47 protein-coding genes and 1 pseudogene (1 of these 48 cut by a window edge) are annotated in these 56,587 nt (G+C 70.6%); 20 read left to right on the top strand and 28 right to left on the bottom strand.

The window, feature by feature from the left end; translation table 11 throughout:
* Positions 1-80: the 5' portion of a heme ABC transporter ATP-binding protein gene (locus ACFVJQ_RS14890; RefSeq protein WP_385783922.1), read on the bottom strand. Its footprint begins 745 nt before the window's first position; only the first 80 of its 825 coding nucleotides appear in the window; it begins with the start codon at positions 78-80; the stop codon falls past the left edge of the window.
* Positions 80-1,075, bottom strand: a complete 996-nt coding sequence (locus ACFVJQ_RS14885; RefSeq protein WP_385784318.1) for a FecCD family ABC transporter permease — start codon at positions 1,073-1,075, stop codon at positions 80-82. The genes ACFVJQ_RS14890 and ACFVJQ_RS14885 overlap by 1 nt, the downstream gene beginning before the upstream one ends.
* A 149-nt stretch (positions 1,076-1,224) precedes the next feature.
* Here ACFVJQ_RS14885 and ACFVJQ_RS14880 point away from each other — a divergent pair, with 149 nt between their 5' ends.
* On the top strand, positions 1,225-1,869 hold the full coding sequence (locus tag ACFVJQ_RS14880; protein ID WP_385783920.1) for a PhzF family phenazine biosynthesis protein: 645 nt from the start codon (positions 1,225-1,227) through the stop codon (positions 1,867-1,869).
* Here ACFVJQ_RS14880 and ACFVJQ_RS14875 read toward each other — a convergent pair.
* Positions 1,866-2,513: a heme oxygenase (biliverdin-producing) gene (locus ACFVJQ_RS14875; RefSeq protein WP_385511908.1), complete on the bottom strand. Its 648-nt coding sequence runs from the start codon at positions 2,511-2,513 to the stop codon at positions 1,866-1,868. The genes ACFVJQ_RS14880 and ACFVJQ_RS14875 overlap by 4 nt on opposite strands.
* A 142-nt stretch (positions 2,514-2,655) precedes the next feature.
* Entirely contained in the window at positions 2,656-3,513 is an 858-nt protein-coding gene (map, locus tag ACFVJQ_RS14870; protein WP_385511906.1) for a type I methionyl aminopeptidase, read from the bottom strand.
* 58 nt (positions 3,514-3,571) lie between these two features.
* On the opposite strand from map, the gene ACFVJQ_RS14865 reads away from it, so the two are divergent.
* A complete protein-coding gene (locus ACFVJQ_RS14865) occupies positions 3,572-3,799 on the top strand; it encodes a hypothetical protein (protein ID WP_385783916.1) in 228 nt (75 codons plus the stop codon).
* Here ACFVJQ_RS14865 and ACFVJQ_RS14860 read toward each other — a convergent pair whose 3' ends face one another.
* Both ACFVJQ_RS14860 and ACFVJQ_RS14855 read right to left on the bottom strand, forming a co-directional pair.
* Positions 3,800-5,089 (bottom strand): MFS transporter, encoded by a 1,290-nt coding sequence (locus tag ACFVJQ_RS14860; RefSeq protein WP_385783913.1) that lies wholly within the window; start codon positions 5,087-5,089, stop codon positions 3,800-3,802.
* A gap of 63 nt (positions 5,090-5,152) precedes the next feature.
* Positions 5,153-5,752, bottom strand: a complete 600-nt coding sequence (locus ACFVJQ_RS14855; RefSeq protein WP_224735135.1) for a hypothetical protein — start codon at positions 5,750-5,752, stop codon at positions 5,153-5,155.
* A gap of 111 nt (positions 5,753-5,863) precedes the next feature.
* Between ACFVJQ_RS14855 and ACFVJQ_RS14850 the strand changes: the two genes are divergently transcribed.
* The 3 genes from ACFVJQ_RS14850 (at position 5,864) to ACFVJQ_RS14840 (ending at position 7,942) form a co-directional block, all read left to right on the top strand.
* On the top strand, positions 5,864-6,934 hold the full coding sequence (locus tag ACFVJQ_RS14850) for an exo-alpha-sialidase (RefSeq protein WP_385511901.1): 1,071 nt from the start codon (positions 5,864-5,866) through the stop codon (positions 6,932-6,934).
* A gap of 37 nt (positions 6,935-6,971) precedes the next feature.
* Positions 6,972-7,688, top strand: a complete 717-nt coding sequence (gene npdG, locus ACFVJQ_RS14845) for an NADPH-dependent F420 reductase (RefSeq protein ID WP_385783909.1) — start codon at positions 6,972-6,974, stop codon at positions 7,686-7,688.
* A gap of 65 nt (positions 7,689-7,753) precedes the next feature.
* Complete coding sequence (locus tag ACFVJQ_RS14840; protein WP_385511897.1) at positions 7,754-7,942, top strand: hypothetical protein; 189 nt, start codon at positions 7,754-7,756, stop codon at positions 7,940-7,942.
* Here the strand turns inward: ACFVJQ_RS14840 and ACFVJQ_RS14835 are convergent.
* Entirely contained in the window at positions 7,932-8,732 is an 801-nt protein-coding gene (locus ACFVJQ_RS14835; protein WP_385511895.1) for a site-2 protease family protein, read from the bottom strand. The genes ACFVJQ_RS14840 and ACFVJQ_RS14835 overlap by 11 nt on opposite strands.
* A gap of 136 nt (positions 8,733-8,868) precedes the next feature.
* Between ACFVJQ_RS14835 and ACFVJQ_RS14830 the strand changes: the two genes are divergently transcribed.
* Positions 8,869-12,120: a BTAD domain-containing putative transcriptional regulator gene (locus ACFVJQ_RS14830; protein WP_385784315.1), complete on the top strand. Its 3,252-nt coding sequence runs from the start codon at positions 8,869-8,871 to the stop codon at positions 12,118-12,120.
* A gap of 5 nt (positions 12,121-12,125) precedes the next feature.
* Here the strand turns inward: ACFVJQ_RS14830 and ACFVJQ_RS14825 are convergent, their stop codons facing one another.
* The 3 genes from ACFVJQ_RS14825 to panB all read right to left on the bottom strand — a co-directional run bounded on the left by ACFVJQ_RS14825 (position 12,126) and on the right by panB (position 15,039).
* Positions 12,126-12,938, bottom strand: a complete 813-nt coding sequence (locus ACFVJQ_RS14825) for an ABC transporter permease (RefSeq protein WP_385511894.1) — start codon at positions 12,936-12,938, stop codon at positions 12,126-12,128.
* A complete protein-coding gene (locus ACFVJQ_RS14820) occupies positions 12,935-13,960 on the bottom strand; it encodes an ATP-binding cassette domain-containing protein (RefSeq protein ID WP_385511892.1) in 1,026 nt (341 codons plus the stop codon). The genes ACFVJQ_RS14825 and ACFVJQ_RS14820 overlap by 4 nt, the downstream gene beginning before the upstream one ends.
* Before the next feature lie 203 nt (positions 13,961-14,163).
* Positions 14,164-15,039: a 3-methyl-2-oxobutanoate hydroxymethyltransferase gene (gene panB / locus ACFVJQ_RS14815; protein WP_385511890.1), complete on the bottom strand. Its 876-nt coding sequence runs from the start codon at positions 15,037-15,039 to the stop codon at positions 14,164-14,166.
* 176 nt (positions 15,040-15,215) lie between these two features.
* On the opposite strand from panB, the gene ACFVJQ_RS14810 reads away from it, so the two are divergent.
* From ACFVJQ_RS14810 to ACFVJQ_RS14795, 4 genes are all read left to right on the top strand, one after another.
* Positions 15,216-16,844, top strand: a complete 1,629-nt coding sequence (locus ACFVJQ_RS14810) for an MFS transporter (RefSeq protein WP_385783902.1) — start codon at positions 15,216-15,218, stop codon at positions 16,842-16,844.
* Positions 16,841-17,470, top strand: coding sequence for a TetR/AcrR family transcriptional regulator (locus tag ACFVJQ_RS14805; RefSeq protein WP_385511887.1), 630 nt, complete (start codon positions 16,841-16,843; stop codon positions 17,468-17,470). The genes ACFVJQ_RS14810 and ACFVJQ_RS14805 overlap by 4 nt, the downstream gene beginning before the upstream one ends.
* 186 nt (positions 17,471-17,656) lie before the next feature.
* Positions 17,657-18,709, top strand: coding sequence for an endonuclease/exonuclease/phosphatase family protein (locus ACFVJQ_RS14800; RefSeq protein WP_385511885.1), 1,053 nt, complete (start codon positions 17,657-17,659; stop codon positions 18,707-18,709).
* A gap of 88 nt (positions 18,710-18,797) precedes the next feature.
* Complete coding sequence (locus ACFVJQ_RS14795) at positions 18,798-20,021, top strand: MFS transporter (RefSeq protein ID WP_385511883.1); 1,224 nt, start codon at positions 18,798-18,800, stop codon at positions 20,019-20,021.
* A gap of 169 nt (positions 20,022-20,190) precedes the next feature.
* Here the strand turns inward: ACFVJQ_RS14795 and ACFVJQ_RS14790 are convergent, their stop codons facing one another.
* From ACFVJQ_RS14790 to ACFVJQ_RS14780, 3 genes are read right to left on the bottom strand one after another with little or no spacing between them, the layout of a single operon-like run.
* Positions 20,191-21,945: an NAD+ synthase gene (locus ACFVJQ_RS14790; protein ID WP_385511882.1), complete on the bottom strand. Its 1,755-nt coding sequence runs from the start codon at positions 21,943-21,945 to the stop codon at positions 20,191-20,193.
* A gap of 59 nt (positions 21,946-22,004) precedes the next feature.
* Positions 22,005-22,631: a DUF305 domain-containing protein gene (locus ACFVJQ_RS14785; protein WP_385511880.1), complete on the bottom strand. Its 627-nt coding sequence runs from the start codon at positions 22,629-22,631 to the stop codon at positions 22,005-22,007.
* Complete coding sequence (locus ACFVJQ_RS14780) at positions 22,628-23,293, bottom strand: DUF3105 domain-containing protein (protein WP_385511879.1); 666 nt, start codon at positions 23,291-23,293, stop codon at positions 22,628-22,630. Before ACFVJQ_RS14780 ends, ACFVJQ_RS14785 begins: the two co-directional genes overlap by 4 nt.
* Before the next feature lie 332 nt (positions 23,294-23,625).
* Between ACFVJQ_RS14780 and glnA the strand changes: the two genes are divergently transcribed.
* Positions 23,626-24,987 carry a type I glutamate--ammonia ligase gene (gene glnA, locus ACFVJQ_RS14775; RefSeq protein ID WP_385511877.1) on the top strand — a complete coding sequence of 454 codons (1,362 nt, stop codon included), beginning with the start codon at positions 23,626-23,628 and terminating at the stop codon, positions 24,985-24,987.
* Positions 24,988-25,086: 99 nt separating this feature from the next.
* On the opposite strand, the pseudogene ACFVJQ_RS14770 reads toward glnA, so the two are convergent.
* The 3 genes and pseudogenes from ACFVJQ_RS14770 to ACFVJQ_RS14760 form a co-directional block, all read right to left on the bottom strand.
* Positions 25,087-27,218, bottom strand: a pseudogene (locus ACFVJQ_RS14770) (SpoIIE family protein phosphatase).
* A 134-nt stretch (positions 27,219-27,352) separates the two neighbouring features.
* A complete protein-coding gene (locus tag ACFVJQ_RS14765) occupies positions 27,353-27,796 on the bottom strand; it encodes a VOC family protein (protein ID WP_385511850.1) in 444 nt (147 codons plus the stop codon).
* Positions 27,775-28,320 carry a pyridoxamine 5'-phosphate oxidase family protein gene (locus ACFVJQ_RS14760; protein ID WP_385511849.1) on the bottom strand — a complete coding sequence of 182 codons (546 nt, stop codon included), beginning with the start codon at positions 28,318-28,320 and terminating at the stop codon, positions 27,775-27,777. Before ACFVJQ_RS14760 ends, ACFVJQ_RS14765 begins: the two co-directional genes overlap by 22 nt.
* 124 nt (positions 28,321-28,444) lie before the next feature.
* On the opposite strand from ACFVJQ_RS14760, the gene ACFVJQ_RS14755 reads away from it, so the two are divergent.
* The gene (locus tag ACFVJQ_RS14755; RefSeq protein WP_385511848.1) at positions 28,445-31,438 is read left to right on the top strand and encodes a bifunctional [glutamine synthetase] adenylyltransferase/[glutamine synthetase]-adenylyl-L-tyrosine phosphorylase; all 2,994 of its coding nucleotides are present in this window, start codon (positions 28,445-28,447) and stop codon (positions 31,436-31,438) included.
* On the opposite strand, the gene ACFVJQ_RS14750 is transcribed toward ACFVJQ_RS14755, so the two are convergent.
* A complete protein-coding gene (locus ACFVJQ_RS14750) occupies positions 31,426-32,406 on the bottom strand; it encodes a phosphatase PAP2 family protein (protein WP_385783893.1) in 981 nt (326 codons plus the stop codon). The two genes, ACFVJQ_RS14755 and ACFVJQ_RS14750, sit on opposite strands and share 13 nt — an antisense overlap.
* Positions 32,407-32,537: 131 nt before the next feature.
* A complete protein-coding gene (locus ACFVJQ_RS14745) occupies positions 32,538-33,572 on the bottom strand; it encodes a LacI family DNA-binding transcriptional regulator (RefSeq protein ID WP_224734838.1) in 1,035 nt (344 codons plus the stop codon).
* Between the two features lie 380 nt (positions 33,573-33,952).
* On the opposite strand from ACFVJQ_RS14745, the gene ACFVJQ_RS14740 reads away from it, so the two are divergent.
* From ACFVJQ_RS14740 to ACFVJQ_RS14720, 5 genes are all read left to right on the top strand, one after another.
* Positions 33,953-35,221, top strand: a complete 1,269-nt coding sequence (locus ACFVJQ_RS14740) for an extracellular solute-binding protein (RefSeq protein WP_385511844.1) — start codon at positions 33,953-33,955, stop codon at positions 35,219-35,221.
* Between the two features lie 109 nt (positions 35,222-35,330).
* Positions 35,331-36,335 (top strand): carbohydrate ABC transporter permease, encoded by a 1,005-nt coding sequence (locus tag ACFVJQ_RS14735; RefSeq protein WP_224734836.1) that lies wholly within the window; start codon positions 35,331-35,333, stop codon positions 36,333-36,335.
* A gap of 13 nt (positions 36,336-36,348) precedes the next feature.
* Positions 36,349-37,257 (top strand): sugar ABC transporter permease, encoded by a 909-nt coding sequence (locus tag ACFVJQ_RS14730; protein ID WP_385783888.1) that lies wholly within the window; start codon positions 36,349-36,351, stop codon positions 37,255-37,257.
* A 140-nt stretch (positions 37,258-37,397) separates the two neighbouring features.
* Complete coding sequence (locus tag ACFVJQ_RS14725) at positions 37,398-39,062, top strand: glycoside hydrolase family 13 protein (protein ID WP_385783885.1); 1,665 nt, start codon at positions 37,398-37,400, stop codon at positions 39,060-39,062.
* 160 nt (positions 39,063-39,222) lie between these two features.
* Entirely contained in the window at positions 39,223-40,605 is a 1,383-nt protein-coding gene (locus ACFVJQ_RS14720) for an alpha-amylase family protein (protein ID WP_385783882.1), read from the top strand.
* Between the two features lie 68 nt (positions 40,606-40,673).
* Here ACFVJQ_RS14720 and ACFVJQ_RS14715 read toward each other — a convergent pair whose 3' ends face one another.
* Entirely contained in the window at positions 40,674-41,216 is a 543-nt protein-coding gene (locus ACFVJQ_RS14715) for a TetR/AcrR family transcriptional regulator (protein WP_385783879.1), read from the bottom strand.
* A 13-nt stretch (positions 41,217-41,229) separates the two neighbouring features.
* Positions 41,230-41,811, bottom strand: a complete 582-nt coding sequence (locus ACFVJQ_RS14710; RefSeq protein ID WP_385783876.1) for a sugar O-acetyltransferase — start codon at positions 41,809-41,811, stop codon at positions 41,230-41,232.
* 191 nt (positions 41,812-42,002) lie between these two features.
* On the opposite strand from ACFVJQ_RS14710, the gene pulA reads away from it, so the two are divergent.
* Together pulA and ACFVJQ_RS14700 are read left to right on the top strand one after the other, a co-directional pair.
* A complete protein-coding gene (pulA, locus tag ACFVJQ_RS14705) occupies positions 42,003-47,408 on the top strand; it encodes a pullulanase-type alpha-1,6-glucosidase (RefSeq protein ID WP_385783873.1) in 5,406 nt (1,801 codons plus the stop codon).
* A 48-nt stretch (positions 47,409-47,456) separates the two neighbouring features.
* Complete coding sequence (locus ACFVJQ_RS14700) at positions 47,457-47,813, top strand: 5-carboxymethyl-2-hydroxymuconate Delta-isomerase (RefSeq protein ID WP_385783870.1); 357 nt, start codon at positions 47,457-47,459, stop codon at positions 47,811-47,813.
* 7 nt (positions 47,814-47,820) lie between these two features.
* On the opposite strand, the gene ACFVJQ_RS14695 is transcribed toward ACFVJQ_RS14700, so the two are convergent.
* From ACFVJQ_RS14695 to ACFVJQ_RS14685, 3 genes are all read right to left on the bottom strand, one after another.
* On the bottom strand, positions 47,821-48,516 hold the full coding sequence (locus ACFVJQ_RS14695; protein ID WP_385783866.1) for a TetR/AcrR family transcriptional regulator: 696 nt from the start codon (positions 48,514-48,516) through the stop codon (positions 47,821-47,823).
* 70 nt (positions 48,517-48,586) lie between these two features.
* Positions 48,587-50,533 carry a hypothetical protein gene (locus tag ACFVJQ_RS14690; RefSeq protein ID WP_385783863.1) on the bottom strand — a complete coding sequence of 649 codons (1,947 nt, stop codon included), beginning with the start codon at positions 50,531-50,533 and terminating at the stop codon, positions 48,587-48,589.
* 48 nt (positions 50,534-50,581) lie between these two features.
* Positions 50,582-51,082, bottom strand: a complete 501-nt coding sequence (locus ACFVJQ_RS14685) for a tetratricopeptide repeat protein (RefSeq protein WP_385783860.1) — start codon at positions 51,080-51,082, stop codon at positions 50,582-50,584.
* Positions 51,083-51,199: 117 nt separating this feature from the next.
* Between ACFVJQ_RS14685 and ACFVJQ_RS14680 the strand changes: the two genes are divergently transcribed.
* Positions 51,200-51,643, top strand: a complete 444-nt coding sequence (locus ACFVJQ_RS14680) for a hypothetical protein (protein ID WP_385511829.1) — start codon at positions 51,200-51,202, stop codon at positions 51,641-51,643.
* A gap of 71 nt (positions 51,644-51,714) precedes the next feature.
* Here ACFVJQ_RS14680 and ACFVJQ_RS14675 read toward each other — a convergent pair whose 3' ends face one another.
* The 5 genes from ACFVJQ_RS14675 to ACFVJQ_RS14655 form a co-directional block, all read right to left on the bottom strand.
* Positions 51,715-53,271, bottom strand: a complete 1,557-nt coding sequence (locus tag ACFVJQ_RS14675) for a DUF1996 domain-containing protein (protein ID WP_385783857.1) — start codon at positions 53,269-53,271, stop codon at positions 51,715-51,717.
* A 215-nt stretch (positions 53,272-53,486) separates the two neighbouring features.
* Positions 53,487-54,500, bottom strand: coding sequence for an SDR family oxidoreductase (locus ACFVJQ_RS14670; protein WP_385783854.1), 1,014 nt, complete (start codon positions 54,498-54,500; stop codon positions 53,487-53,489).
* A gap of 98 nt (positions 54,501-54,598) precedes the next feature.
* Positions 54,599-55,189 (bottom strand): winged helix-turn-helix domain-containing protein, encoded by a 591-nt coding sequence (locus ACFVJQ_RS14665; protein WP_385511823.1) that lies wholly within the window; start codon positions 55,187-55,189, stop codon positions 54,599-54,601.
* An 80-nt stretch (positions 55,190-55,269) separates the two neighbouring features.
* On the bottom strand, positions 55,270-55,392 hold the full coding sequence (locus ACFVJQ_RS14660) for a hypothetical protein (protein WP_385783851.1): 123 nt from the start codon (positions 55,390-55,392) through the stop codon (positions 55,270-55,272).
* Between the two features lie 87 nt (positions 55,393-55,479).
* Positions 55,480-56,400 (bottom strand): DUF6891 domain-containing protein, encoded by a 921-nt coding sequence (locus ACFVJQ_RS14655; RefSeq protein ID WP_385783848.1) that lies wholly within the window; start codon positions 56,398-56,400, stop codon positions 55,480-55,482.
* Positions 56,401-56,587: the final 187 nt, after the last annotated feature.

The following is a 56,587-nucleotide window of genomic DNA, read 5'->3' as shown; positions in this document are numbered from 1 at the left end:
TGCAGGCCCGCGGCCTCGGCGAGAACGACACCGGGCGTCGGGGCGGGCGGCACCTCGGGCCGCCGGGGACGAAGACGCATCAGGCCCAGCCTCCTTGCCTGCGTCGGGTGCGGCGCAGCAGCCAGAAAAAGAACGGGCTGCCCACCAGTGCGGTCAGGACGCCGAGCGGCAGTTCGGCGGGGGCGGCGAGCGTACGGGCCGCGAGGTCGGCGGCGAGCAGCACCGCCGCACCGCCGAGCGCGCTGCCCGGCACGAGGAAGCGGTGTCCGGGTCCGGCCGCCATCCGCAGCAGGTGCGGTACGACCAGACCGACGAAGCCGATGATGCCGGAGACGCTGACGGCGGCGGCCGTCAGCAGCGCGATGACGAGGACCAGCACGATCCGCAGCCGCTCCACGTCCACGCCCAGGTGCCGGGCGGGCCGTTCGCCGAGCGAGAGCAGGTCCAGCCGGCGCGCGTACAGCGGGGCCAGCACCAGGCCGGCGGCCGCGCACGGCAGTACCGCGAGCACCTTGGGCCAGGTGGCCTGGGCGAGGGAGCCGAGCTGCCAGAAGGTGATCTGGTTCACGGCGGCGGTGTCGGCGAAGAAGATGAACAGACCGATCAGGGCGCCGGTGAACGCATTCACGGCGATACCGGTGAGGATCAGCGTCACGACCTCGGTACGGCCACCCGATCGGGACATCGCGTACACCAGCAGGACGGTGCCGAGGCCGCCGGCGAAGGCCAGTGCAGGGACGGTCCAGTTGCCGAGGAAGTTCAGGCCCAGCGAGATCCCGGCGACCGCGCCGACCGCCGCGCCGGAGGAGACGCCGATGGTGCCCGGCTCGGCGAGCGGGTTGCCGAACACGCCCTGCATCAGCGCGCCCGCGCAGCCCAGCGAGGCCCCGACGAGCAGGGCGAGCACGATCCGCGGGAAGCGGACGTTCCACAGCACGGACTCGGCGACCCGGTCCGACTCGGCGCCGCCCAGCCCGACTCTGTGCAGCACCGAGCCGAGGACGTCACCGACCGGGATCGGGTAGGCGCCGATACCGGCGGCCACCGGGACGAGGACGAGCAGGGCGAGCACCATCCCCGCGGTCAGCAGCCAGGCGGTGCCCCGGCGTCTGCGGGGCGGAGTGTCGGGCGGTGGGGTCGCTTCCTCGGCGGCCCTCTTCTCCAGCACCGTCATGCGGCACCACCCATCGTCCGGTTCCTCTCGGTCAGTGTTTCAATGCCGGGGTGACTGACTACGACGTCCTGCGTGTCTTCTGCAGCCCCGGCGGGGGATACGGCAACGAACTCGGCGTCGTCCGCGACGGCTCGGTCATGCCCGAGTGGAGCGACCGGCAGGCGTTCGCCGCGAAGCTCGGCTTCAGCGAGACCGTGTTCGTGGACGATCCCGAGCGCGGGGTCATCGACATCTACACCCCCAGCACCCGGCTGCCCTTCGCCGGGCACCCCTGCGTCGGCGCGGCCTGGCTGCTCGACGTGCCCGAACTCGTCACGCCCGCCGGGGTGGTGGGCGCCCGGCAGGACGGGGAGTTCAGCTGGATCGAGGCGCGCGCGGAGTGGGCTCCGCCGCGCACGCTGCGCCGGTACGGCACGGCGGCCGAGGTCGACGAGCTGCCCGTGCCGCCGCCGGGGGAGTGGGTGTACGCCTGGGCCTGGGAGGACGAGGCAGCGGGCCGCATCCGCGCCCGCGCCTTCCCAGGCCGCGACGACGGCGTCGACGAGGACGAGGCGACCGGCGCGGCGGCCCTTCTCCTCACGGACCGACTGGGCCGGGCCCTCAACATCACACAGGGAACGGGCTCGCAGATCCTGACGGCTCCTCAGCCGGAGGGCTGGGTGGAGATCGGCGGACGCGTGTTCCTCGAGCGTTAGGCGCTGAGCGGGAACTCCTCGCTCAAGGCCTGGAAGACCGCCATGTTCAGTCGGAACGCCCGCTGGCACTCGGCGATGATCCGCTGCTTCTCCAGGTCGTCCGCCCGGACGTCGTCCAGCAGTTGGCGGTAGCCGCGCTTGAAGGCCGCCGGGTTGGAGATCTGGTCGAAGACGTAGAAGCGGACCCCGTCGCCCTTCTTGTCGAAGCCCCACGTCTTCTCCGCCCGGTCGCGGACGATCTGGCCGCCGGCGAGGTCGCCGAGGTAGCGGGTGTAGTGGTGGGCGACATACCCGGCCGGCCAGGTGCGGGCACACTCCTCGATCCGGTCGGCGTACGCCCGTGTGGCGGGCAGCGCGGAGAGGGTGGACCGCCAGCCGGGGCCCCGCAGATGCGCCAGGTCCCGTTCGAGCGACGCCATCCGCATCAGCTCCGGGCGGACGAAGGGGCCGGCCACCGGGTCGGACGCCAGCCGCTCGGCGCCGGACTCCAGGGCGTCGTACACGAACCACAGCTGCTCGGTGTAGCGCGCGTAGGCGTCCACCCCCAGCCGACCGCCCAGCAGATCGCTCATGAATGTCGACGAGTTCGCCTCTTCGTGCAGCTCGTGGGTGGTGGTGCGCAGGAGCGTCGAGAAGGAGTCCATGAACCCAGATTCTCTATGGTTAGGCTTACCTAAGTCAATGTTGTTGCCGACTCGCTGTCGGTAAATGTGTACCCGAATCGTCCCGGAAACCACCCAAAAAGGCCCGCCCTCCGAAGAGAGCGGGCCTGCACAGAGGGGCCGGTCAAGGCAGCGTCAGAATCTCCGCTCCCGTGTCCGTCACCACCAGCGTGTGCTCGAACTGCGCAGTCCGCCTGCGGTCCTTCGTCACGACCGTCCAGCCGTCGTCCCACATGTCGTACTCGTGCGTGCCGAGCGTCAGCATCGGCTCGATCGTGAAGGTCATCCCGGGCTGCATGACCGTCGTCGCGTGCGGACTGTCGTAGTGCGGGATGATCAGGCCCGAGTGGAAGGACGAGTTGATGCCGTGGCCGGTGAAGTCGCGGACCACGCCGTAGCCGAAACGCTTGGCGTACGACTCGATGACCCGGCCGATGACGTTGATCTGGCGGCCCGGCCGGACCGCCTTGATCGCGCGGTTGAGGGACTCGCGCGTGCGCTCCACCAGCAGACGGCTCTCCTCGTCGACGTCGCCGACCAGGTACGTGGCGTTGTTGTCGCCGTGCACCCCGCCGATGTACGCGGTGACGTCGAGGTTGATGATGTCGCCGTCCCGCAGCACCGTGGAGTCGGGGATGCCGTGGCAGATGACCTCGTTGATGCTCGTGCACAGGGACTTCGGGAAGCCGCGGTAGCCGAGCGTCGAGGGATAGGCGCCGTGGTCGCACATGTACTCGTGCGCCACCTTGTCCAGCTCGTCGGTGGTCACACCCGGCGCGATCAGCTTCGCCGCCTCCGCCATCGCCTGCGCGGCGATCCGGCCGGCGACGCGCATCGCCTCGATCGTCTCCGGGGTCTGCACCTCCGGTCCCGCGTACGGGGTCGGCGCGGGCTTGCCGACGTACTCGGGGCGCCGGATGTTTCCGGGCACGGAACGGGTGGGAGACAGCTCCCCTGGGACGAGCAGCGACTGGCCAGACATATCAGGGAGTCTAACCAGCGGGCATACGAGACCATGTCCCTGGCGAAAGGAGCCGGTCATGGCCCTGTTCAAGAAGCGCACGGTCGGTAAGCCGGGCGAGTGGTACTACTGCCTGCTGCACAAGAAGGTCGAGGAAGGGCCGGAATGCCCCGCCAAGGACCGCTTCGGGCCGTACGCCACCCGCGCGGAGGCCGAGCACGCGATGGAGACCGCCCGCGAGCGCAACCTCGAGTGGGAGACCGACCCCAAGTGGCACGACGCCCCCACCGGCACGGACGACGACTGATCAAGCCTTGGTCGCCGCCCGCTGGGCGCGAACCCGCACCGCGTGCTCGCTCGTCCGGGCGTCGTACGTCATCAGCTTCGGCAGGCACAGGGCGAGCAGCCCCACCGCGCCCACGCACAGCAGCCCGCCCGACCACACCGACGCCCGCACGCCCCACCACGCGGCGAAACCGCCCGACCTGACCTGGCCGAGGGTCGGTCCGACCGAGTACGACAGCAGCTCGATCCCGGCGAGCCGGCCCCGCAGCTCGTCCGGGATCGTCTGGTTCCACATGACCCCGCGGAAGATCCCGCTGACCATGTCGCAGCCGCCGGCCACGGTCAGGCACAGCAGCACCAGCCACACGTTGCCGACGACTCCGGCGGCCGCGATCGACACACCCCACAGAGCGGCCGAGAGGACGACCATCCGGCCGTGCCGGTGGATCCGCGCGGTCCAGCCGCTGGTCACGCTCACCAGCAGCGAACCGAGCGGCACCGACGCGTACATCAGCCCCAGCGACCACTCGGCGTCCAGCTCGTCCGCCAGGAACGGCAGCAGGGCCAGCGGCATCGCCAGGAACATCGCGGCGAGGTCCACGGCGTAGGTCCCGAGGAGCTCCTTGCGGCTCCAGGCGTACCGGGCGCCCTCGGCGATGGCCCGCAGCGAGGGTTTCGCCGCCTCGTGCGAGGCGGGGGAGGAGGCGAGAGGGGTGATCAGCGCGACCGAGACGACGAAGGTGACCAGGTCGGCCGCGTAGGCCCAGCCGAGCCCCGCGTACGCCACCACCACACCCGCCACGGCCGGGCCCGCGACCCCGCCGACCGTCCAGCGCAGGGAGTTGAGGGAGGTCGCGGCCGGTAGGTGCTCATGGGCGACGATCCGCGGCCAGAGCGAGTCGAGCGCGGGGCGCTGTACGGAGACGAGAGCCGAGGACAGGGCGGCCACGGCATACAGCGGCCACACGGCGGGCTGCGGAAGCAGTGCGTTCACCAGCAGTACCGCACTGAGCAGCCCCTGTCCCGCCTCGGTCCAGATGATCAGCCCGCGCTTGTCGAGCGCGTCCGCGAGCGCACCGCCGTACAGCCCGAAGACGATCAGCGGGATCAGCTCCACGGCACCGATCGCCCCGACCGCCGCCGCGGACCCCGTGAGTTCCTTGATCTGCACCGGCAGCGCGACGAACGTCAGGAAGCTCCCGAAGTTCGAGATCAGCCCCGACAGCCACAGCCGCCGGAAGTCGGCGGAGGCCCGCCAGGGGGCGAGGTCCGGCAGGAGGGCGCGTAGGCCGGAGGGAGGTTCGTCGGTCACGAACCGTCATGCTCCGCGGGCGGGGGAGCTGTGGGCAACCGTTTTTCGACCGCCTACGGAGGGTCACCAGCGGGCAGGCGGCGGCGCCGTCAGTTCGTCCGCCAGCCTCGCCAGCCGGTCCCTCAGCCGCCGCCCCCGCGCCGCGGGCAGCGCGTTCTCCCCGGCCGCCGCGCTCACCAGGTGCTGCACGGTGTCCAGGTCCAGCTCGGACTCCTCCCGCACGGCCAGCGTCTCGTGCGCCATCGCGGTGAGGTCCCCGTCGGCCGGACCGAGGGCCAGCACCGTCGCCCCGGCCCGCCGCGCGTCGTGCACCCGCTCCAACAGCGGTGCACCCGGGCCCTCGGGCGACACCACCAGCAGCGTCTCACCACGCCGGGCCGCCTCGATGCGCCCCAGCCCGACCGCCAGATGCGCCGGATCCGAGGGGCGTGCATCGTGCCGGACGAGGGTGGGGGCCAGCTCGGGCGTACCCGACCAGGCCGCCTCGTCGACCAGGTGGGCCGCCAGATGCCACGGCTCGTACTCCGGTGTGCCGACGAGCAGCAGCCCGCCCCCGTGCGACACCACCGACCCGCGCAGTACCCCCGCGAACCGCCGGGTGGCCCCCAACCACTCGGTCCCGGCGAGCACTTCACGCAGCAACGCGACCCGTACGGCATCCATACGGCCGTATCCTGCCGTAACAGGGCACTCGTGACCCGGAGTTCACCGCGAATTCGCCCAAGATGGGCACAGGGCCGCAATCCCGCGAACGGTCACCCCGAGGAGTCGCCCATGTCAGCAGCAACCGTCCCCTTCCGCGCCGGCCGCGAGGGTTATGCCAGTTACCGGATCCCGGCGGTCGTACGGACGGACTCCGGCACCCTCCTCGCCTTCTGCGAGGGCCGGGTCGAGTCCGCGCACGACTGGGGAAACATCGACATCGTGCTGAAGCGCTCCACGGACGGCGGCCGCACCTGGGGCCCGTTGCAGGTGGTCGCGGACAACGGCACCGACCTCGCCGGGAACCCGGCCCCGGTCGTCCTCGACACCGGCCGCATCCTGCTCGTCCACGTCCGTTCCGCCGCGGCGGCCGCCGAGGAGCTCATCGTGCGAGGCGAGGTGAAGGAGGCCGACGGGCGCCGGGTGTGGGTGCAGCACAGCGACGACGACGGTCAGACGTGGTCGGAGCCAAGGGAGATCACCGAGCAGGTGAAGCAGCCCGGCTGGCGCTGGTACGCCACCACCCCCGGCCACGGCATCCAGCTGAGCACCGGCCGGGTCGTCGTCCCCGGCAACCACACGCTGCCGCCGGCCGGCACCGACCTCGGCAACGAGCCCCGGTACAACGGCGGCCACTGCCTGCTCAGTGACGACCGTGGCGAGACCTGGTACCTCGGCTACATCGACGACAGCGACGACGACTACGTCAACGTCAACGAGACCACCGCCGCCGAACTCCCCGACGGCCGCGTCTACTTCAACACCCGCACCGACTCCCGCTCACCCGGCAACCGGGCCGACGCCCACTCAGAGGACGGCGGCAGGACCCTCGCGAAGCCGTTCCGTCCGCAGGCCGGGCTGACCGCCCCCGTCTGCCAGGCGAGCGTCCTCCAACTCCGCGACCCCGACATCCTGCTCTTCTCCGGTCCTGCCGCCCGCGGCCGCGCCCTGATGACCCTCCGCGCCTCCGCCGACGGAGGCAGGACCTGGCGCCCGGTGTTCACGGCCGACGGCCTGCCGGCCGCGTACAGCGACCTCGTGCGCGTCGACGCGTCCACCGTCGGACTCCTCTACGAGACGGGCGACTTCGGCGCGTACGAGACGATCAGCTTCCTGCGGGTCCCCGTGACGGAGCTCACCTGACCCTGTGACGTCGCGGGGCCGGACGTAAAGTCGGCCCATGACCTCTACCGACAGTGCTGCACAGAAGCCCGCGAAGGCCCCCGCCAAGGACCCCTGGGACCTGCCCGACGTCTCCGGGCTGGTGGTCGGCGTGCTCGGCGGGACCGGGCCGCAGGGCAAGGGCCTCGCCTACCGGCTCGCCCGGGCCGGCCAGAAGGTGATCATCGGTTCCCGGGCGACGGAGCGCGCACAGGCCGCCGCCGAGGAGCTGGGGTACGGCGTCGAGGGCGCCGACAACGCCGAGTGCGCGCGGCGCAGCGACATCGTGATCGTCGCCGTGCCGTGGGAGGGACACGGCAAGACCCTGGAGTCCCTGCGCGCCGAGCTGGCCGGCAAGCTGGTCGTCGACTGCGTCAACCCGCTCGGCTTCGACAAGAAGGGCGCCTACGCGCTGAAGCCCGAAGAGGGCAGCGCCGCCGAGCAGGCCGCCGCGCTGCTGCCGGACGCGCGGGTCACCGCCGCCTTCCACCATCTGTCCGCCGTGCTGCTCCAGGACCCGGAGATCGAGGAGATCGACACCGACGTCATGGTCCTCGGCGAGGAGCGGGCCGACGTCGAGATCGTGCAGGCGCTGGCCGGCCGCATCCCCGGCATGCGCGGCATCTTCGCCGGCCGGCTGCGCAACGCCCACCAGGTGGAGTCGCTGGTCGCCAACCTGATCTCCGTCAACCGCCGCTACAAGGCGCACGCGGGACTGCGCGTCACGGACGTATGACCCCATGGGGGACACTGGTGGTCTCCAGCAATGCCAGCAGTGTCCCCCGACAGGAGCCGAACGCCATGCCCCGTCTCGCCCTCTATGCCCTCGCCGTCTGCGTCCTCGCCGTCGCCGCGGCCGTCATCTCCTTCGCGCAGGGCAGCTGGCTGGGCATCGTGTGGGTGCTGCTCGCGGGACTGTCGTCGAACATGGCCTGGTACTACCTGAAGCGCGGCCGGAGCGCGCAGCGCAACTCGTCGGTCACGGGCTGACCGAGCAGTACTCGTCGGTGCCGAGCCAGAAGCGGTACAGCTCGTAGCCGCAGGACGGGCCGACGTCGTCGATCCCGAGACCCCGCAGCACGGCGTCGACCAGGTCGAAGAACACGCCGTTCAGCGCCGGGATCCACAGCAGCGCGAACACCAGCAGCAGTCCGAAGGGCGCGAGCGGCTCCACCTGGCGGCGGACGTTGTACGACAGCCAGGGCTCGATGACGCCGTAGCCGTCCAGGCCCGGCACCGGCAGGAAGTTCAGGATCGCGGCCGTCACCTGGAGCAGCGCCAGGAAGGCGAGGGCGTACTGGAAGTCGCGCGGTACGCCGTCCAGCGCGTCCAGCCAGAACGGCGCCGTGCACACGGCCGCGAACAGCACGTTCGTCAGCGGACCCGCCGCCGAGATCAGACTGTGCCGCCACCGCCCCCGGATCCGGCCCCGCTCGATGAAGACGGCACCGCCCGGCAGCCCGATCCCGCCCAGGATCACGAAGAGCACGGGTAGCACGATGCTGAGCAGGGCGTGCGTATAAGCGAGGGGATTCAGGCTCAGGTAGCCCTTCGCCCCGACGGTGATGTCGCCACTGTGCAGGGCGGTACGCGCGTGCGCGTACTCGTGCAGGCAGAGGGAGACGATCCAGGCGCCCGTGACGAACAGGAAGACGGCCACCCCGGGCTGCTCCGCGAACCCGGTCCAGGTGGCCCATCCGGTCACCGCCGTCACGGCCAGGATCCCGAGGAAGACGGGGCTGATCCGCCGGTCGCTGCGGCGCGTGGCGGCAGTGGTCATGGGGAGGGCTCCTGAAGTGGTGGACGGACGGCTGGGCCGGGTAGACCGTATCCACCGGATGCCCCGAACGGATACGCCTCTTCACAGTTCATGCCCGTGTAAACCCGGAGGCGGCGCCGGTGCGTCCCCGGTGACAATGGACCCCGTGCGCTATCGCATCCTCGGCACCACCCAGGCGCTCCGCCCCGACGGCACGGCCGTTCCGGTCGGTGGGGCGCGGTTGCGTGCCCTGTTGACCGTGCTGGCCCTGCGGCCTGGGCGTACCGTGCCTGTCAGTCTCCTGGTCGACGAGGTGTGGGACGGGGATTCGCCCGCTGATGCGACGGGGGCGCTGCAGGCGCTGGTGGGGCGGCTGCGCAGGGCGCTCGGGGCGGATGCCGTCGAGTCCGTGGAGGGCGGGTACCGGCTCGCCGCCTCGGGCGACGACATCGACCTGCACCGTTTCGAACGGCTCGTCGGCGACGGCATGGGCGCCCTCGCCGACGGCGACCCCGCCAAGGCGGCCGTCGTCCTCGACGACGCCCTCGCCCTGTGGCGCGGCCCCGCCCTCGCCGACCTCCCCGACCGCACCGCAGAGGCGGCCCGCTGCGAGACCCGGCGGTTGGACGCCCTCCGCGCCCGCCACGCCGCCGCCCTCGCCCTCGGCCAGGCCGAACAGTCCCTACCCGAGCTGACCGCCCTGTGCGACAGCCATCCCTTGGACGAGCCCTTTCAGGCCCTGCGCCTGCGCGCCCTGCGCGACGCCGGGCGGGCCGCTGAAGCGCTGGCCGCCTATGAAGACGTACGACAATTGCTCGCGGACCGGCTCGGCTCCGAGCCGGGAGCGGAGCTGCGGGCGCTGCATGCCGAGCTGCTCCGGCACCAGGACGAACGCCCGGCCGAGCCCCGCCCGCTCGGCAACCTGCGCGCCCGCCTCACCTCATTCGTCGGCCGCGACGACGACATCGAGGCCATTCGCAGCGACCTCGCCACCGCCCGCCTCGTCACGCTGCTCGGGCCCGGCGGTGCCGGGAAGACCCGGCTGTCGCAGGAGGCCGCCGAGACCGTACGGGACGCGGCCCGCGACGGCGTCTGGCTCGCCGAGCTCGCGCCGGTCGACGACCCCGCCGCCGTCCCCGAGGCCGTGCTCACCGCGATCGGCGCCCGCGAGACCGTGCTGCACGGAGCCGGTGCCGAGGAGCTCCGGGCCGCCGCGGGCGACCGCCACGACGACCCCGTCGAACGTCTCGTCGAGCACTGCGCCCGCCGCCGCATGCTGATCGTCCTCGACAACTGCGAGCACGTCGTCGACGCCGCCGCCCGGCTCGTCGAGGAGCTGCTCGCACGCTGCCCCGACCTGACCGTGCTGGCCACCAGCCGCGAACCCCTCGGTGTACCGGGGGAGGTGCTGCGGCCGGTGGAGCCGCTGCCGGAGCCGTACGCGCTGCGGCTGCTCGCCGACCGCGGGGCGGCCGCCCGGCCCGGATTCCGTGTCGACGACGATCCCGAGGCGTGCGCGGAGATCTGCCGACGGCTCGACGGGCTGCCGCTCGGCATCGAGCTCGCCGCCGCCCGGCTGCGGATGCTCACGCCCCGCCAGATCGCCGACCGGCTCGACGACCGCTTCCGCCTCCTTACCTCCGGCAGCCGGACCGTGCTGCCCCGCCAGCAGACACTCCGTGCCGTCGTCGACTGGTCCTGGGACCTGCTCGACGAGGACGAACGGGACGTCCTCAGCCGCCTGTCGGTGTTCGCCGGCGGCTGCGACCTCGCCGCCGCCGAGGCCGTGTGCGGGCCCGCCGCCCTGGACGCGCTCGGCTCCCTCGTCGACAAGTCGCTCGTCGTGGCCGCCCCCGCTGGCGACGGCGAGATGCGCTACCGGCTCCTGGAGACCGTCGCCGAGTACGCCGGCGAACGGCTCGACGAGGCCGGCCGGCGCCGCGACACCGAGCGCGCGCATCTGACGTACTACCGCGAACTCGCCCGCACCACCGACCCGTTGCTGCGCGGCCCCGGTCAGCTCGACGCCATCGAGCGGCTGGAACGCGAGTACGAGAACCTGCGCACCGCACTGCGGCACGCCGTCGCCGAACGCGACGAGCAGGAGGGGCTGTGCCTGGCGCTGTCGCTGGCCTGGTACTGGCAGATGCGCGACCTGCGCATCGAGGCCCGCCACTGGTGCCGCGCGGTCATGGACCTCGGCCCCGACCCCTTCGCCGAGCCGGTCCGCAAGGCCGCTCCGGTGTGGCAGCGCTGCACCGCCGAGCCGCCCCCGATGACGGGGGAGGTCCTCGAGGAGGCCCGGCGCGGGGTCCACCTGGGGCATCTCGCCTGCATGGACACCGAGCTGGAGGCCTGGCAGACCCCCGAGGCCCAGCGCAAGCTGCGGACGATCGCCGAGGCCTACGAACCGGGACTCCCGCAGACCTGCCGCACCCCCGGCATGCTGTCCTACTACGCCGTGATGCTGACCGGTGACATGGACCGGCTGGCCACGCTCCTCGATGCCGCCGTCGCCACCTGCCGCGCGGCCCCTGGCTACGACTGGGAACTGGCCGCCAGCCTCCAGATCCGCGCCAACATCCTCGCCAACCGGTCCGACCGGGCGGACGAGGCGGAGCGGGACGCCGATGAGTCGCTGGAGATATACCAGCGCCTCGGCGACGCCTGGGGCAGCGCCGAGTCACTCTCCGCGCGTGCCGAGGCCCACGAGCGCAAGGGGCGGTACCTCGCGGCCGCCGCCGACTACGAGGCGGCCATGGAACACGCCCGGAGGCTCGGCGCCCGCGCCCAGCACGCCGTCCTCACCGCCCGGCTGGCCAGCGCGGTGCTGGAGTCGGGAGAGGCCGAGCAGGGCGAGCGCCTGCTGCGGGAGGTGCTCGACGGCGGGGAGGGCGCGCACAACGAGGCGATGCCGTTCGCCCGGGTCGTCCTCGCCGGATGGCTCAGCTGCACCGGCCGGACCGCCGAGGCGCGTGAGCATCTGCGGGCGCTGCGCGAGGAGTTCACCATCGCCCACTTCGTCGTCTTCGACGCGTTCATCCTCGGTCAGGAGGCGTGGGTGGACGCCGTCGACGGCCGCTACGAGCAGGCCAGGGAGAAGATCCGGCTCGGCCTCGCGCAGGCCGACGACCCGCTGTCGAAGGCGATGGCCCCGCAACTGTTCTCCTCGTACCTCGTCATCGCCGCCCTGGCGATGGCCGGCAGCGACGGCGGACGCGACGCCGCCCGCTGCCTGGGCGCGGCCGACGCGCTGCTGCCGCCCGGCCATGTGCACTCGTCCCTGGAGCGCATGGCCCGCGACCGCGCCACGGCCGCCGTACGGGCCGCGCTGACCGCCGAGGAGTACACGGCGGCGTACGCCGAAGGCGGCGGCCTCTCCCCGCAGGAGGCCACCGCCCTGGTGTGACCGGCTCAGCTCTTCGTCTTGAACTTGTGGATCGCGACCGGCGCCATCACCACCGTGATCGCCGCCGACCAGCCCAGCGTCACCCACAGGTCGTGCGCGACCGGGCCGCCCACCATCAGGCCGCGGGCCGCGTCCGCGAGCGTGGACAGCGGGTTGTAGTCGGTGAACGCCTGCAGCCAGCCCGGCATCGACTCCGTCGGCGCGAAGATCGACGAGCCGAACTGCAGCGGGAACAGCACCAGAAAGCCCATCGCCTGCACGGACTGCGCGTTCTTCAGGATCACGCCCAAGGTGAGGAACACCCACATGATCGACGAGGCGAACGCCGTCGACAGGCCCACGGCCGCGAACACGCCGAGCCAGTTGGTGATGTCGAAGCCGACCAGGACGGCGACGATCATCAGCACGGTCGTCGCGAACAGCATCCGGACCAGCTCGACCGAGATCTTCGCGAACAGCACCGAGCCGCGCCCGATCGGCAGCGACCGGAAACGGTCCATGACACCGGAGTTGAAGTCCTGGCTGAAGCCGGTGCCGACGCCCTGGGAGAGCGTCATGCTCATCATCGCGATCATGCCGGGGATCACGTACTGCACGTACCCGTCCTGCCCGCCGCCCAGGGCCTGCCCGATCGAGCCGCCGAAGACGTACACGAACAGCAGGGTGAAGACGACCGGCATCAGCAGCGCGTCGAACATCGACTCGGGGTCCTGCCGGATCCACAGCAGGTTGCGGCGGATCAGCGCCCCGGTGTGGCGCAGGTGCCCGCGCAGCGGGATGCGTGCGTCGGCGGTGTTCACGGTGGTGGCGGCGCTCATACGGCGACCTCCTCGCGGTCGTCGGCGGGTACGGCGTCCTGCGGGGCACTGGCGCGGTGGCCGGTGAGGGACAGGAACACCTCGTCCAGGCTGGGCAGTTCGGTGCTGATCGACGCGAGGGTGATACCGCGCGCGGTGACGGCGCCGACCACGGCGGTCAGCTGCTCGTCGCTGAGGATCGGCACCAGCACGGTGCCGCCCTCGGTGTCCACGGTGGCCGTGGCCAGCCCGGTGATGCCCAGCTCGTCGAGCGCGTCGGCCAGCGGCCGCAGCTGCGCCCGATCGGCCGGCCGCACCCGCAGCGTCCGCCCGCCGACCTTGGCCTTCAGCTCCTCGATCCCGCCGTTCGCGATGACCTTCCCGCGGTCGACGACGGTCAGCTCGGAGGCGAGCTGCTCGGCCTCCTCCATGTACTGCGTGGTCAGCAGGACGGTGACCCCGTCCCCGACCATGGCCTTCACCTCGTCCCACACCTCGTTGCGGGTGCGCGGGTCGAGGCCGGTGGTGGGCTCGTCGAGGAACAGCACGGCCGGGCGCCCGATCATCGAGGCTGCCAGGTCGAGCCGCCGCCGCATACCGCCGGAGTACGTCGCCGCCGGCCGCTTGGCCGCATCGGTGAGCGAGAACCGCTCCAGCAGCTCGTCGGCGCGGGTGCGGGCCTCCTTGCGGGACAGGTCCAGCAGACGTCCGATCAGATAGAGGTTCTCCCAGCCCGGGAGCTTCTCGTCGACGGAGGCGTACTGCCCGGTGAGCCCGATCACCCGACGCAGCTGCCGGGGCTGCCGTACGACGTCATAGCCGGCGACGGTCGCCTGCCCGGCGTCCGGGGCCAGCAGCGTGGACAGAATCCGTACGAGGGTGGTCTTCCCGGCCCCGTTCGGCCCGAGCACTCCCATCACGGTGCCCTCACGCACATCCAGGTCGACGCCGTCCAGCGCCTTGGTCTCGCCGTAGTGCTTGACCAGCCCCCGCACGGTGACGGCCACTTCACTGCCGCCGGGGTTCTTGTCGATTCGTGTCATGGGGGCGACGGTTTCAGACGCCACCGACAAACGACCGACATCCTGCCGACACCACCGACAATTCCCCGACGAGCACCGCAACCATCAATTGAGGAACCACGACGGCGAGCAACCAGGTCCGCGAGAGCGGCGCCGGTTTAGGCGCAAAGGGAGGACGGCCCGCCGACGGGGGAAGATCGGCGGGCCGTCCCGTTGATGGTGGCTCAGTGGACGGAGTGCTCCTCAAGCGGGAACACCCCGCCGACAACATCCTCCGCAAACGCCTTCGCCGCGTTCCCCATGACCTCACGCAGATCGGCGTACTGCTTCACGAACTTCGGCACCCGCCCCCCGGTCAGCCCGAGCATGTCGGTCCACACCAGCACCTGCGCATCCGTCTCCGCCCCCGCACCGATCCCGACCGTCGGGATGTGCAGCGTCCGCGTCACCTCGCCCGCCAACTCGGCCGGCACCAGCTCCAGCACCACCGCGAACGCCCCCGCGTCCTGCACGGCCTTGGCGTCCCGCAGCAGCTGCGCCGCCGCCTCCTCGCCGCGCCCCTGGACGCGGTACCCCATCGCGTTGACGGACTGCGGCGTCAGTCCGATGTGCGCCATCACCGGAATCCCGGACTCGACCAGCAGCCGAATCTGCTCGTGAGACCGCTCGCCGCCCTCCAGCTTCACGGCCTGCACGCCGGCCTCCTTCACCAGCCGGGTCGCCGAGCGCAGCGCCTGCACCGGACCCTCCTGGTACGAGCCGAACGGCAGGTCGCCGACGATCAGGGCACGCTTCGTACCCCGTACGACCGCGGCGGACAGCATGGTCATCTCGTCGAGGGTGACGGGCACGGTGGTGTCGTACCCCAGGTGGCAGTTGCCCGCCGAGTCGCCGACGAGCATGACCGGGATGCCGGCCTCGTCGAAGACGGACGCGGTCATCGCGTCGTAGGCGGTGAGCATGGGCCACTTCTCGCCGCGCTCCTTGGCGGCGGTGATGTCACGAACCGTGATACGGCGGGTGCCCTTGCCCCCGTACAGCGCCTTGCTGCCGTCGGAGGGCTTCTGCTGTGCAGTCCGGGCAGCCGAAAGCTGCGTCATTGCAACGGCTCCTTACGTCATCTCGAGGCGCCCTGACGGCGTCCCCGGATCACTCCCATGGTGGCACCTCGTGCCATCGAGGGCTAGGGGACCCCCGAACCCCGGTCACGTAAGAGCTGAGTAAAACTTTACGATACGGCACCGTCTCGTATCGTAAAGTGCCTAGGCTCGACGGCATGACTACACCGGCTGTCCCCCGCCCCCGCATACCGGAAGCGGTGCACCGGCGCCGCTGGCTCATACTCGGCGTCCTCATGCTGAGCCTGCTGATCGTGGTGCTGGACAACTCGATCCTGAACGTCGCCGTCAAGACGATCTCCACGCCCGCCCCGACCGGTCTGGGCGCCACCCAGAGCGAGCTGGAGTGGGCGATCAACGCCTACACCCTCGTCTTCGCGGGCCTGCTGTTCAGTGCGGGACTGCTCGGGGACCGGCTCGGCCGCAAGAGGGTCCTGCTCGGCGGGCTCGTCGTGTTCGGCATCGGCTCCGCCCTCGCCGCCTCGTCCGGATCGCCGGCCGAACTCATCGCCTTCCGCGCGGTGATGGGCCTCGGCGCCGCCTTCGTGATGCCGGCCACGCTCGCCGTCCTCATGAACGTCTTCGAGCGCGACGAGCAGCCCAAGGCCATCGGCATCTGGGCCGGCGGCGTCGGCCTCGCCATCGCCATCGGCCCGATCACCGGTGGTGTGCTGCTCGACCACTTCTGGTGGGGTTCGGTGTTCCTCATCAACGTGCCGATCGTGATCCTCGCGATCGGTCTGATGCTGTGGCTGGTGCCCGACTCCCGCGATCCGCATCCCGGCCGGATCGACCCCGTCGGCGTGCTGCTGTCCGTCGTCGGGCTCGTCCTGCTCGTCTACGGCATCATCAAGGGCGGCCAGCTCGCCGACTTCGCGGACCCGGCGGTACTGGCGACCATCGGCGCCGGACTCGCCGTCCTCGCCGCCTTCGTCGTCTTCGAGAAGCGCAGCGACCACCCGTCCATCGACGTCACCTACTTCAAGAGCAAGGTGTTCTCGGCCGCGATCTCCGTCATCGCGCTGGTCTTCTTCGCGCTGATGGGCGTGACCTTCTTCGCCGTCTTCTACACCCAGAGCGTGCGCGGCTACTCGCCGCTGGAGACCGGTCTGCTGATGCTCCCGCTGGCCGCCGCCCAGATGATCTTCGCGCCGCGGGCCCGGCTGGTCGTCGACCGCTTCGGCCACCGGGCCACCACTACCGGCGGCATGCTGCTCATCGCCGCGATGCTGGCCGCGTTCGCCACGCTGGACGCGGACACGCCCATCTGGATCCTGGAGGTCGTCTTCTTCCTCATGGGCACCGGTATGGCGCACATCATGACGCCGGTCAGCGTCGTCATCATGCAGGCCCTGCCCCGCGAGAAGGCCGGTTCCGCCTCCGCCCTCAGCAACACCTTCCGCCAGGTCGGCGGCGCCCTCGGCATCGCGGTCCTGGGCTCGGTCCTGTCCACCGCCTACCGCACCTCGATCAAGGACGAGCTGACCCGACTCCCCCGTGCCGCGCGCCACACCGCCGGCGAATCCATCGAGGCCACCCTCGCCGCCGCGGCACGGCTCGGCCCCGAGGGGCGGGCCCTGGTGACCCCTGCCAACGACGCCTTCCTGCACGCCATGCACGTCACCGCGCTGTGCGGGGCGGGCGTCGCCCTGGCCGGGGCGGTGGTGGTGGCGCTGTTCCTGCCGGGCAAGGCCAAGGAACCGGACGCGGGCGGTCGCGCCGCCGAGGTGGAACCGTCGTACACCCTGGAGAATCTTCCAGGCCAACGAAAGGACACAGGACAGTGAGCCTCGCCGAAAGCCGCCCCCGGCCAGAGGGGCCCGCCCGCGGACGCCCCCGCAGCGAGGCCGTGGAACGCGCCATCATCGAGGGCACGATGAAACTCCTGGAGGACGGCGTCCCCCTCGCCGAACTCTCCATCGAGCGCATCGCCCGCACCGCCGGCGTCGGCAAGGCCACCATCTACCGCCGCTGGAGCGGCAAGGAGGAACTCTTCGTCGACGTCATCCGCACCGCCGAGCCCGACGACCCCGAACTCCCGGGCACCTCGCTGCGCGACGACCTCGTCGTGCTGCTGGAAACCCTGCGCCGGCGTGGCCTGGCGAGCCGCTCCTCGGCGATCCTGCACAATGTCCACGCGCAGATGAAGAGCAGCCCTCGCATCTGGGCCGCCTACCACAACGCCGTCACAGCGCCCCGCCGCAGACTCGGCCTGGACGTGCTGCGCCGAGGCCAGGAGAACGGCGAACTCCGGGCGGACGTCGACGTCGAGGTGATGCACGACATCATCGTCGGCCCCATGCTGGTCCGTTCCCTCCTGCGCCCGGACGCCGACCTGCCCGAAGGTCTCGCGGAGCAGATCGTCGACACGACGCTCGAAGGGCTACGACCCGTCAGCTCCCCCGCCCCATAGCCCGAATGTGCGCGTTTCGTCACAGAGCACTCGCGCACCGGCAGAAACCGGAACCCGCGGCGCCGACTTGTTCGTCCTAAGTGCCCGTACGGCCGTCATGGGGCGGCGTTGAACGGAGCCGATCATCCCCTAGGGTCGTAGGGCACGGGGGACGACGGTGTGCACGGCAGGTAGCGAGGCGACGGTATGGCGCAGCAGGCGTACGTGACGGAGACGGACAACGGCGACTCGGGTCCCGAGCGCCCGGCATCTCGGCTTCGGCGCCTGACAGCCCGCGCGACGCACGGCTGGCGCGGCGACCCCCGGATCTGGCGGCGCGGCATCGTCCTGGCCGCCGTCGCGGTGCTGCTCGCCATGGTCATGCTGGTCCACGCGCACATCCCGAACAGCGTGGGCAACCTCGGCAGCCTCACCGAGACGTTCCTGCCCTGGCTCGGCGTCTTCGTCCCGCTGCTGCTCCTGCTGGCCCTCGTCCGCAGGTCCGCCACCGCGCTCATCGCCGTGCTGCTCCCGGCGATCGTGTGGCTGAACCTCTTCGGCGGACTGCTCACCGACAAGGCGGCCGCGACCGGCGGCGAACTGACCGTCGCCACGCACAACGTCAACGCCGACAACACCGACCCGTCCGGCACCGCCCGGGACGTGGCCGCGTCCGGCGCGGACGTGGTGGCGCTGGAGGAGCTGACGGCGGCCGCGGTGCCGACGTACGAGTCGGCGCTGGCGTCGACGTACAAGTACCACTCGGTGCAGGGCACGGTCGGGCTGTGGAGCAAGTACCCGCTCAGTGACATCCGGCCGGTCGACATCAAGCTGGGCTGGACCCGGGCCATGCGCGCCACGGTGACCGCACCGGGCGGACAGCTCGCCGTCTACGTCGCCCACCTGCCCTCGGTCCGGGTGAAGCTGGAGGCCGGGTTCACCGCCCGGCAGCGCGACACCAGCGCCGACGCGCTCGGCGAGGCCATCGCCGACGAGCAGCTGACCCGGGTCGTCCTGCTCGGCGACCTCAACGGCACCATGAACGACCGCGCGCTCAACGCCGTGACCGCCCAGATGCGCTCCACCCAGGGCGCGGCGGGCAGCGGCTTCGGCTTCAGCTGGCCGGCGTCGTTCCCGATGGCGCGTATCGACCAGATCATGGTCAAGGGTGTGGAGCCGGTCACGTCCTGGACGCTGCCGCAGACGGGCAGCGACCATCTGCCGGTGGCGGCGCGTGTGGACCTGGCAACCGGGTCTTAACCCGTTGGAATACTGGGCCTGCCACACTTTGTTCCGTACTTGAACATATGATGGACGGAACCCCGCTCTGAAAGGCACAGGCCCCTTCATGCCCCTGGCCCTGCTCGCTCTGGCCGTCGGCGCCTTCGGCATCGGCACGACCGAATTCGTGATGATGGGCCTGCTGCCCGACGTCGCGGACGACCTGCACATCTCCATCCCCAGCGCCGGACACCTGGTCTCCGCGTACGCGCTGGGCGTCGTCATCGGCGCCCCGCTGCTGGCCGCCGTCACCGCGCGCATGTCCCGCCGCACCGTGCTCATCGGCCTGATGGTCCTCTTCGTGGTGGGCAACGCCCTCTCGGCCTTCGCCCCCGACCATCACTGGCTGCTGGCCGCCCGCTTCCTGAGCGGCCTGCCGCACGGCGCCTTCTTCGGCGTGGGCGCCGTCGTCGCCACCGCCATGGTCGCGCCCGAGCGCAAGGCCCGCTCCGTCTCGCTGATGTTCCTCGGCCTCACCGTCGCCAACATCGCGGGCGTCCCGGTCGCCACCCTCATGGGCCAGCACCTCGGCTGGCGGGCGACCTTCCTCGGCGTCAGCGCGATCGGCGTGGCGGCGATAGCGTCGCTGGCCCTGCTGATCCCGCACGACCACGCCCACGCCTCCACCACCGGCCTGCGCGGCGAACTGGCCGCACTGCGCTCGCTGCCGGTGTGGCTGGCGCTCGGCACGACGGTCGCCGGCTTCGGTGCGCTCTTCGCCGCGTACAGCTACATCACGCCGATGCTCACCGACTCCGCCGGGTACGCCGAGACCAGCGTGACGCTGCTGCTGGCGCTGTTCGGCGTCGGCGCGACGATCGGCAACCTGCTGGGCGGGCGGCTCGCCGACCACGCGATGCGGGGCACGCTGTTCGGCGGCCTGGCCTCGCTCGTGGTGGTGCTCGGCCTCTTCCCGCTGCTCATGGAGGCGCAGTGGAGCGCCGCGCTCGGTGTGGCGCTGCTCGGGACGGCGGCGTTCGTGACCGGGTCCCCGCTTCAGCTGATGGTCATGGAGAAGGCTGCTGCGGCGCCGTCGCTGGCGTCCTCGGCCAACCAGGCGGCGTTCAACCTGGCCAACGCGGGTGGGGCGTGGATCGGTGGGCTCGCCTTGGCGGCGGGGTTCGGTGTGACGTCGCCGGCTACGGCGGGGGCGGTGCTTGCGGTGCTGGGGCTGGTGGTGGCCGGGACGGCGTACGGGGTGGACCGGCGTCGGGCTGTTGTGTCGGCGGGGCGTGAGCGGCTGGTGGCGTCGCATGTGCCGGAGGCCTCTGCGCAGGAGCTGCATCTCTGATCGGCGTCCGGCGCCGGGCTGGGCGGGGGTGGGTCGCGCAGCCCGGCGCTACGGGGGTGCCGCTGCGCCCACCCGTGCCGCCCTGGGGGTCCCCCTCTGGGGGAGGCACGACTGCCCGCAGCTGCGGCGGTTGCGGCGGCGCGGCTGCCGCAGCTGCGTAGGTGCGCAGCTACGCCGTCTCCCGCCACCCGTTGGTGATCGGGAGGCGGCGGTCCTTGCCGAAGCCCTTCGGGGAGATCTTTGTGCCCGGTGGGTACTGGCGGCGCTTGTACTCGGCGGTGTCGACCATGCGCAGGGTCTTGGTGACCAGTGCGGGGTCGAAGCCGGCGGCGACGATCGTGTCGGCGCCCTCGTCCCGGTCCACGTACCGCTCGAGAATCGCGTCCAGGACGGGGTAGTCCGGCAGGGAGTCGGTGTCGACCTGGCCCGGCCGCAGCTCCGCGCTCGGCGGCTTGGTGATGGAGGCCTCCGGGATGGGCGGGGTCTGGCCCCGCTCCTCGGCCGCCTTGTTGCGCCACTTGGCCAGACGGAAGACCGACGTCTTGTAGACGTCCTTGATGGGGCCGTACGCGCCCACCGCGTCGCCGTACAGGGTCGAGTAGCCGACCGCGAGCTCCGACTTGTTGCCGGGGGCCAGAACGATGTGGCCCTCCTGGTTCGAGATCGCCATCAGCGTCGTGCCGCGCAACCGCGCCTGGAGGTTCTCCTCCGCGAGGCCGGTCAGGCCCAGCGACCCCATGTACGCGTCGAACATCGGCTCGATCGGGACGGTCCGGAAGTTCAGACCCGTACGCCGAGCCAGCTCCGCCGCGTCGCCCTTGGAGTGGTCCGAGGAGTACTTCGACGGCATGGACACGCCGTACACGTGCTGCGCGCCGACCGCGTCGCACGCGATCGCCGCGACCAGCGCCGAGTCGATGCCGCCGGACAGGCCGATCAGGACCGACGTGAAGCCGTTCTTCGCGACATACGCACGCAGGCCCACCACCAGCGCCGAGTACACCTCCTCGTCGTCGTCGAGGCGCTCGGCGTATCCGCCCGTCTGCGTCGGCTCGTACGCCGGCAGGGGCTCCTCGGACAGCACCAGGCGGTCGATGCGCAGCCCGTCGTCCACCACGCCCGTCGGGGCGTCGGGGGAGGCCGCGGGCAGGTCCAGGTCGAGCACCACGCAGCCCTCGGCGAACTGCGGCGCCCGCGCCACGACCTCCCCGTCCCGGTCCACGACGATCGAGTCGCCGTCGAAGACCAGCTCGTCCTGCCCGCCGATCATGGCGAGGTAGGCGGTGGTGCAGCCGGCCTCCTGGGCGCGCTTGCGCACCAGCTCGAGGCGGGTGTCGTCCTTGTCACGCTCGTACGGCGAGGCGTTGATGGACAGCAGCAGCCCGGCCCGGGCGGACCGTGCCGCCGGCACCCGGCCGCCGTCCTGCCACAGGTCCTCACAGATGGCCAGCGCCACGTCGACGCCGCGCACCCGCACGACCGGCATGGTGTCGCCGGGCACGAAGTACCGGAACTCGTCGAAGACGCCGTAGTTCGGCAGGTGGTGCTTGGCGTAGGTGAGCGCCACCTCGCCGCCGTACAGCACCGCCCCCGCGTTCTGCGGGGCGCCGGCCGGCTGGCCGTACTTCGGCTGGGCGGTCTCGCTGCGGTCGAGATAGCCGACGATCACCGGCAGCTCCCCGAAACCCTCCTCGGCGAGCCGGGCGGCGAGCGAGCGCAGGGCCGCGCGGGACGCCTCGACGAAGGAGGAACGCAGGGCCAGGTCCTCGACGGGATACCCGGTCAGCGCCATCTCCGGGAACGCCACGAGATGCGCTCCCCGCTCGGCGGAGTGCCGGGTCCAGCGAAGGATCGTCTCCGTGTTCCCGGCGAGGTCGCCGACACGCGAGTCGATCTGGTTCAGGGCGAGACGTAGTTGAGGCACGGGCCCAGTGTAATCGTCAGAGCGACGCGATGGGGTGGTGGCCGGTGTGGGCCACGGCACTACGGCCGCGGCTTCGCGCCCCGCTCCTTCAGCAGGTCCGCCATGAGCCGGATCTCCGACTCCTGGGCGTCGACCATCCCCTGCGCCAGCCGTTTCTCCACCCCGACCGTGCACTTGTCGACACAGCTCTCCGCCATATGGATACCGCCCTGGTGATGGTCCGTCATGAGCTGGAGGAAGAAGACCTCGGCCTGCCGTCCGTCGAGCTGCCCCAGCCGCTTCATCTCGGTGTTGGTGGCCATCCCCGGCATCAGCGCCCCGTCCTCGCCGGACGCCATGCCGCTCATGCCCATCCAGGCCATCGGCTGCGCCGACACCTTCGGCAGCCCCCACAGGTCCAGCCAGCCCAGCAGCATGCCGCGCTGGTTGGCCTGCGTCTGCGCGATGTCGTACGCCAGCAGCCGCACCTCCTCGTCGTCGGTGCGGTCGCGCACGATGTACGACATCTCCACGGCCTGCTGGTGGTGCACCGCCATGTCGCGCGCGAAGCCGGCGTCCGCGGAGTCGGCGGCCGGCACGGCGGTGTCCGAGCCGCCGTCCCCGGCGACCGCGTACGTGATCCCGCCGACCGCGACGAGCAGCGCCGCCGCGGCCCCCGCGATCCGGCCGGCCCGCGCACGCCTCACTTCGACAGCCCGCCCGTGCAGGCGGCCCCCGGCTCGGGAGTCTGCTCACCCTGGACGTACTTCGCGAGGAACTTGTCGACGTTCGGGTCGTCCGCGCCGGTCACCGTCCGCTGGTGGCCCCACGCCGTCAGCATGATCGGGTCCTTCTGCTTCTCGTCCGGGCTCATCAGCGTGTACGGCGTCTTCTTCACCTTCGCCGCCAGCGCGTCCACGTCGTCCTTGGAGGCCTTGCTCGTGTACGTCACCCAGACCGCGCCGTGCTCCAGCGAGTGCACGGCGTTCACGTTGGGGATCTCCTCGGTGTAGACGTCGCCGTTGCAGTTCATCCACACCTGGTGGTGGTCGCCGCCGACCGGGGGCTCCACCGGGTACGACACGGTCTTGGTGACGTGGTTGCGGGCCAGGTCGCCCTCCCACGTCTTCACGCCGTCCGCGCCCGTGACGAACTTGCCGGTGGTCTTCGAGTCGCTCGCCGCCTCGTCGGAGTCGTCGGACTGCGACTGGACCAGGACCACGCCACCGACGACGAGACCGGCGACGACCACCACACTCGCCGCGATCGTGAGGATCCGGTTGCGCCGCTCACGGGCACGCTCCGCGCGCCGCATCTCCTCTATGCGCGCCGCGCGCGCCGAACTGCTCTTGTTCTTGGCGGAACCCATGAGGCCGGCCCTTCTGGGGAACGGGAGGAAGTCGGGTGGGCTGATCGTAATGGGGGAGGTGGGCCGGGCCGTAGGGAGGGCACAGGAACGGACCGGGAACGGCCCGATCCCGGTGGCCTCCGGACGGGCATTACGGATGTCGGTGCGAGCAGGCAAGATGGGCAGCACAGCCGTACACCTGCCGTACGCGAGGCGTTCAGGCCAGGGTCGGCCGGGCGATCAAGGTCCGCAACGCGCATGAAATGGTGTTGTGGTGGGATGCTCAGGTGCCCGACCGCCTCCCGTGGTGCGGGAGACAGGCGGCCTGACCAGCAAGGATGGGGAAGCGGAAGATGGACAAGCAGCAGGAGTTCGTGCTCCGGACGTTGGAGGAGCGCGACATCCGGTTCGTACGCCTGTGGTTCACGGACGTGCTGGGTTTCCTCAAGTCCGTGGCCGTGGCCCCGGCCGAACTGGAGCAGGCCTTCGACGAGGGCATCGGCTTCGACGGCTCCGCCATCGAGGGCTTCGCCCGGGTGTACGAGTCCGACATGATCGCCAAGCCCGATCCGTCGACGTTCCAGATCCTGCCGTGGCGCGCGGAGACCCCGGGCACGGCCCGGATGTTCTGCGACATCCTCATGCCGGACGGCTCCCCCTCCTTCGCCGACCCGCGCTACGTCCTCAAGCGCGCCCTCGCCCGCGCCTCCGACCTCGGCTTCACCTTCTACACCCACCCGGAGATCGAGTTCTTCCTGCTGAAGAACAAGCCGGTCGACGGCTCGGTGCCCACCCCCGCCGACAACTCCGGCTACTTCGACCACACCCCGACCAACGTCGGCATGGACTTCCGCCGCCAGGCGATCACCATGCTGGAGTCGATGGGCATCTCCGTCGAGTTCTCCCACCACGAGGGCGCGCCGGGCCAGCAGGAGATCGACCTCCGGTACGCGGACGCGCTGTCCACCGCGGACAACGTCATGACGTTCCGCCTGGTCATGAAGCAGGTGGCGCTTGAGCAGAACCTGCAGGCGACCTTCATGCCGAAACCGTTCTCCGAGCACCCGGGCTCCGGTATGCACACGCACCTGTCGCTGTTCGAGGGCGACCGGAACGCGTTCTACGAGTCCGGCGCCGAGTACCAGCTGTCCAAGGTCGGCCGTTCCTTCATCGCGGGCCTGCTGCGGCACGCGGCGGAGATCTCGGCGGTCACCAACCAGTGGGTGAACTCCTACAAGCGCATCTGGGGCGGCTCCGAGCGCACGGCCGGCGCGGGCGGTGAGGCGCCGTCGTACATCTGCTGGGGGCACAACAACCGGTCGGCGCTGGTGCGGGTGCCGATGTACAAGCCGGGGAAGACCGGGTCCGCGCGGGTCGAGGTGCGGTCGCTGGACTCCGGCGCGAATCCGTACCTGGCGTACGCCGTGCTCCTCGCCGCCGGTCTCAAGGGCATCGAGGAGGGCTACGAACTGCCGCCGGGCGCCGAGGACGACGTGTGGGCGCTGTCCGATGCGGAGCGCCGGGCGATGGGGATCGAGCCGCTGCCGCAGAACCTGGGGGAGGCGCTCGGCCTCATGGAGCGCAGCGATCTGGTCGCCGAGACGCTGGGCGAGCACGTCTTCGACTTCTTCCTGCGCAACAAGCGGCAGGAGTGGTACGAGTACCGCTCCGAGGTGACGGCGTTCGAGCTGCGGAAGAATCTGCCGGTGCTGTAAGCGCAGGTCAGCGCGGGTATCCCGCTTGCACGGCAGCCAGGGCCGACGGTCTCGAACCGTCGGCCCTGAGTCGTCTCACTGGCCCTGGGCCGTCTCGTGTCAGCCGCCGTCCTGGTGCGGATGGATGAGGAGCAGGGCGATGTCGTCGCCGTGGGATGCCGACCGCTGGGCGTGGTGGACGAGGGTCTCGGCGAGGGCGTCCATGCTCTGCCCCCGGGACTGGGCGAGCTGGTCGGCGAGGCCGGCGATGGCCTCGCCGAGGTCGGTGCCGGGGGTTTCGACGAGGCCGTCGGTGTACAGGGCGAGCACGGCACCGGGTGGCAGGGGGATCTCGGTCGCCGGGTAGTCGGCGGCCGGATCGATGCCCAGCAGGAGTCCGGGCGGCAGGTCGAGGACCTCGGTGTGCCCGTCGGGGTAGCGCAGCAGCGGCGGGGGGTGGCCGGCGGTGGCCAGGTGGGCGCGGTGGCGCGCCAGGTCGAGATGGGCGTAGAGGCAGCTGGTGAACAGGCCGGGGTCCAGGTCGGTGAGCAGGCGGTTGGTGCGGGCCAGGACCTCGCCGGGGGTGCGCCGGCGGTGGCGTGGACGGCGGTGCGGACCTGCCCCATGAGGGCGGCGGCGTTCACGTTGTGGCCTTGGACGTCGCCGATGGCCGCGGCGGCGGTTGCCTCGTCGAGGCAAATGAAGTCGTAGAAGTCGCCGCCGATGTCGATGCCGCGGGCGGTGGGGAGGTAGCGGGCGGCCACGTCCAGGCCGGGGATGCGGGGGAGGGCCTGGGGCAGCAGGGCGGTCTGCAAGCTGTGGGCGAGCTGGTGTTTGGCGTCGTAGAGGCGGGCCCGGTCCAGAGCCTGGGCGACCAGTCCGGCGGTGGAGGTGAGGATGGCCCGTTCCTCCGGGGCGAAGGGATGGGGCCGGGCGTAGGCGAGTACCAGCGAACCGACGGGGCGGCCGGAGGTGATCAGGGGCAGAAAGGCCCAGGCGCCCATCTCGTCCTGCCGGACGGCGGGGGGATAGGCGCGTTTGAGGTCCTCGAAGGTGGCGAAGAAGCTGGGGATGCCGGTGGTCAGGACGTGCACGGCGGGGGTGTCCGAGGTCAGGGGGAGGGCGTCGAAGCGGTCCATGAGCTCGGCGGCGTAGCCGCGGTAGCCGATGATCCGCAGCCGGTCCTCCTGCGTCGTCATCAGGGCAAGGGCCTGGGCGCCGAAGGCGGGCAGGAGCTGGTCGGCGACCCGGTCGACCACGTCCCGCACCCCGACGGCCTCGGTGAGCGTGGCCGCCAGGTGCAGCAGGTGGTAGAGCGTGGCCGTCCGGCCCGGCGTGGCGGGGGGAGCGGGGTGCAGCACCCCTGAAACGTCCGGATCATGGGCCGTGGCGGTGGGGATGATGCGGACGCTGATGCCGGACGGGTCCGGGTAGAGGCGGAAGGACAGCCAGTGGTCCGGTGGGCGCAGGGCGGTGAAGGAGGTGGGCTGGCGGCTGAAGACTGCGGCCCGGTAGCGGTCTTCGACGACCGGGTCGTCCAGCCACGGCAGGGCCTCCCAGGGCCGGGCGCCCAACAGGCCGGGGACGTCGGCTCCGAGGAGGTCGGCGGCGGCGCGGGTGAGGAAGGTGATCCGGCCCCCCGGGTTCAGCGTGCAGCAGCCTCCGGGCAGGCGCTCGGCGAAGTCGGCTGCGGCCGTCTCCTGGACCGGCTTGGGGCGGGAGTGCAGCGGGGGGACCACTCGCGGCTCGGGCTCGGGCAGCACCGGGTGGTCACCGTCGGCGGCCTGCTGCAGGAGCAGGCCCAGGCGGTGGCAGCAGGCAAGGAGCGCATCGCGCTCCTGCGAGGGCAGCTGCGGCGGGTGCGAGCCGGGCCACCGCAGCACCAGGCCGCCCCAGACGGTGGTGTCGGTGGTGATCGGTGCGGCGGCCACCGCCAGGTGATAGGGCAGCACGAGCGCGGACTGCGGGTAGCGGCGCGCCAGCTCTTCCTGGCTGCCGAGCCACACCAGGCGCCGCTCGCGCACCGCGTCGGCCACCGGGACCGGGGCGGTGAGCCGCACCTGCGCCCACGGGGCGATGAGCTCCGGTGAGTCCCCGCTGAGCACCGCCAGCCGCAGCACCCGCTCGCCCGGCGGCAGCAGATACACAAAGCCCGCGGACGCGCCGGTCTCCGACACGACCCGGGCCAGAGCGAGGTCCACCAGCTCCGGGCCGAAGCTCGCGGCAGCGACGAAGCCGGCAGGGTCCTGCACGCTCTCACCATCCTCCGGGCCGTACCGACCGCTTCTGCGACGGCGCACCGCACCGGCCGCACCGAGTACCACCCATATGCGGACAATATGCCCGCCACGTAGGAGCGACACCCCGGCGAGAAGGTGCCCTGACCCTACTGCCGCTTCAACTCCGCCAGCACCTGGTGCAGCGGCTCCGTAGCCCTGCGGCGGTACTCCTGGATCGACCAGCCGTTGCCGTCGGGGTCCTTGAAGTACATGAACGTCGCGCCGTCGTCGGGGGAGTACTGGACCGGCTCGGAGATCTCCAGGCCCCGTTCGACCAGTTCCGCGCGGGCCGCCTTGATGTCGGCGACACAGAGCTGGAGGCCCTGGTAGGAGCCGGGCTCGGGCTTGGTCTCGCCCTTGGTCAGGTCCCAGATGCTGTCGCCGAGGGCGATCGAACAGCCCGAGCCCGGAGGCGTCAGCTGGACGATGCGCATGCCCGGCATGACCTCCTGGTCGATGTCGACGTGGAAGCCGACCTTGTCCCGGTAGAAGTCGCGGGCCCGGTCGATGTCGCTCACGGGCAGCGGGATCACTTCGAGTGTGAAGTCCATGGCTGGTCCTCCAAAGGGAATCGCCAACGGGTCTGGCTGAACGGCTCGTCCTTACCGAAGCCGAAAACCGTCCGCGGCGCCACCGAGTAGACGTAAGCGTGTCCCGCACTGTGCCGGAAGCAGCCGTCCGCCACGTCGAAGTGCCAGACACTGCCGTACTTCGCCTCCCACGCGGCGGCCAGTTCGCGCAGCCGGGCGTCGTCGGTGATCCGTACCGCCTCGCCCTCGACCACCAGGTCGTACCCCTTGTTCCAGGTGTTGGTGCCGGTGGTGAGCACGACGTGCGGGTTCGCGGCGAGGTTCTGCGCCTTGCGCTCCTCGGGGCCGGTGCAGAAGTGCAGCCGGCCGTCCGACCAGACGGCGAGCAGGGGGGTCACATGCGGCCGTCCGTCGGGGCGTACCGTCGAGATCCAGAACAGCTCGGATCCGGCGAGCAGCGCCTCGGCGTCCGGCCAGGAGGTCGCGGTGGCCGACTCGTCGCTGTAGCGCTGGTCGAGACGGGTCTGTGGTTGCTTGACGATCATGAGCTGCCTCCTGAAGGTCCTCGACAGGGCAGACCCCCTACGCCCACAGAACTCATCGGAGCCCGACGCGGGCAGTCCGGTTAGGCTCAGCTCGTGGCACGTTGATCCGAACGGGAGGGCGAGGATGACGCCGGGGCGCAGAAGCAGTACCTTCACGCGGCTGCTGCGGCACGGCTTCACCGATCCCGCCGCCGCCGAGCGGCTCCTGTCCGGCGTGGAGCTCACGGGCCTGCGCGACGACCCGGTGCTGCTGGAGGCACTGGGCGCCACCGCCGACCCGGACCTGGCCCTGCACGGTCTGGTACGCCTGCTGGAGGCCCAGCCCGCCCCCACCGCACGCCGTGAACTGCTCGACACCCTGACCGCGTCCAAGCCGCTGCGCGACCGTCTCCTCGGTGTGCTCGGCGCCTCGGCCGCCCTCGCCGACCACCTCGCCCGGCACGCCGGCGACTGGCAGGCCCTCGTCACCTACGAGCCGCGGGACCTGCACCCCGGAGTGACGGAGTTCGAGCGGGGCCTGGCCGAGGCCACCGACCCGGTCACACTGCGCGTCGCCTACCGGCGCTGTCTGCTGTCCATCGCCGCGCGGGACGTGTGCGGCACGATCGACGTCGCCCAGACCGCGGCCGAGCTCGCCGACCTGGCCACCGCCACCCTGCGCGCCGCCCTCGGCATCGCCCGCGCCGCCGCGCCCGACGACGCCGTGCTGTGCCGGCTCGCCGTCATCGCGATGGGCAAGTGCGGCGGCCACGAGCTGAACTACGTCTCCGACGTCGACGTCATCTTCGTCGGCGAGGCCGCCGAAGGAGCCGACGAGGGCAAGGCGCTGCGCGCCGCGACCCGGCTCGCCTCGCACATGATGCGGATCTGCTCCGAGACCACCGTCGAGGGTTCCATCTGGCCCGTCGACGCCAATCTCCGCCCCGAGGGCCGCAACGGTCCGCTGGTCCGTACCCTCAGCAGCCACCTCGCCTACTACCAACGCTGGGCCAAGACCTGGGAGTTCCAGGCCCTGCTCAAGGCCCGCCCGGTCGCCGGTGACATCGAACTCGGCGAGGAGTACGTCGCCGCCCTCGAGCCGCTGGTGTGGCAGGCCGCCGAGCGCGAGAACTTCGTCGCCGACGTGCAGAAGATGCGTCGGAGGGTCGTCGAGAACATCCCCGTCGCCGAGGTCGAGCGCGAACTGAAGCTGGGCCCGGGCGGCCTGCGGGACGTCGAATTCGCCGTACAGCTGCTGCAGTTGGTGCACGGGCGGGCGGACGCCTCGCTCCGGAGCGGGACGACGCTGGCCGCGTTGCAGGCGCTGGCCGCGGGCGGGTACGTGGGTCGGGCGGACGCCGCGCAACTGGAGGACGCGTACCGGTTCCTGCGCTCCATGGAGCACCGCATCCAGCTCTACCGGCTGCGCCGCACCCACCTCGTCCCCGAGGACGAGGCCGACCAGCGGCGCCTCGGCCGCTCCCTCGGCCTGCGCACGGACCCGGTCGGCGAGCTGAACCGGGAGTGGAAGCGGCACGCCGCCGTCGTGCGACGCCTGCACGAGAAGATCTTCTACCGGCCACTGCTCGACGCGGTCGCCCAACTCGCCCCCGGCGAGGCCCGGTTGAGTCCTGAGGCGGCTCGCGAGCGGCTGGTCGCGCTGGGCTACGCCGACCCGGCCGCGGCCCTGCGCCACCTGGAGGCGCTGGCCTCCGGCGTCAGCCGCAAGGCCGCGATCCAGCGCACCCTGCTGCCCGTGCTGCTCGGCTGGTTCGCGGACTCCGCCGACCCGGACGCCGGTCTACTCAACTTCCGCAAGGTGTCTGACGCGTTGGGCAAGACGCCGTGGTACCTGCGGCTGCTGCGGGACGAGGGCGCGGCGGCGGAGAACCTCGCCCGGGTGCTGTCCGCCGGCCGGCTCGCCCCCGACCTGCTGATGCGGGCGCCGGAGGCCGTGGCGCTGCTCGGCGACGGCGACGGCGGGGGACTTCAGCCCCGGTCGCGGGCCCACCTGGAGCAGGAGATCCTCGCGGCCGTCGGCCGGGCCGAGGGCGGTGAGCAGGCGGTCACCGCGGCCCGTGGGGTACGACGCCGGGAGCTGTTCCGCATCGCCGCCGCCGACATCGTCGGCTCCTACGGCACCGAGGCCCAGCCGGTCGAGGCCGACCAGGGGGCGCTGGTGGACCGGGTCGGCGGTGCGGTGTCCGACCTGACGGCGGCGACGCTGGCCGGGACGCTGCGGGCCGTGGTCCGGGAGGGCTGGGGCGACACCCTGCCGACCCGGTTCGCGGTGATCGGCATGGGCCGGTTCGGCGGGCACGAGCTGGGCTACGGCTCCGACGCGGACGTGCTGTTCGTGCACGAGCCGCAGGACGGGGTCGACGAACGGGAGGCAGCCGAGGCCGCGGGCCGGGTCGTCGCCGAGATGCGCCGCCTGCTGCAGATCCCGAGCTCCGATCCGCCGCTGCTGATCGACGCGGACCTGCGGCCCGAGGGCAAGTCGGGACCGCTGGTGCGGACGCTGAAGTCGTACGAGGCGTACTACCGCCGCTGGTCCCTGGTCTGGGAGTCGCAGGCGCTGCTGCGGGCCGAACCGGTGGCCGGCGACGAGGACCTGGGGCGCCGGTTCATCGAGCTGATCGATCCGCTGCGGTATCCGGAGCAGGGGCTGTCGGAGGAGGCCGTACGGGAGATCCGGCGGCTCAAGGCGCGGATGGAGTCGGAACGGCTGCCCCGGGGCGCCGACCCCAAGCTGCACACCAAGATCGGGCCGGGCGGGCTGTCCGACGTGGAGTGGAGCGTGCAGTTGCTGCAGATGCGGCACGGGTGGCAGGAAGCCGGGCTGCGCACGACCCGCACCCGCCAGGCTCTGGCAGCCGCGCGCGAGGCCGGGCTGGTGTCCGCCGAGGACGCGGCGATCCTCGACGAGGCGTGGGTGCTGGCCACCCGGGTGCGCAACGCCGTGATGCTGGTCCGCGGACGCGCCGGGGACACCTTCCCCTCGGACCCCCGTGAACGGGCCGCGGTCGGCCGCTACCTCGGGTACGGGCCCGGCCACGTGGGCGACATGCTGGACGCGTACCGGCGTACGGCACGCAGGGCGCGGGGCGTGGTGGAGGAGCTGTTCTACGGGGCGTGAGCCCGGGTGCGGGGGCCGGGCACCTCTTGCGGCCGGGAGCCACCCGGGCCCGCCGGCCGGGAGTCGTCCGGACCCGCCGACCGGGCAACACCCGGACCCGCCGACCGCGAATCGTCCGGGCCCGCCCGCCGCGAGTCACCCGACCCCCTCGCGACCCGGCGCGGCAGCGCGTACGGCCATGATCCGTACCACACCCACGCCAGCGCGTAGCCGAAGCCGAGGCACAGGATGCCGCCGACGGCGTCGAGCCAGAAGTGGTTGGCGGTGGCGACGATCACCACCAGGGTGGCCGCCGGGTACAGCAGCCCCAGCACCCGCACCCACGGAACCGTCGCCAGCGCGAAGATCGTCAGCCCGCTCCACACGGACCAGCCGATGTGCATGGACGGCATCGCGGCGTACTGGTTGGACATGTTCTTCAGGTCGCCGGAGGCCATCGAACCCCAGGTCTGATGGACCATGACGGTGTCGATGAAGTCGGCGCTGTTCATCAACCGTGGCGGCGCCAGCGGATACAGGTAGTAACCGACCAGGGCCACGCCCGTCGTCGCGAAGAGGACCAGCCGCGTCGCCGCGTAACGCCCGGGATGACTGCGGTACAGCCACACCAGCACGCCCAGCGTCACCACGAAGTGCAGCGTCGCGTAGTAGTAGTTCATGCTGACGATGAGCCAGGTCACCGAGTTGACGGCATGATTGACGGACTGCTCCACGGCGATACCGAGCTGTTGCTCGGCCTTCCAGATCCAGTCGGCGTTGCGCAGCGCTTCGGCCTTCTGCTCCGGGACCGCGTTGCGGATCAGCGAGTACGTCCAGTAACTCACCGCGATCAGCAGGATCTCGAACCACAGCCGGGGTCGGCGCGGTGCGCGCAGCCGGTGCAGGATTCCCCGCCCGGTTTCGTCCGCGACGGGATGCGGAAGGACTCTTTCCCGGCCTTCCGGTGTCGTCACGGTCGTGTCACCCATGGGCACAGAGTCTGCCAGAAAAGACTTCCGGCTCCGATCATCCCCTGGTCGGGTTCAGGACGCACGTTCTACGACGGGAAGAGGCAGGCGAATCGTACCCGTGCACTAGCGGTGGTCACCGGTTCTCCGCCTTACGGACGATTCCGGTCCCCAGGGGCCGAAGCGGTGGAACCGCGCACCACCAGCTCCGGCATGAACACGAACTCACTGTGCGGCGCCGGCGTCCCGCCGATCTCCTCCAGCAGCGTGCGCACCGCGGCCTGACCCATCGCCGGGACCGGCTTGCGGACCGTGGTCAGGGGCGGGTCGGTGAAGGCGATCAGGGGGGAGTCGTCGAAGCCCACGACCGAGATGTCCTTCGGGACGTCCAGGCCCTGCTGCCGGGCCGCCCGTATGGCACCGAGCGCCATCATGTCGCTGGCGCACACCACCGCCGTGCAGTCCCGGGCGATCAGGGCCGTGGCGGCCGCCTGACCGCCCTCGAGGGTGTACAGCGAGTGCTGGATGAGGTCCGACTCGACGGTCTGCGGACTCAGGCCCAGCTGGTCCTGCATCGCCCGGACAAAACCCTCGATCTTGCGCTGCACCGGAACGAAACGCTTCGGGCCGAGCGCCAGGCCGATCCGGGTGTGGCCCAGCGACGCCAGATGCGTGACGGCCAGGGTCATCGCGGCCCGGTCGTCGGGCGAGATGAACGGCGCCTGCACCTTGGGGGAGAAGCCGTCGACCAGCACGAACGGCACACCCTGGGCGCGCAGCTGCTCGTAGCGCTGCATGTCGGCGGTGGTGTCCGCATGGAGGCCGGAGACGTAGATGATGCCGGCGACGCCGCGGTCGACGAGCATCTCCGTGAGCTCGTCCTCGGTCGAGCCGCCGGGCGTCTGGGTGGCGAGGACGGGGGTGTAGCCCTGCCGGGTCAGTGCCTGGCCGATGACCTGCGCCAGGGCAGGGAATATCGGGTTCTCCAGCTCCGGGGTGATCAGGCCGACCAGACCGGCGCTGCGCTGGCGCAGCCGTACCGGACGCTCGTAGCCGAGGACGTCCAGTGCGGCCAGCACGGACTGGCGGGTGGTGGCGGCGACGCCCGGCTTCCCGTTGAGGACGCGGCTGACGGTCGCTTCGCTCACCCCCGCCTGAGCAGCGATGTCGGCAAGCCGTGTGGTCACGGCACCGGACTGTACCGGTCGTATGTCGCCTTGCACACCAATCGGACGCCGGGTGCGGGCGGTTGACCGGCGCGCTGCGGGTTGCTGCGGCATGGCGTCCCTTCGTGAAACGGATGGCAAGAGCTTGCAGAGTCTTGCACAACACGGTCCGTGCCCGCTCAACCCCGCAGAACAACGGTCTCACGGCGATCGCCCACTGGTCACGCGCGGATAACTTCGGTGATGCCTTGCACTTTTTTTCTGCAAGGTCTTTCGCAACGCTTACATCGCTGTTACGTTCACGTCGCCCGGCGGCGGCAACGGCGCAGTCGGCAAGTCGACAGGGGCGGTAGACGGGACCGCACCCTGAGCACACGGGCTTACACCCTCAAGGAGAACTCATGCGGCGTGGCATAGCGGCCACCGCGCTGGTGGCGTCCCTCGCCCTCGCGGCGACGGCCTGCGGCGGAGACGACAGCGGCGACTCGGCCGACGGTCCGGTCACCATCACCTGGTGGGACACCTCCAACGCCACGAATGAGGCGCCGACGTACCAGGCCTTGGTCAAGGAGTTCGAGGCCGCCAACAAGGACATCAAGGTCAAGTACGTCAACGTGCCCTTCGACCAGGCGCAGAACAAGTTCGACACGGCCGCCGGCTCCAAGGGCGCCCCGGACGTGCTGCGCTCCGAGGTCGGCTGGACCCCCGCCTTCGCCAAGAAGGGCTTCTTCCTGCCGCTGGACGGCACCGAGGCCCTCGCCGAGGAGAGCAAGTTCCAGCCCAGCCTGATCGAGCAGGCCCAGTACGAGGGCAAGACCTACGGCGTCCCCTTCACCACGGACACCCTCGCGCTGGTCTACAACAAGGACCTCTTCGAGAAGGCCGGTGTCGAGGTCCCGAAGACCTGGGACGACCTGAAGAAGGCCGCCGCCACCATCAAGGACAAGACCGGCGTCGACGGCTACTGGGGCTCCACCCAGTCCTACTACGCCCAGTCCTTCCTCTACGGCGAGGGCACCGACACCGTCGACGCCGACGCCAAGAAGATCACCGTGACCTCGCCCGAGGCCAAGAAGGCGTACGGCACCTGGCTGGACCTCTTCGACGGCAAGGGCCTGCACAAGGCCGACACCACCGCCGACGCCTACGCCCACATCCAGGACGCGTTCGTCAACGGCAAGGTCGCCTCGATCATCCAGGGCCCCTGGGAGATCACCAACTTCTACAAGGGCTCCGCGTTCAAGGACAAGGAGAACCTCGGGATCGCCACCGTCCCGGCCGGCTCCACCGGCAAGGCGGGCGCCCCGACCGGCGGCCACAACCTCTCCGTCTACGCCGGCTCCGACGAGGCGCACCAGCAGGCCGCGCTGAAGTTCGTGAACTTCATGACCTCGGCGAAGGCCCAGGAGACCATCGCCCTGAAGAACAACACGCTCCCCACGCGTGACGACGCCTACACCGCAGAGGTCAAGGCCGACCCCGGCATCGCCGGCTACCAGGGCGTCCTGACCGCCGCCCAGCCGCGCCCCGCGCTGCCCGAGTACAGCTCGCTGTGGGGCCCGCTCGACGACGAGCTGCTCGCCGTCGCCGGAGGCAAGAAGTCCCTGGACGAGGGGCTCGGCAGCGCCGAGACCTCGATCGCCAAGCTGGTTCCGGACTTCAGCAAGTGACCCCGACCGGCCGTCGGATCCTCCTGACTCATGGGGGGAAGGATCCGGCGGCCGTCGGCCTGTGCGCCGTACCCCCTGATCTGCAGACCCTCACAAAGGTTGTCGAACCATGACAGTCGCCATCGATCGAGCGACCGGAAAGCGCCTCGGTGACCGCGGGCCCCGGCCCGGCCCGGTCCAGCGCCTGAGGCGCAGCTACCAGAAGTACTGGTACGCCTACGCGATGATCGCCCCCGTGGTCCTCGTGCTGGGCGTCCTCGTGCTGTATCCGCTGGCGTACGGCTTCTATCTGACCCTCACCGACGCCAACAGCCTCAACACGGCCCGCACGATCGGCGTCAACGAGATCGAGGCCACCTACAAGTTCATCGGCTTCGACAACTACGCCGACATCCTGTGGGGCGAGACCGCCTACGACCGTTTCTGGTCGCACTTCATCTGGACGATCGTGTGGACGGCCGCCTGTGTCGGCCTGCACTACACCATCGGTCTCGGCCTCGCCCTGCTGCTCAACCAGAAGCTGCGCGGCCGGACCTTCTACCGGCTGATCCTGGTTCTGCCCTGGGCCGTGCCCACCTTCGTCACCGTCTTCGGCTGGCGTTTCATGCTCGCAGACGGCGGCATCCTCAACTCCGGCCTCGAGGCCCTGCACCTGCCGACGCCGCAGTGGCTGGAGGACACCTTCTGGCAGCGGTTCGCCGCGATCATGGTCAACACCTGGTGCGGTGTGCCGTTCATGATGGTCTCGCTGCTCGGCGGGCTGCAGTCGATCGACTCCACGCTGTACGAGGCCGCCGAGATGGACGGCGCCAACGCCTGGCAGCGGTTCCGCTACGTCACCCTGCCGGGCCTGAGGTCGGTCAGCTCCACCGTCGTCCTGCTCGGCGTGATCTGGACCTTCAACCAGTTCGCCGTGATCTTCCTGCTCTTCGGCAACACTGCGCCGGACGCCCAGATTCTTGTCACCTGGGCGTATTACCTGGGCTTCGGACAGCAGCCGCGTGACTTCGCTCAGTCCGCCGCCTACGGCATCCTGCTGCTGGCCATCCTGATCGTCTTCACCTCCTTCTACCGCCGCTGGCTGAACCGCAATGAGCAGCAGCTCGCGATCTGAGGCAGGAGTCCCCATGAGCACCACGACCGTTCAGAAGTCCGCCACCGCGGACCAGGCCCCCGCCCCCGCCGCGCCCGGCGGGACGCGCCGGCGCGGAGAGCGCAGCCTTCTCGGGACCCTCACCTCGCACGGCATCCTGACCGTCGCGAGCCTGATCGCGCTGTTCCCGATCGCCTGGCTGGTCTTCCTGTCCCTCGGCCCGGACAAGGACGACTACCTCCACCCCGAGCGCATCTGGTCGAAGATGACCTTCGACAACTACTCCTACGTGCTCCAGGAGACGAACTTCTTCGACTGGCTGAAGAGCTCGCTGGTCGTCTCGCTCGGCACCACGTTCATCGGCGTCCTCATCGCCGCCACCACCGGCTACGCGGTCTCCCGCATGCGCTTCCCCGGGTACAAGAAGTTCATGTGGGCGCTGCTGGTCACCCAGATGTTCCCGGTGGCCGTCCTGATGGTGCCGATGTACCAGATCCTGTCGGAGCTCCAGCTCATCGACACCTACCTCGGCCTGATCCTCGTCTACTGCTCCACCGCCGTGCCGTACTGCGCCTGGCTGATGAAGGGCTACTTCGACACCATCCCCTTCGAGATAGACGAGGCCGGCCGCGTCGACGGACTGTCCCCCTTCGGCACCTTCCTGCGCCTGATCCTGCCGCTCGCCCGGCCGGGCCTCGCGGTGGCCGCCTTCTACAGCTTCATCACCGCCTTCGGTGAGGTCGCCTTCGCCACGACGTTCCTGCTGGACGACGAGAAGTACACCTTCGCCGTCGGTCTGCAGAGCTTCGTCAGCGAGCACGACGCCCAGCGCAACCTGATGGCCGCGACCGCGGTGCTGATCGCGATACCGGTGTCCGCGTTCTTCTACCTCGTACAGAAGAACCTGGTGACCGGCCTCACCGCCGGCGGCACCAAGGGCTGAGCCCGCTCCGACTCCCGCGCCCTGTCCGCGCGGGTGGCGGCCGCGGTGTCCATCCGACCCCGCCGGCACCGCGGCCGCCTCGTCACCCGCCGCCCACCCCGCACGCCAGATGACCCGACCTTCGTTACGTATAGGACGCCATGAGCCAGCACTCCGCCGACCCGGCCGAAACCTCCGCTGTCGCCACCGTCACCAAGCGCCGCGACTGGTGGCGCGACGCGGTGATCTACCAGGTCTATCCGCGCAGCTTCGCCGACAGCAACGGCGACGGCATGGGCGACCTGGACGGCGTACGATCCCGACTCCCGTACCTGCGTGACCTCGGCGTGGACGCCGTGTGGCTCAGCCCCTTCTACGCCTCGCCGCAGGCCGACGCCGGCTACGACGTCGCCGACTACCGGGCCGTCGACCCCATGTTCGGCTCGCTGCTCGACGCGGACGCGCTGATCCGCGACGCCCATGAGCTGGGCCTGCGGATCATCGTCGACCTCGTCCCGAACCACTCCTCCGACCAGCACGAATGGTTCAAGCGGGCGCTCCGGGAGGGCCCCGGCTCCCCGCTGCGCGACCGCTACCACTTCCGCCCCGGCAAGGGCAAGAACGGTGAACTCCCGCCCAACGACTGGGAGTCCATCTTCGGCGGTCCGGCGTGGACCCGTGTCCCGGACGGCGAGTGGTACCTGCACCTCTTCGCACCGGAGCAGCCCGACTTCAACTGGGAGCACCCGGCGGTCGGGGACGAGTTCCGCTCCATCCTGCGGTTCTGGCTCGACATGGGCGTGGACGGCTTCCGCATCGACGTCGCCCACGGCCTGGTCAAGGCCGAGGGCCTGCCGGATCTGGGCTCCCACGACCAGGTGAAGCTGCTGGGCAACGATGTCATGCCGTTCTTCGACCAGGACGGCGTGCACGCCATCTACCGCCAGTGGCGCACGATCCTCGACGAGTACGCGGGCGAGAGGATCTTCGTCGCCGAGGCCTGGACCCCCACCGTCGAGCGCACCGCCAACTACGTCCGCCCCGACGAACTGCACCAGGCCTTCAACTTCCAGTACCTGAGCACCGACTGGGACGCGAAGGAACTGCGCACCGTCATCGACCGCACCCTGGAGGCCATGCGCCCTGTCGGCGCCCCCGCCACCTGGGTCCTCTCCAACCACGACGTCACCCGGCACGCCACCCGCTTCGCCAACCCGCCCGGCCTCGGCACCCAGATCCGTACGGCCGGCGACCGCGAGCTGGGCCTGAAGCGGGCCCGGGCCGCCACCCTGCTGATGCTGGCGCTGCCCGGCTCGGCGTACATCTACCAGGGCGAGGAACTCGGCCTGCCGGACGTCGTCGACCTGCCCGACGAGGTGCGCCAGGACCCCGCGTACTTCCGCGGCGCGGGCCAGGACGGCTTCCGCGACGGCTGCCGGGTGCCGATCCCCTGGACGCGCACGGGATCGTCGTACGGCTTCGGCAGCGGTGGCAGCTGGCTGCCCCAGCCGGACGGGTGGGGCGAGCTGAGCGTCGAGGCCCAGCAGGGGGTGCCGGCTTCGACGCTGGAGCTGTACCGCACCGCGCTCGCCGTACGCCGTGCCCAGTCCGACCTCGGCGCGGGCGACTCGGTCGAGTGGCTGAAGGCGCCCGAGGGCGTCCTCGCCTTCCGGCGCGGGGAGTTCGTGTGCGTCGCGAACACCACCGACGAGTCGGTGACCGCTCCGGCGCACGGCCGGCTGCTGCTGGCCAGCGGTGAGGTGTCCGAGGCGGACGGCGAGGTGAAGGTGCCGGCCGACACGACGGTGTGGTGCACGACCGCCTGACGGCCGCGGCCGGGCCGGTCCTGACGGCCCGTCGCAAGATTTTTCATTGAAGTTCGTACGGCCCGCTGCCCTTTCGGGTGGCGGGCCTTTAACATCTGCGTCACCGCAAGATGGCTGAAAGATTTCAGCAAGAACCTTCAACGGTGAAGGAAACCCCCACATGGCACGCAGAACCCTCTCCGGGGCCGCCGCCCTCGCGGCCGCCGCCCTTGTCATGAACCCAACCTCCGCGCCCACCGCCCAGGCCGCCCCGCCCGGCACCAAGGACGTCACGGCCGTCCTCTTCGAGTGGAACTTCGCCTCGGTCGCCCGCGAGTGCACCAACACCCTCGGCCCCGCCGGCTACGGCTACGTCCAGGTCTCCCCGCCCGCCGAGCACATACAGGGCGCGCAGTGGTGGACGTCGTACCAGCCGGTGAGCTACAAGATCGCCGGTCGGCTGGGCGACCGTACGGCGTTCCAGAACATGGTCAACACCTGCCACGCGGCGGGTGTCAAGGTCGTCGTCGACACGGTCATCAACCACATGTCGGCGGGCAGCGGCACCGGCACCGGCGGCTCGTCGTACACGAAGTACAACTACCCCGGCCTGTACTCGTCGCCCGACTTCGACGACTGCACGAGCCAGATCAGCAACTACCAGGACCGCTGGAACGTCCAGCACTGCGAACTGGTCGGCCTCGCCGACCTGGACACGAACGAGTCGTACGTCCGCGGCGCCATCGCCGGCTACATGAACGACCTGCTCAGCCTCGGCGTCGACGGCTTCCGCATCGACGCGGCCAAGCACATGGACACGGCCGACCTGGCGAACATCAAGTCCCGCCTGAGCAACCCGTCGGTGTACTGGAAGCAGGAGGTCATCTACGGCAGCGGAGAAGCCGTCCAGCCGACGGAGTACACCGGCAACGGCGACGTGCAGGAGTTCCGGTACGCCTACGACCTCAAGCGCGTCTTCAACAACGAGAACCTCGCCTACCTGAAGAACTACGGCGAGGGCTGGGGCTACATGAGCAGCGGCGTCTCCGGCGTCTTCGTCGACAACCACGACACCGAGCGCAACAGCAGCACGCTGAACTACAAGGACGGCGCCAACTACACGCTGGCCAATGTCTTCATGCTGGCCTGGCCCTACGGCGCCCCCGACATCAACTCCGGCTACGAGTTCACCGACCACGACGCGGGCCCGCCCAACGGCGGCCAGGTCAACGCCTGCTGGCAGGACGGCTGGAAGTGCCAGCACAACTGGCCCGAGATCAAGTCCATGGTCGCCTTCCGCAACGCCACGCGTGGTGAGGCCGTGACCAACTGGTGGGACAACGGGGGCGACGCGATCGCGTTCGGCCGGGGGAGCAAGGGCTTCGTGGCCATCAACCACGAGTCGGGCTCGCTGACGCGCACGTACCAGACGTCCCTCCCGGCCGGGAGCTACTGCAACGTGCAGAACAACACGACGGTGACGGTGAACAGCTCCGGCCAGCTCACCGCGACGCTGGGCGCCAACACGGCGCTGGCGGTGTATGCGGGCAAGTCCAGCTGCTGACCTGATGCGCTCAAGGCCCGTGGGGTGCGGTGTCAGGTCCGCACCCCACGGGCTGCTGGGGGTGCCGTCTAGGTGGCGGTGATGCGGTCGACGGCCCGGCGCGTCAGTGTGCGGTCGTGGGGCGAGTCGGCCAGGGCGCGGTGCAGGGTCAGTCCCTCGATCAGCGCGTCCAGTTGGCGGGCCGTGTCCGCGTCGAAATGCTGTTCCAGCAGGTGGCGGCTGCGGTGCATCCACTCCTGGGTCAGCTGACGGTATTCCGGCCGGCGGGCGGCGAGGGTGTAGAGCTCGTGGGCGAGGACGAGATCGCGGCGAGGCCCTTCGGAAACCGTGTGGATGAGGTCGGTGACCGCTTCCCTGGCCTGCTCAGGGCTGTCTGCTCGGCTGAGGTGGTGCTCGAAGACGGCCACGATGTGGTCGGCGAAGCGTGTGAAGGCCTGACGCAGCAGGTCGTCGATGCCGGTGAAGTGGTAGGTCATCGACCCGAGGGGCACCTGGGCCCGGGTGGCGATCTTGCGGTGGGAGACGCCGGCGACCCCCTCTTCGGTGATCAGGTCGAGGGTGGCGGCGAGGATCCGTTCGCGCCGCTGTGGATCGGTGTGTCCGGTGGCCATGAGGGACGTGCGGTCAGAAGTTGCGGACAGGGCGGGCGGGGTTGCCGACGGCGACGACGTTGGCGGGTATGTCCCTGGTGACGACTGCGCCGGCGCCGATGACGGCGTTGTCGCCGATGGTCACTCCCGGGCACACGATGACCCCGCCGCCGAGCCAGACGTTGTCCCCGATGGTGATGGGGCGGGCGGCTTCGAGCTTGTCGCGCCGGGGTTCCGGCTCCACCGGGTGGGTGGGAGTCAGGAGCTGGACGTTCGGGCCGATCTGGCAGTCCTCGCCGATGGTGATCCGTGCGACGTCCAGGGCGGTCAGGTTGTAGTTGACGAAGGTGCGGGCCCCGATGGTGATGTTGCTGCCGTAATCGACGGACAGCGGCGGCCGTACGTCGACGCCCTCGCCCACCGACGCGAGCAGGTCGGCCAGGAAGGGCCTGGCCCCGTCGGCGTCCTCGATGTAGGCGGCCTGGTAGCGGGCTGCCAGCTGCATCGCGCGCTGCTGTCGCCGTGCGATCTCCGGGTCGTCGGCGATGTAGAGGTCGCCCGCGAGCATGCGCTCCAGGTTCGTGTGCGGGTCGTCAGCGAAGTAGTCCGTCTGCATGCGTACGATCGTACGCTCTGGAGCGTACGGACGTACACTTCAGCGTTGAAAATTCTTGCTCCGGGTTTCACAACTCTTGCTGTAAGGCTTTCGTCAGCGATACGGTCGCGCCGGCGCCCGGCGATGATGCCGTGCCGCGGCGCAGGGGTCGGAACCCGCAATCGAGCCGTAATCGCAAGGAGTTCACGCCTGTGATACCGAGATGGCCGGCGCCCCGCACGCGCCGTACCGCCCATGCCAGACGGGTCGCGGCCGTCACCGTGGCCGCGCTCGCCGCAGCGCTCGTCCAGCCCCTCGCCGCCCGGGCCGACACCCCGCCCCCGCCTCCGTCCGACGCGGCCCTGGCGAAGACCGCCGCCCGCCACGACCTCACCCGCGAGCAGTTCTACTTCGTACTGCCGGATCGATTCGCCAACGGGGACGCGGCCAACGACCGCGGCGGGCTCACCGGTTCACGCCTCACCACCGGCTACGACCCCACCGACAAGGGCTTCTACCAGGGCGGCGATCTCAAGGGCCTGACAAAGAAGCTCGACTACATCAAGGGCCTCGGCACCACCGCCATCTGGCTCGCCCCGATCTTCAAGAACCAGCCCGTGCAGGGGGAGGGCAACAATGCCTCCGCCGGGTACCACGGTTACTGGATCACCGACTTCACCCAGGTCGACCCGCACTTCGGCACCAACAAGGACCTCGAAACCCTCATCTCCAAGGCGCACGCCAAGGGCATGAAGGTCTTCTTCGACGTCATCACCAACCACACGGCCGACGTCGTCGACTACGAGGAGAAGTCCTACGACTACCTCTCCAAGGGTGCCTTCCCGTACCTGACGAAGAACGGCGAGCCCTTCGACGACGCCGACTACGCCGACGGCAGGCGGGACTTCCCGAAGACCGACGCCGGCTCCTTCCCGCGCACCCCTGTCGTCGCCGACGCCAAGCAGGACGTCAAGGTCCCGTCCTGGCTCAACGACCCGACGATGTACCACAACCGCGGTGACTCCACCTGGGCCGGCGAGTCGACCACATACGGCGACTTCTCCGGTCTCGACGACCTGTGGACCGAGCGTCCCGAGGTCGTCGAGGGCATGGAGAAGATCTACCAGCGGTGGGTCAGGGACTTCGGCATCGACGGCTTCCGCATCGACACCGTGAAGCACGTCAACATGGAGTTCTGGACCCAGTGGGCGACGGCACTGGATGCCTACGCCGCCCGGCAGGGACGCGACGACTTCTTCATGTTCGGTGAGGTGTACTCCGCCGACACCTCGGTCACTTCCCCGTACGTCACACAGGGCCGCCTGGACTCCACGCTGGACTTCCCCTTCCAGGACGCGGCCCGCGCGTACGCCTCCCAGGGCGCCGGCGCGAAGAAGCTGGCGGCGGTCTTCGGTGACGACTACAAGTACACGACCGACAAGGCCAACGCGTACGAGCAGGTCACCTTCCTCGGCAACCACGACATGGGCCGCATCGGCACCTTCCTCAAGCAGGACAACGCGGGCGCGAGCGACGCCGAACTGCTGAAGAAGGCGCGGCTCGCCAACGAGCTGATGTTCCTCAGCCGGGGCAACCCGGTGATCTACTACGGCGACGAGCAGGGCTTCACCGGCGCGGGCGGTGACAAGGACGCCCGTCAGACGATGTTCGCGTCCCGCACGGCCGACTACCTGGACGACGACCAGCTCGGCACCGACCGCACCCACGCGAGCGACGCCTACGATGCGGAAGCACCGCTCTACCGGCAGATCAGTGCTCTCGCCAAGCTGCGCACCCGGCACCCCGCCCTCGCCGACGGCATCCAGACCGAGCGGTACGCCGCCGACGGCGCCGGGATCTACGCGTTCTCCCGTACGGACGCCGCCACCGGCACCGAGTACCTCGTCGCCTTCAACAACGCCGACGAGGCGAAGACGGCCACCTTCCCGACGGGTTCGGCCGACATGACGTACCGGGGCATCCATGGCACCGACGCGTCCGTGACCTCCGCGGTCGACGACAAGAAGGTCACGCTCACCGTCCCGGCCGGTTCGGCGGTCGTCCTCAAGGCCGCGGGCCCGCTCGCCAAGCCCGCCGCCAAGCCGGCCATCACCCTCCAGGCTCCCGCCCCCGGCGCCACCGGCACCGTGGAGCTCACGGCAGACGTCGACGGCGGCCGGCTCAACCGTGTCGTCTTCGCCGCCCAGACCGGCACCGGCAAGTGGCGCACCCTCGGCTCCGCCGACCACGCCCCCTACAAGGTCACCCACACCATCGGCAAGGACGTGCCCCCGGGCACCGCCCTGCGCTACAAGGCCGTCGTCATCGACTCCACCGGCCGCACCGCGAGCGCCACAGCCACCAGCACCACCGGCACCCCACCCACCGAGGCGCTCCCCACCGCCTCCTCCCGCGACTACGCGATCGTCCACTACAACCGCCCCGACGGGAACTACGCCGACTGGGGCCTGTACGCCTGGGGCGATCTCGCCGACGGCGAGTCCACCACCTGGCCGGACAGCCACCCCTTCACCGGCCGCGACGCCTACGGCGCCTTCGCCTACGTCAAGCTGAAGCCCGGCGCCTCGAACGTCGGCTTCCTGGTCATCGACAAGGACGGCAACAAGGACGTCTCCGCCGACCGCACGATCGATGTGACCAAGACCGGCGAGGTCTGGATCGAGCAGGGCAAGGAGGCCGTACGGACGGAACGCCCGGAGTATCCGGCGCAGGACACGACCAAGGCCGTCCTCCACTACCACCGCGCCGACGGGAACTACGACGGCTGGGGCATGCACGTCTGGAGCGGCGCCGCCGACCCCACCGAGTGGTCGAAGCCCCTGATGCCGGTGAAGACTGACTCTTATGGCGCGGTCTTCGAGGTACCGCTCACCGAGGGTGCCACCAGCCTCAGCTACATCATCCACAAGGGCGACGAGAAGGACCTCTCCGCCGACCAGGCGCTCGACCTCAAGGCGAACGGCCACGAGGTGTGGCTCTTGAACGGCCAGGAGAAGTACCTGCTGCCGCAGCCGGCGGGCAGCGCCGCCGCCCTCGACCTGACCACCTCCAAGGCGGTCTGGATCGACCGGAACACGGTCGCCTGGAACGCCTCCGACGCGGCCGCCTCCACCCAGCTGCGGTACAGCCGGGACGGCTCGATCGCCGTGAAGGACGGCGCGCTGACCAGCAACGACGAGAGGTGGCTCCGTCTCTCCAAGACCACCCTCACCGACGCCCAGAAGGCGAAGTTCCCGCACCTGAAGGACCACACCGCCTGGTCCGTCGACCCCCGGGACCGCGACCGGGTCCGCGAGGCCCTGCGCGGCCAGGTCGTCGCCTCCCAGCGCGCCGCCAACGGTGCCGTCCTGGCCGCGACCGGCGTGCAGATCGCCGGCGTACTCGACGATCTGTACGACGCGACGAAGACCGAGCTCGGGCCGACGTTCCACAAGGGCCGTCCGACGCTGGCCGTCTGGGCACCCACAGCACAGTCGGTCAAGCTCGAAATCGGTGACTCCACCGTCGCCATGAAGCGGAACGACACCACCGGCGTCTGGTCCGTCACCGGCCCCAAGTCCTGGAAGAACAAGCCGTATCGGTACGTCGTCGAGGTCTGGGCACCCAGCGTCCGCAAGGTCGTCACCAACAAGGTCACCGACCCCTACTCGGTCGCCCTCGCCGCGAACTCCGAGCGCAGCCTGGTCGTCGACCTCGAAGACAGGTCCCTGGCGCCGAGCGGCTGGTCCTCGTACGCCAAGCCCGAGGCCGTACCGCTGAAGGACGCCCAGATCCAGGAGCTGCACATCCGGGACTTCTCGGTCGAGGACAAGACGGCCAAGGACCCGGGCACCTACCTTGCCTTCACCGACAAGGCGAGCGACGGTTCCCGGCACCTGCGTGAGCTGGCCGAGGCGGGCACGTCGTACGTCCATCTCCTGCCCGCCTTCGACATCGCCACCATCCCGGAGAAGAAGTCCGACCAGGCGACCGTCGACTGCGACCTCGCCTCCCTCCCGGCCGACTCCGGCAAGCAGCAGGAGTGCGTGGCGAAGATCGCCGCGAAGGACGCCTACAACTGGGGCTACGACCCGTACCACTACACGGTCCCCGAGGGCTCGTACGCCACCGACCCGGACGGTACGGCCCGTACGGTCGAGTTCCGCAAGATGGTCAAGGCGCTGAACGAGGACGGCCTCAGGGTCGTCATGGACGTCGTCTACAACCACACGGCGGCGAGCGGGCAGGAGCGGACGTCCGTCCTGGACCGGATCGTGCCCGGCTACTACCACCGGCTCCTCGCGGACGGCTCGGTCGCCACCAGCACCTGCTGCGCCAACACCGCCACCGAGAACGCCATGATGGGCAAGCTGGTCGTCGACTCGGTGGTCACCTGGGCCAAGGAGTACAAGGTCGACGGCTTCCGCTTCGACCTCATGGGCCACCACCCGAAGGCCAACATCCTCGCCGTCCGCAAGGCCCTCGACGCGCTGACCCTGGAGAAGGACGGCGTCGACGGCAAGAAGATCATCCTCTACGGCGAGGGCTGGAACTTCGGCGAGATCGCCGACGACGCCCGCTTCGAGCAGGCCACGCAGAGCAACATGGCGGGAACCGGTGTCGCGACCTTCTCCGACCGCGCCCGCGACGCCGTCCGCGGCGGTGGCCCGTTCGACGAGGACCCCGGCGTCCAGGGCTTTGCGTCCGGGCTGTACAACGAGCCCAACTCCTCGGCGAACAACGGCAGTCCGGCCGAACAGAAGGCCCGCCTTCTGCACTACCAGGACCTGATCAAGGTGGGCCTGTCCGGCAACCTCGCCGACTTCACCTTCACCGACACCAGCGGCAAGGAGGTCAAGGGCTCCGAGGTCGACTACAACGGCGCCCCCGCCGGCTACGCGGCCGTCCCCGGCGACGCCCTCGCCTACGCCGACGCCCACGACAACGAGACCCTGTTCGACGCCCTGGCCTACAAGCTCCCGGCATCGGCGAGCGCGGACGACCGGGCCCGGATGCAGGTCCTGGCGACGGCCACGGCCACCCTCTCGCAGGGGCCGTCCCTCTCCCAGGCCGGCACCGACCTGCTGCGCTCCAAGTCCCTGGACCGCAACTCCTATGACAGCGGCGACTGGTTCAACGCCATCCACTGGAACTGCGCCGACGGCAACGGCTTCGGCCGCGGACTGCCGATGGCGGCCGACAACGAGCCCAAGTGGCCCTACGCCAAGCCTCTGTTGAGCACGGTCGGCGTCGGCTGCACGCAGATCGAGGGTGCTTCGGCGGCGTACCGGGACCTGCTGAGGATCCGTACGACGGAGAGCGCCTTCTCCCTCGACACCGCCGATCAGGTCCAGTCACGGCTCTCCTTCCCGCTGTCCGGCAAGGACGAGACGCCGGGCGTGATCACCATGCGGCTCGGTGACCTGGTCGTCGTGTTCAACGCCACGCCGGAGCGGCAGGAGCAGCGCATCGAGGCGACAGAAGGGGTGAAGTACCGGCTGCACCCGGTACAGGCGAGGGGCGCGGACCCGGTCGTGAAGGACGCGACCCACACGGCGGGATCGGGCACCTTCACGGTCCCGGCCCGCACGGTCGCCGTCTTCTCTCAGGCGGGCTGACGGCGCTGCGGTTAGGGTGCTCCTGTCCGTCGTAGAACAGGAGCACCCATGCCGCAGATCACCGTCGACTACTCCGCACAGCTCGCGGACGGCTTCGACCGGCCCGCCTTCGCGCGGGCCCTGCACACCACGGTGGTCGAGATCGCGGCCGCGAAGCCGCCGGCGTGCAAGACGCAGTTCCGGCGGACCGAGGACACCACGGTCGGGGAGGACACCCAGGGGCACGCGGTCGTCCATGTGACGCTGGGGCTGCTGGCCGGCCGCACGGACGAGACCAAGGTCCGGCTCACCGAGGCCGTACTCGACCTGCTGCGACAGCACATCAAGCCCGCCGAGGGCCTCGTCCTGCACGCGTCGGCCGAGGTACGCGACCTCGACCCGTCGTACCGGAAGTTCGACCTCTGAGACAGGCCTAGGACGCCAGCGAGACCAGCCGGGCCACCAGGTCGCCGAACGGACCGTCGCCCGGCTCGTCCTTGAGGACGCGGCGCATCAGCGTCGCCAGCTCCTCGTCGTGGGCGGCGCCGACGGCGGCCAGTGCGGCGAAGTCGTGCACGAGCTGCACCTCCAGCTGGGCGCGCGGGATGCGCCGACCGTCCAGCCAGATCAGCGCCGTCGACTCGGCGAGCGAGATCCAGGAGCGGACGACCAGTTCCAGCCGCGCGGGCGCCGGCTCCTCGACCCCGAGGTGCGCAACGATCTGGTCATACGCGGCCTGCCGTACCGCATCGATGAGTGCGTTCGTCGTCGAGGAGCCAACCGCCGGGCCGCCGCGCATCAACGCCGAGAAACCGGGGCCGTGCTGGTCGACGAAGTCGAAGAACCGGCGCATCACGCGCAGCAGTCGCGCCCCCAGCGGACCCTCGTGCGGCTCCACGAACCGGCCCGCCAGATCGTCCGCCGCACGCCTCAACGCGGCCTCGTACAGGCTGAGTTTGCCGGGAAAGTAGTGGTAGACCAGCGGGCGCGAGATGCCTGCGGCCGACGCTATCTCGTCGATGGAGACCTCATCCGGAGAGCGGCGGCTGAACAGTTCGAGGGCGACGCCGATCAACTGCTGCCGCCGCTCCTCGACACCCATCCTGCGGCGAACCACCCCGGTAGACATACGAACACCTTACCGATCGGATCCAGCCTCGAACGGACAGGACCGGCCAGGGGTGTTCATATGCGTCCTGTCAGCGCAGGCCGCTGATCGACCGCCCGTCCGTCAGGGTCGCCTTCAGCTCGGCCTGAGTGCCCTTCTTGGCGGGTACGGCCAACAGGTTGCCCTGCGCGGTCTGTTCCACTCCGCCGGTCGTGCTGATCGACGCGGTGTCGCGGCTGCCCGCCGCCAGGAGATACCAGGAACCCGCCTCGGACTTCCACAGCACGCCCGCCAGCACATGGGGATCGCGTGCCCCGCACGCCGGTACGTTCTCGGCCTTCGCGGCGACCGCCCCGTACGTCCCGCCCGGCGTGTGGAACTGCGCCAGCGTCCGCTCGCCGCCGCCCCGCCAGGTCTCCGCGCGCGTGCACACCCACGCCGCCGTGCCGCTCGCGTCGGGCAGCGGCTGCTCGGCGTACTGCCAGGCGTTCACCGACCGCACCCCCTGCCCGCGCACCGCGAACAGCGAACAGGCGAACGGCGCCCAGGTGCGCAGCGACTCCGCCCCGGCCGCGTCGTGCGTCCTGCCCGGCCGCCCGGTGGTGAGGCGGGCCGGCACCAGTTCGCCCAGGTCCGTCATCAGCCGCGTACCGGAGTCGTCGGTGATCTGCAGGACGTTCCACGATGCGCAGGAGCCGGCCTTGGTCGCGGGGCTGGCCAGCGGAGAGGTGATTCCGTCGGTGATCGTGAGGTCCATCGCGCCGGAGCTCGGTTTCAGCAGGTCCCGCTCGGCCACCTTCGTCACCCAGGGCGCCGTCAGATAGCGGACGTTGCCGTCGGTGCGGTCCAGGACCACGGCGTTCGCCTCGGCCCCGGTGGCGCCGTCGGTGCGGGCGAAGTCGAGGGCGGCGCCGGCAGTGCCGTCCTTCGGCTCGGCGTAGCGGGCGATGCGCAGACCGTCGTGGAGGAGCACCACGCGCGCGTTGTCGACGTTCCCCGCGTACAGCAGCTGGGGCGGGCCGGCCGGGCCGCCGGACGGGGTGCCGGGGGTGGTCGAGACCTGGACGGTCTCGCCGGGGCGTGCCCAGACGGCGAGCGCACGACGCAGCAGCGCCCGGTCGCCGGTGAGGTCGCCGCGCGCGGGCCAGACGGAGAAGTCCGTGCGGGCGGAGGACCGCCAGGCGGTGGGGGAGACCTTCGTCAGCCTGCTGGGGTCGAGGGCTGCCTCGGCCGCCGGGTTCTGCGCGTACGACGGGGCCGCGGCGCCGTCGGGGCCCCAGCCGTCGCCGGGCAGGCCGAGCAGCGCCCCGCTCACGGCGAGGGCCGCCGCGGCGGCGAGCGCGGCCTTCGTGCGCTGGCGGCGGCGCATCAGGTCGGTGGGCCGGGCCTGGAGCGAGCAGGGGTCGAACTCGGGGGAGTCGAGCAGCGCGTACTGCGCGGGTACGGCGTCGGCCTCGCCCAGTGCCGCCTCCGGATCGTCGACGCCGGCGGCCGTCAGCAACCGGTGCACATCGGGGTCGGCCAGCCGCTCCAGGCCGCGCAGGACGTAGGCGGCGCGGGCGGGGGCGGACAGGGCGGACAGCCGCTGGTCCAGGGCAAGTTCGTCGGCGCCGCCGGAGCGCGGGAAGAGCTTGAGGCCCCACACCTGGGGGAGCAGTGGCGGCAGCTGGGAGCGCTTGGGCCACGCCTTGCGCCGCAGCGGCAGGGCCGCCTCCAGCGCCGTCCGCAGGACCTGGAGGCGGACGAAGGCGTAGCCCGGGTCGGCTTCCCGGCCCTGGCTCGTGGACCGGCCCGTGGACTGGGCCGGGATCACGGAGGCCGAAGCCCGGCCGCGTGGCAGGGCGCGCTGGGTGAGGGAGTGCGCGGTCAGGACGCGCCGGTTGCGGCCCAGGCTCGGTGGCAGTACCAGGTAGGCGAGGCGGACGAGGCGTGGATAGTGCTCGACGAGCGCGGCCTCGGCCTGCTCGACGTCGACCACCGGGTCGGTGGGGGCGGCTGGTGCGGAGCTCTGGCGCTGGGCGACATCCTGTGACTGCACGTTCAGCAGAACGAGCGAATCGGCGCTTGGTCACCGCCACCCGATGCGTCAGTCCTGGGGCTCGACCAGGGCGCGGGCGTAGTTCGCCATCGACCGCTGGTAGCGCGGCAGATGGGGCGCGAGGGCGCCCAGGACGAGGGACAGGCCCTCGCGATCACGCCCGAGACTCGACAGGCACAGGGCGAGCGTGGCCCGTACCGCATCGTCCAACTCGTCGGAGGGTGCGTCCAGTTCGGGCGTCAGCAGCTTGACGCCCTCCTCCGGCTGCCCGATGTTCCTGAGCGAGCTGGACAGCTGGATCTTCGCCCGTCGGCCACGGTAGCCGTCGAGCCCGCGCGCCAGCGCCTCCCGGTACAGGGGGACCGCCTTGTCCGAGTGGCCCGTCGAGTCCCAGGTGCAGGCCTGCTCGAACGGCCCGAGGGGACTGCCCTCGGGCAGTTCGGCGACGAGCGCGTCGATCACGGCGCGGAAGTCGGCCGCTCGGTCGTCCGTGTAGTCGTCGAAGGTGGCCCAGGCCGCGGCCACTCGGTCTTCCCAGTCCTGGTTCACCGGCCCACCTTCGCACAGCCGTACGCGCGGAAGTATCGGTTTGAGCGCTGAGCGGGCCGCAGCCGTATCGAACTGAGGCGCATGTGTGCCTGCTCCAAGACCGGACCGGAGGAACAGATGAGGTTGACCCGACCGATGCTCGCCCTGAGCGGCGCCGTGGCGGTGCTGGCCCTGGCGGGCTGCGGCTCCGACGGCGACCAGGCGGCCGTACCGGAGACGGCGACCGGCAGCCTGGAGCACCTCGCCGCCGAGGTGAAGTGCGAGCCGAACATGACGACGGACGCCGACGAGATCCGCCAGGCCGTCTGCAAGAACACCGACGGCAGGTTCGTCCTCGCGACTTTCGCCACCGACCGCGGCCAGCGCGAGTGGCTGAACGGGGCGAAGGACTACGGCGGCTACTACCTCGTCGGCCGCAAGTGGGTCGCCGTCGGTGAGGAGAAGACGGTCACGGCGCTGCAGGGCAGGCTCGGCGGGACCATGGAGGAGGGGTCCGAGCACATGAATCCCGGTGGCAGTCACAACAGCGGCGGTCACAGCAGTGGCAGCCACAACGGCTGACCGCGAAAGTCCGGAGGCAGACGAAAGCCGGCGGTGGGAATTCCCACCGCCGGCTTCCTACTGGGTCAGGACTACTGGCAGTCCTCGCCGTTGTTGATGCAGTCGACCATCTCGTTCATCAGGTCCTCGTCGAAGAAGTTGATGAAGTCGTTGTGGTCGGTGATCGGCTTGTGCAGCTGCTCCGGGAAGGAGTCGATCGCGAACGCGTTCGCCACCTGTCCGTTCTCGATCTGCGGGGCCGGGATGTCGTAGACCAGCCGGACCTGCAGCTGGGGGATGGCCTGGAAACCGTTCGAGCAGGTGCCGTCCGCCTCCACGAAGTCCACGTGGGTGCGGTGGTTGGCGCTGTCGATGTTCTGGCCGTCCCAGCAGCTCTGGAAGTTGGACGTCCGCACCACGCTGCTGCCCTCGGGGCAGATCGGGTACTTGTCCGTCACCTGCCGGTCCTCGAAGCCGGTGCAGCTCCAGGAGGTGTTGGCGTTGTTCAGGCCGTTGGTGAAGGACTTGGCGTCACCCGTGATGATGCGCAGGGCCGTCGGCATCGCGACGACATCGCTCGTCCGGTTGCCGACGAACTTCAGCTCGGCCTCGCTCGGCTCGACGATCTTGCCGACGTTGCCGTCCTGACCGCCACCGGGCTGGCCCTGGTCGATGTCCTGCGTACCGTCCTGCAGACGGATCACCGGCCAGAAGTACGACGACTTGTCGCCCTGGTTCTGGCAGCTGGTGTCGCCGTTCGCCAGGTCCTCGTCGCTCGCGAAGGCGTTGTTGGCCTGGTTGCCGACGTAGTCGTGCTGGTGCTGGGCGCCGTTGCTGACACCCGGCGCGACGATCACGTTGTCGGAGTTGCGGTTCTCGTTCTCGTTGGTACCGCAGTTCGTGGTGAAGCTGCCGGTCGAACCGCTGTCTCCGTTCGCTGCCAGGCCGTTGGGCAGGTTGCGGGAGTTGGGCTGGACGTCCTCGATGTTGATGAAGTCGTCCGCCACGGGGCCGTTGCCGGCCTGACCGCCGTTGCCCTGGTCCTGGCCGTTGTCCTGGCCGCCGTCACCCTGGTCCTGGCCGCCGTCCTGGCCCTGGTCCTGACCGTCGTTGTTCTGGTCCTGGTCCTGGCCGTCGTTGTTCTGGTCCTGGCCGTCACCGTCGTTGGGCTGGGGCTGTTCGGCCGGGACGCCCTGGCACTGGGCGAACTGGTCGAGACCCTGCGGAGCCTTACCGCCCGCCCGGTTGATGTTGATGCCGATCCGGTCGAGGGTGGCCACCCGCTTGGACTTCAGCGGGCCGAGGATGGCGTTGTCGACGTAACTGGCGTCCCCCGCCTGGGCCTGACGCGTCTCCGCGAGACGCGTGTAGGCATCCGTGATCTGCCTGTCGAGCAGCGCCAGTTCCTTGGCGACGCCTTGGCGCGCGCTCTCCGGCACGTTCGTCAGCTTCTGGCCGACGTCCGGGCAGTTGATCGTCGCGACCTGGGCGGCCGTGGACTTCGTCTGGTTCCACCCATCCTCGTCCTCATGTGCCGAGGCATAGAAGTTGGCCCATACCAGCCCGCCCCCACCGAGCGCTAGGGCCGCCGATGCGGCAATGGCCTTGGTGGCCAGCGGCGTACGGCGTTTTCTTGTGTTGCGTCCCATGGAACTCCTCTGACTTCCTTGCGGGGCAGCATCGAGGCGCCCGACAGGAGTGAAGCGGCTCCCTTCCATACGGAGGTCGTCCCACCGGTGTTCAGACGGATCAGAAATTGATGAGAGATCCGCGAGACAATTCAGACCCAACTACCCCAGGAACATCGGGAGTTGTGGTGATCTCACATGAAGTGTTCGAGCCGGGTGGTGGATTTCGTGGAGTTTCAGCGACCCTGATCCGGACGGCCGGTCGCGAGGACCTTCGCCTCCACCTCCGGATCGAGGCCCACCGGCGGCCGGTCCGGGCGCTGCGGGGCGGCGCCGCCGAGGCCCTGCAGCCAGCTCCATGTGTCGGCCACGGTCTCCGTGACCGGCCGGCAGCGCAGCCCCCTCGCCAGCGCCCGGGACACGTCCGCGCCGTGCAGGGCGTCGTGCAGCTCGCTCCCCGGCGGCACCCACACCGGCAACTGGCTCCACGGCTCGATACCCGCCTCCAGCACCACCTCGGGGTCGGTCCAGCGCAGCTCGGCCGCCGCGCCGGTCACCTGCACGCAGGCCTCGAGCAGCTCACCCGTCGTGGTGAGGCCCCGGGGGCCGATCAGGTTGTACGGCCCGCTGAGCTCCTGCTCCACCCCGTCCAGGATCCACTCGGCGAGATCGCGGACGTCGATGTACTGGAGGGGCAGCTCCCGGGGGCCCGGCGCCAGCACGGGGCCGCCGCGGGCGATGCGGGTCAGCCACCAGGGGAGCCGGCCGATGTTCTCGTACGGCCCGAGCAACAGCCCGGCTCGCACCAGCAGCGAGCGCTCCGCACCGAAGGCCTCGACGGCGGCCAGCTCGGCGCCGCGCTTGTCGCGGGCGTAGTCCGTGTGGCCGGCGTCGGGCTCGGCGCCCTCGACCAGGGGCGCGTCCTCGGTGTAGCCGGCGGGCGGGGCCCAGGCGTACACCGAGCAGCTCGACACGTACACATACCGCCCGGCGCGGCCCCGCAGCAGCCGCGCCGCGTCCCGCACCGCGAGCGGCGCCGCCGACCAGGTGTCGACCACGGCGTCCCATGCGCCGTCCGCGACGGCGGCGAGCCCGTCGGGCGCGGTGCGGTCACCGTGCAGCGACCGCACCCCGGCCGGGGCCGCGTGCCGTCCCCGGTGGAACACGGTCACGTCCCAGCCACGCCCGAGCGCCGCCTCCACGACGGCCCGTCCCGCGAACTCCGTACCACCCAGCATCAGCAGTCTCATGCCGGTGACTGTGCCCGGGGGAGCGGCGGAAGGGAACGGGGTTCTGCCGACAGCAGACGCCCCGGCTCAGATGACGCCGACCCGCCGTCGGCAGGCCGTCAACTACCGGTCGGCGGCGCGTACTTGTAGCCGACCCGGCGGATCGTGTGGATCGCCTGCCGGTGCTCGGGGCCCAGCTTGCGGCGCAGTCGGGCGATGTGGACGTCGACGGTGCGGCCGTCGCCCACATGGCCGTAGCCCCACACCGTGGTGACCAGCTGGTCCCGGGTGTGCACCCGGTGCGGGTGCGCCACCAGGTGAGCGAGCAGCTCGAACTCCAGGTACGTGAGGTCGAGCTCCCGCCCGGCCACCTCCGCGGTGCGCTGCAGGGCGTCGACACGGATGAGCGGTTCGGTGTCGGTGGCGGTGTTGTCGGGGGCGTCCGGCCGCGGTTCGTCGGGTACCGCCACCGGCGGGAACGGCGGCTGCTGATCGGCCGGCACGAGCACCAGGTAGCCGACCATGGGCGGGCGGCCCGGCAGGTCGGGCAGGGTGTGCTGCGGAGCGGGCAGCCAGGTGGCACCCGGCGGCAGGAACTCCGCGACATCGAGCACCTCGTCCCTCTCGACGGCACGCAGTCGGTGCCGCGGGCTGCCGGGAGCAGGGGCGGTGTTCAGGGAACGGGACAGGGAAGCAGGGATGGTCGCCATGCGAGGTCAGCTCTTTCGCGCGAGAAGTCCGACGGGGACGTACGTCGTGTCGCGCTGGCCGAAGGCCGGTGTGTACGGCGTCAGCGGGCCGGCGCGGTCAGCGCGCGGCAACACAGCCGGTCGAAGTCGTGGTGCTGACGGGAAGGCCAGAAGGGCTCGAGGTCACGGCGACCCGTCGCGGAGTGCTTCTGGAAGCTGGCCATGGCCCCATTGAAGCAGACACCCGCCAGGAACCGGACCCTCCTCTCACACCTCGGACGTCCGTCGGCCGGAACTCGATGCCGTTTCCCTCATCCCTCCAGCCGCTTGTGCCAGTTCAGCGGCGTGACGGTGATCGCCCGGCCCGGATCGCCGTCCCACTGGGCGGACAGCCCGGCCGCGTCCAGCGCCCGGGCGACCTCACGCCCCACGGACCCGGTCGTCTCCTCCGACTCGTCGAAACCGCCGTAGTAGAGCGCGAGCCCGTACCCGTCCGCGGCGGACTCCGTGCCCTGCTGGTGGAAGAAGACGAAGCCACGCGCGCCCTCCCGCTCGGCGCCTATCTCGGCCATGCCGCAGCCCCGGCAACACGCGAAGTTCTCCCGGGCGGTGATGCCCTTGGCCTCCAGCGCCTCGAAGGCACGCGTGAGTCGCTCCGGGTCGGTGACGCCCTCCCAGGTCTCCTGCTCGGCCAGCCGCTCCAGCCACAGCCGGTCGACCATGCGCCACGCCTGCGCCCTCGACACCGGCCGCTCGTCCCCGTCGACCAGGTAGTCCTCGGCGATCTCGGCCAGCTCCTTGCGCGAGTCGTAGCCGCAGCGCAGCCGCAGCCGCACCTGCTCCTCGACCTTCTCCCGCACCTCGTCCGGCAGCTCGGGAACCTCCTCGCGCGGCGCCGGCTCGATCGGCTCCCACGCCACGCCGGCGCCCCAGCCGTCTCTCTGCCGCGCCCAGCCCGTCAGAAGGTCGGCGACGCGCTCCGGCTCGCCGAGGTTCGTACCGAAGAACCCGTCCCCGCCCGCGCGGTGCTCGAGCCGGTAGTCCCCGCCCTCCTCGTGCCACACCTGCGCGAACACATCCGGGACGTCCGGTATCCGCTGCACCACCAGGAAGCGGTCCCCGGCGCCGCCGATGCGCTCCACCAGCTCCCGCAGCTGCGCCGCCGAAAGCCGCGCATGCGTCTGCCAGTTCTCCGTCTCGACCTTGATGCCAAGGCCCCCGTCGATCTCCATGCCCCAACGATGACACGCACCACTGACAACGCCCCGACGAAAAGAAGAAGGGCGCCCGCCAACACGGCGGGCGCCCATCGACATCGAGCGTGTGGATAAGACCTGGCCCAGTCTCGTATAAACAACAGACGCAGCCGACGACAAAGCAAGTGTAGTTATCGGGGGGGGGCGGGTGATTAAAAAAGGG

Source organism: Streptomyces sp. NPDC127197 (assembly GCF_042672405.1).
Classification (GTDB): domain Bacteria; phylum Actinomycetota; class Actinomycetes; order Streptomycetales; family Streptomycetaceae; genus Streptomyces; species Streptomyces flavusporus.
The sequence above is the reverse complement of the archived record's forward strand: the minus strand, read 5'-3'. Positions and strand labels throughout refer to the sequence as shown.

Bases quoted from the DNA above. Each gene is read 5' to 3' on its own strand.
- ACFVJQ_RS14765 (WP_385511850.1), bottom strand. From the start codon at position 27,796: ATGGACTTCACACTCGAAGTGATCCCGCTGCCCGTGAGCGACATCGAC.
- ACFVJQ_RS14835 (WP_385511895.1), bottom strand. From the start codon at position 8,732: ATGACCACTGCCGCCACGCGCCGCAGCGACCGGCGGATCAGCCCCGTC.
- ACFVJQ_RS14885 (WP_385784318.1), bottom strand. From the start codon at position 1,075: ATGGTGCTCGCCCTGCTCGTCCTCGTCCCGGTGGCCGCCGGTATCGGC.
- ACFVJQ_RS14820 (WP_385511892.1), bottom strand. From the start codon at position 13,960: ATGACACGAATCGACAAGAACCCCGGCGGCAGTGAAGTGGCCGTCACC.
- ACFVJQ_RS14740 (WP_385511844.1), top strand. From the start codon at position 33,953: ATGCGGCGTGGCATAGCGGCCACCGCGCTGGTGGCGTCCCTCGCCCTC.
- ACFVJQ_RS14755 (WP_385511848.1), top strand. From the start codon at position 28,445: ATGACGCCGGGGCGCAGAAGCAGTACCTTCACGCGGCTGCTGCGGCAC.
- ACFVJQ_RS14750 (WP_385783893.1), bottom strand. From the start codon at position 32,406: ATGGGTGACACGACCGTGACGACACCGGAAGGCCGGGAAAGAGTCCTT.
- ACFVJQ_RS14725 (WP_385783885.1), top strand. From the start codon at position 37,398: ATGAGCCAGCACTCCGCCGACCCGGCCGAAACCTCCGCTGTCGCCACC.
- ACFVJQ_RS14730 (WP_385783888.1), top strand. From the start codon at position 36,349: ATGAGCACCACGACCGTTCAGAAGTCCGCCACCGCGGACCAGGCCCCC.
- npdG (WP_385783909.1), top strand. From the start codon at position 6,972: ATGACCTCTACCGACAGTGCTGCACAGAAGCCCGCGAAGGCCCCCGCC.
- ACFVJQ_RS14810 (WP_385783902.1), top strand. From the start codon at position 15,216: ATGACTACACCGGCTGTCCCCCGCCCCCGCATACCGGAAGCGGTGCAC.
- map (WP_385511906.1), bottom strand. From the start codon at position 3,513: ATGTCTGGCCAGTCGCTGCTCGTCCCAGGGGAGCTGTCTCCCACCCGT.
- ACFVJQ_RS14875 (WP_385511908.1), bottom strand. From the start codon at position 2,513: ATGGACTCCTTCTCGACGCTCCTGCGCACCACCACCCACGAGCTGCAC.
- ACFVJQ_RS14855 (WP_224735135.1), bottom strand. From the start codon at position 5,752: ATGGATGCCGTACGGGTCGCGTTGCTGCGTGAAGTGCTCGCCGGGACC.
- ACFVJQ_RS14700 (WP_385783870.1), top strand. From the start codon at position 47,457: ATGCCGCAGATCACCGTCGACTACTCCGCACAGCTCGCGGACGGCTTC.
- ACFVJQ_RS14675 (WP_385783857.1), bottom strand. From the start codon at position 53,271: ATGGGACGCAACACAAGAAAACGCCGTACGCCGCTGGCCACCAAGGCC.
- ACFVJQ_RS14665 (WP_385511823.1), bottom strand. From the start codon at position 55,189: ATGGCGACCATCCCTGCTTCCCTGTCCCGTTCCCTGAACACCGCCCCT.
- ACFVJQ_RS14780 (WP_385511879.1), bottom strand. From the start codon at position 23,293: ATGGGTTCCGCCAAGAACAAGAGCAGTTCGGCGCGCGCGGCGCGCATA.
- ACFVJQ_RS14710 (WP_385783876.1), bottom strand. From the start codon at position 41,811: ATGCAGACGGACTACTTCGCTGACGACCCGCACACGAACCTGGAGCGC.
- ACFVJQ_RS14840 (WP_385511897.1), top strand. From the start codon at position 7,754: ATGCCCCGTCTCGCCCTCTATGCCCTCGCCGTCTGCGTCCTCGCCGTC.
- ACFVJQ_RS14760 (WP_385511849.1), bottom strand. From the start codon at position 28,320: ATGATCGTCAAGCAACCACAGACCCGTCTCGACCAGCGCTACAGCGAC.
- ACFVJQ_RS14865 (WP_385783916.1), top strand. From the start codon at position 3,572: ATGGCCCTGTTCAAGAAGCGCACGGTCGGTAAGCCGGGCGAGTGGTAC.
- ACFVJQ_RS14695 (WP_385783866.1), bottom strand. From the start codon at position 48,516: ATGTCTACCGGGGTGGTTCGCCGCAGGATGGGTGTCGAGGAGCGGCGG.
- ACFVJQ_RS14670 (WP_385783854.1), bottom strand. From the start codon at position 54,500: ATGAGACTGCTGATGCTGGGTGGTACGGAGTTCGCGGGACGGGCCGTC.
- ACFVJQ_RS14825 (WP_385511894.1), bottom strand. From the start codon at position 12,938: ATGAGCGCCGCCACCACCGTGAACACCGCCGACGCACGCATCCCGCTG.
- panB (WP_385511890.1), bottom strand. From the start codon at position 15,039: ATGACGCAGCTTTCGGCTGCCCGGACTGCACAGCAGAAGCCCTCCGAC.
- glnA (WP_385511877.1), top strand. From the start codon at position 23,626: ATGGACAAGCAGCAGGAGTTCGTGCTCCGGACGTTGGAGGAGCGCGAC.
- ACFVJQ_RS14655 (WP_385783848.1), bottom strand. From the start codon at position 56,400: ATGGAGATCGACGGGGGCCTTGGCATCAAGGTCGAGACGGAGAACTGG.
- ACFVJQ_RS14800 (WP_385511885.1), top strand. From the start codon at position 17,657: ATGGCGCAGCAGGCGTACGTGACGGAGACGGACAACGGCGACTCGGGT.
- ACFVJQ_RS14715 (WP_385783879.1), bottom strand. From the start codon at position 41,216: ATGGCCACCGGACACACCGATCCACAGCGGCGCGAACGGATCCTCGCC.
- ACFVJQ_RS14680 (WP_385511829.1), top strand. From the start codon at position 51,200: ATGAGGTTGACCCGACCGATGCTCGCCCTGAGCGGCGCCGTGGCGGTG.
- ACFVJQ_RS14660 (WP_385783851.1), bottom strand. From the start codon at position 55,392: ATGGCCAGCTTCCAGAAGCACTCCGCGACGGGTCGCCGTGACCTCGAG.
- ACFVJQ_RS14850 (WP_385511901.1), top strand. From the start codon at position 5,864: ATGTCAGCAGCAACCGTCCCCTTCCGCGCCGGCCGCGAGGGTTATGCC.
- ACFVJQ_RS14720 (WP_385783882.1), top strand. From the start codon at position 39,223: ATGGCACGCAGAACCCTCTCCGGGGCCGCCGCCCTCGCGGCCGCCGCC.
- ACFVJQ_RS14830 (WP_385784315.1), top strand. From the start codon at position 8,869: ATGGACCCCGTGCGCTATCGCATCCTCGGCACCACCCAGGCGCTCCGC.
- ACFVJQ_RS14795 (WP_385511883.1), top strand. From the start codon at position 18,798: ATGCCCCTGGCCCTGCTCGCTCTGGCCGTCGGCGCCTTCGGCATCGGC.
- ACFVJQ_RS14735 (WP_224734836.1), top strand. From the start codon at position 35,331: ATGACAGTCGCCATCGATCGAGCGACCGGAAAGCGCCTCGGTGACCGC.